Origin of the sequence: Microbulbifer elongatus (genome assembly GCF_021165935.1) — a bacterium.
Lineage (GTDB): Bacteria > Pseudomonadota > Gammaproteobacteria > Pseudomonadales > Cellvibrionaceae > Microbulbifer > Microbulbifer elongatus.
The window spans coordinates 688,469-746,139 of record NZ_CP088953.1; the positions used below are offsets into that span (position 1 = coordinate 688,469).

Sequence of the window (57,671 nt, forward strand, 5' to 3'; positions counted from 1 at the left end):
TCATCAACCTCCAGCAGGTAATTCGCACTTTTCGGCTGCTGATTCTGAATCTGGGATTGTGGCGTGGAGAGGTTAGAAAAGAAGGAGACATCGGAACCCAGGTAGTCGTATTTCCACTTCCACTGGTAGCCGGTGATCATGATGTCCAGATCGGCTTCCTTGGTGTCGTAGATATCGTAAAGGGTTTTGGTGGCGGGGATCGCCATGCCGATGAGAATCAGGGTGGGCACGATGGTCCAGGCCAGTTCCACACCGAGACTTTCGTGAAACTGCGCAGCCTTGTAGCCCTTGCTCTTGCGGTGACGCCACATGCTGTAGAACATCACCCCGAACACCACGACGCCGATCGCCACACAGATCCAGAAGATCAGCATGTGTAGATCGTAAGTGGTACGGGAAACCTCGGTTACCCCCTGGGTCATATTGACCCCCCAGCGTTGCACCTCTTCCGCGGCCTCTTGCGAAGCCTCCTGCGCGAACGCAGCGGGTACACATGCCGAGATGGTCAATAAGGCGAACAGCCGTTTGAAGCCCATCAACATCGCCTGCAGATCTCCATGTTTGTTATTCTCGCGAGCCCGCTTCCTGCGGTTTGATCGCTACGGCCTTGCGACACGGAAATATCACCGTGCACGGTCGCGGCATCGCAAACCACAAAATAGCAAAACCCGTAAACAGCGGCTGGCTGTTCCGAGGACTGGAGACTGCTCCGATCGCAAAATCGGTAACACGCCCACATGAGAATGTGGACAAGCTGTAGTAAACCAAGACTACATACACTGTTCGCACACCGGGCGAGGACCTCGACTGCGCGATACTGCTGTCAGTGCAACTTGTTATTTTTACTTCAGATGTCGTCGCCCGGAAGGTACAACCAACAACCTGTGTCTTTTTGTCGCATCTAGCACTTTCAAAAGAAACACATCACCAGAAGAAAGTCAATTAAACCGCCAACTTACATGAAAAATTCATCGGCGCTTTCCAGTGCCCTGTCGCGCCGTGCCACCGCCCCATACCGCAGGGTCTGGCATCTCGCCTGGCCCATGATTCTGAGCAACATTACTGTGCCGCTTCTCGGTGCGGTGGATACCGCCGTACTCGGCCACCTCTCCAGCCCGGAATATCTTTCCGGTGTTGCTATCGGCGCCAGTGTGATCTCCATGCTGTTGTGGGCTTTCGGTTTTCTGCGCATGGGGACCACCGGGCTGGTGGCCCGCGCCAGCGATAGTGGCGCGGCCTGGTTGCTGCGTGCGCTGACGCTGGCTTTCCTCCTGGGGGCCCTGTTACTTGTGCTGGCCTCGCCAATGCTGCCGGTGATTACCCAGTGGATGAATGCCAGTGCCGAGGCAAGTCCCCACGCGCGGGACTATCTGCAGATCCGCCTGTTGAGCGCGCCTGTTGCGCTGGCCAATTTTGCTCTGCTGGGATTCTTTATCGGGCGGCAGGACAGCCGGGCGCCACTGGCAATACTGGTTACCGCCAACCTGCTGAATATCACCCTGGACCTGGTGTTGATTCTGGGCCTCGGCATGGGTGCACGGGGCGCCGCCTGGGCCTCGGTGTGTGCGGATCTGTGCAGCGTTGCCCTGGGCTGGTGGCTGCTGACACTACGCCACCGGGACACGCGGGACGAGATGATCCGGGCTATCCGCGACCCGGACTTCTGGCCGTGGCGCAACATTGCCCCCTGGCTGGAACTCATGCGCATCAACGGCGATCTGTTTGTGCGCACCTGTCTGCTGCTGTTTACCCTCACTTTTTTCACCGCCCAGGGCGCAGCTCAGGGGGACACGGTGCTGGCGGCCAACGCCATTCTGCTACAGCTGCTGATGATGACATCCTACGCACTGGACGGCTTCGCTCACGCCACCGAGTCCCTGGTCGGGCGCGCTATACGGCGGAGATCTGCGGGGGAGTTTCAACGTATCAACCGCGCCGCCGGCGTCTGGGCAGTTGCCACCGCGATGGCGATCACCGCGCTGCTGGTGACTGGAAAGTCGTGGATACTGCCACTCTTTACCGACATCCCCGCAGTTCTCGCCGCATCAGCGCAGTACTATCCCTGGCTTTGTGCACTGCCGCTGGTGGCGGTGTGGAGTTATCAGCTGGATGGGGTATTCATCGGCGCCGGAAAAAGCCGACAGATGCGCAATACCATGTTTATCGCATCTGTGATGGTGTTCATACCAGCTTGGTGGACTACTCGACATATGGGCAACGCTGGCATCTGGTTCAGCCTTTTTTTGTGGTTTGGCGCACGATCTTTCGGATTGATGGTCTATTTTTACAACTACACTAAAAACAAAGTTTGGCTGTAACTGGAGCTACGGTACCGATTCCTCATCCATCGTTAAGCAGTCTTGTCCGCACACTTTTTTGAGCCCGACCGACGGGCACAAACCGGGGGATGGCGAACAAAGAAACGAGGACGCGGTTTCGCCGTTTTCGTTTTGACGTATGTCCGACCATTACCACCTGATTCAACAGTGCATTGAGCGCGCCGTGGCGGCAGAGCAGGCCCGCAGTCGCTTTCGTCGCTCACTGCACGACACCCTGCCGAACCTGCATCGCAGCATCCATCTGCCACAGCGGGATGCACCGCTGCACATTACCTGCTTTGTTATCCGCTATATCCAGGTGATTCCATCCTGGCTTGCGCGCCTCGAACACCTGTGTGATGCCGGGGGCCTGGACTTCCACCCGGTACGGGACCTGATCCTGCACAGTTTCAGTGAGATACCCGAGCGCCAGCCGCAAGAGCACGGGCTCGGCTCGATACTGGATGAGGCCTACCTGACCCATCGCATCATGGAGGAAATCAACGACACACTACAGCCGGTGTGTGGCACACCGCTGCTGCCGATGGATCCGATGGTGGCCAATCTGGTGGTACGGGAATTACTGGGGGAAACGCTGGCCTGCCAGCTGGACGATCTGGCGGAGGTGCTGCTGCAGCGCTTCGAGCCGGCGGAACTGGACCCCGCGCGGCTGGTTTCCATGATTCTGTACAAACAGCGTTTTGAAGATGTACCCGGGGAGTGGCCAGACTTTGCCCACCACATGCAGATCGAGTTGCGCACCCCTACCCTGAACCGGCAAATCGATCTCTCGCACTAACTCCGCTGGTTGCCGTAGCGGGCGGCAAAAGTAATCTATACGATTACTGCTCGACGATCTGGCGCCAGTTGGCAAAAAAGTCGGCCTCGCCATGCAGCAGTGACCGATTCAGCTCATCCGCCTTGCGATGCACCTTTTTATTGTAGAAAAACAGGCTGCCACCACGCAGGGTAAAGCCTTTGGGGTTGTCGGTAAGTAACTGGTAAAACGCTTCCTGCCGCTCGAGATACTGCAGAACGCGGCGCTTGCTGAAACGCCCCTTGCGATATTTCTGAAAAATAAATTCCTGCAACTGCTGGTCGGTCAGCGCGCGTGCTTCTGCAGATATCCGGCTGACGTCCAGCAGCCTTTTAATGTCTGCCTGCAGGTCATCGAGATAGCGGTCTGCCGCTTCTGCGGCCACTTTGGATCGGTAGATGGCTTTCTTACGCCGCTCCTGAAAGGGCTCGCTTTTTGCCGTCTCGAGCTCCCACAGCTCCTTTTTGGCCATTTCTGCCAGTGCGCGAAAAATTGTCTTGTGCTGGCGGTTACTGTTTACCGTCAAACGATCGCAGACTTCCAGAGCACCCTGCCAATCGGCGTAGGGCTTTCCCTCGTACACCGCAGCCGGTAACGCCGCTACCCGCTGCTGCAAACGTTCGGTTTCATGCGCCAGCATTTTCGGTTGTTTGCGCCAGTCATTGGCCTGCAGCGCGTAGAGAGAAAGCAGCCCCTGATTGACACAACGGGTGATGAGGTGGGCGGTTGTCGCCTGCTGCTGCTCGCGCACCTTGCGATAGTGATCCAGACCATAGAGGCCGGTGATGACGAGAACGATCACCAAGGCGATCAGTGGGTAAATTTTTTTCAAGAGCCTGGCTACTGAGAAATGTTGCGTGGATTACTTTTTATCGCTCGGCGGCAGCAAAATTTTTACGGCCGTCTCTTCCACTTCCCTGTCGGCAGTCTGATTCACACGGGTATCCAGTTCCCGCGGCGCAGCCTGCAAACGGATTTCATCTTTGAAACCGCAGGCCACACATTCACGATAATTCTTGTCACCCAGCCTGTAGTTGACGATTTTATCCATCTCACTACAGCGCGGGCACACAGCGCCGGCAATAAACCGGCGCTTTACGGGCTTGTCAAATTCGTCGCTCAAAAGTTACCTCTTTTTACCTCGTTCACTCGATTCCCGAGTGGCGTAACAGCGCATCGATAGTGGGCGCGCGCCCGCGAAATTCTGCGAACAGGTCCTGCGCATCCCGGCTGCCTCCCTGCTCCAGCACCGTGGTTAGAAACTTATTGCCGGTGGCCGGATCAAAAATCCCGGTTTCCTCAAACAGGGAAAACGCATCCGCGCTCAGCACTTCCGCCCATTTGTAGCTGTAATAGCCCGCCGCATAGCCACCAGCGAAAATATGGCTGAAACTGTTCTGGAAGCGGTTGTCCGGAGACACCGGTACCACCGACACTCTCGCCCGCACCTCATTGATCAGCCGTTGAATCTCATCGGCGTTGGCGCCTTCCGGGCGCGAGTGCAGCAGGAAGTCGAACAGGGCAAATTCCAGCTGACGCACCGTGAACATGGCGGACTGGAAGTTCTTCGCGGCGAGCATTTTATCCAATAATGCCTGCGGCAGGGGTTCCCCTGTCTCAAAATGCCCGGAAATCATCGCCAGCGCCGCCGGCTCCCAGCACCAGTTCTCCAGAAACTGGCTGGGCAGCTCCACCGCGTCCCAGGCCACCCCGTTGATCCCGGATACCGCCGCCACATCCACCTGGGTGAGCATATGGTGCAGGCCGTGGCCAAATTCGTGGAACAGGGTGGTGACCTCGTAGTGGGTCAGCAGCGCCGGCTTATCTTTGGATGGGCTAGAAAAATTGCACACCAGATAGGCCACCGGCAGCTGCAGGCCCGCCAATGTCTGGCGGCGCACCCGCGCGTCGTCCATCCACGCGCCGCCGCGCTTTTTCTCGCGGGCATAGGGGTCGAGATAGAAGCCGGCGATGGGCTCACCGCCGCGCTTCAGCCAGTAGAAATGCACATCTTCGTGGTAGCTGGGCACGCTGTCATCGCGCTCCGCCACCACCCCAAACAGCTTTTCCGCCACTGCAAACAGGCCGCACAGCACCTTCGGATAGGGGAAATACGGGCGCAGGTCTTCCTGGCTGACGGCATAGCAGGATTGCTTGAGCTTCTCTGCCGCCCAGGCCACGTCCCAGGGCTGCAGTTTGTCGAGGCCCAGTTCATCGGCCGCAAACGCCTGCAGCTCCGTGAACTCCTTCACCGCGGCGGGTTTGGCGCGCTTGGCCAGATCCCACAGGAAAGTCTCCACCTCTTCGGTAGAGCCCGCCATCTTGCTCGCCAGGGAGCGCTCCGCATAATTGGCCATACCCAGCAGGTGCGCCTGCTCGGCACGCAGGGACAGGATCTCCGCCATCACATTGGCGTTATCGAACTCACCCGCATTGGGGCCCACATCCGACGCGCGGGTGATAAATCCGCAGTGCATCTTGTGGCGCAGCTCGCGGTTCTCTGCGTGGGTCATCACTGCCAGAAAGCAGGGGCCATCCAGCGTCAGTCGCCAGCCCTGTTCGCCCTTTGATTCCGCCAGTGCCTTCGCCGAGGCCAGCGCGGATTCGGGGATACCCGCCAGCTCGGCCTCGTCGGCGACTGTCAGGCTCCAGGCGTTGGTGGCATCCAGCACGTTGTTGGCAAACTTGCTCTTGAGCTCCGCCAGCCGCTTGCTGATGGCAGCGTAGCGCTCGCGCTTTTCGCCCTCCAGCGCCACACCGCCGAGATGCATATCCCGCAGGCCGTGACGCACCGCCTGTTGGCGCGCCTGTGGCCAGTTGGCGAAATCCGGGGACTTAGCCAGGGCGCGGTATACCGCGTACAGCTCCGGGTTCTGCCCCAGCTCGGTCCAGTACTCGGTCACCTGCGCCAGGCACGCCTCGTAGGGCGCGCGCCAGTCGCCGCTCAGTACACTGTTGAGGTGCGACACCGGTGAGAATGCCTTGCTCAAGGCGTCCTGAGCCTCCTCCAGGGGCGCCATGGTTTGATCCCAGTTCGGCTCAGAACCGGCATTATGCAGGCAGGCTTGCAGCTGTTCGCGGCAGTTGGCGATCAGTTCCGCGATGGCAGGCTCGGCGTGCTCGGGTTTCACGGTATCGAACGGCGGCAGCACCGGATCGGTCAGCAGCGGGTTGGTGGAGGCAGAGTCAGACATCGGAATTCCTTGTCGCGGGGCAACCGGCAACGGGGCACAGATCGCGGGGACGGGTTAACATATGCCGAGTATTCTAGTGGATAGCAGGAACACCTTGCACCACAGCACCTTGCGTACTTACACCTTGCACGAATAGCCGGAGATCAGCCTTGTCCAACGTCGAGTCCACCGAACACACCCTGCGCGAACACCGCGGCCACCGCCCCAGGCTTGGCGAGCGGGTATTTATCGACCCCCAGTGCACGGTAATAGGCGACGTTGAGCTGGGCGACGACTGCTCCGTTTGGCCGATGACCGTGATCCGCGGCGACATGCACCGGGTGCGCATCGGTGCCCGCACCAGCGTGCAGGATGGTTCGGTACTGCATATCACCCACGCCAGCGACTTCAACCAGGGCGGCTGGCCACTCACCATCGGCGAGGACGTCACCATCGGCCACAAGGCCTGCCTGCACGGCTGCACCGTGGGCAATCGGGTGCTGATCGGGATTGGCGCCATCGTGCTGGACGGCGCGGTGATCGAAGACGAGGTGGTGCTGGCCGCCGGCGCCCTGGTGCCGCCGGGGAAGCGGCTGGAAAGCGGCTACCTCTATGTGGGTTCACCGGCGAAACAGGCGCGGCCGCTGACCGAGAAAGAAAAGTCTTTCTTTACCTATACCGCCGGTAACTACGTAAAACTCAAAGATGAGTACCTTTAATAGGATAACTCAGACTTTAAACTGTTATCCATTTCGACTTCATTCGAGAAAGAAATTCGCATACTTCCCCGGCTGGCCAGCTGTTCGGTTTCGGCATGGATGAACTGGTAAGGCTGACCGACACGGCGGCCAAGCGGGGGCCGACCTCGGCGCTACAGCGCCAGATCGAGCAGATCAGCCGGATGCCGAGGAACCGGCAGAAGATGATTGCGGAGGTGCTGGAGGCGCTGATCAAGCAGCAGTCGGCTTGATCAAACGACAAAGCCCCGCCGGGATCACCAGCGGGGCTTTGTGTGAGAGTCCAGAAACGGCCGCAAATCTAATGGGCGATTTCTTTTCCTTGATTTTTAATTTTAATGCTCGCGTAATGAGTCATTATTAGGTAAATAATTACCTGGATAACAATACTGACCACCAGCGCAAACACCAAACCAAAGACAGGGATCAATAAAATAAAAATTGGAATGTAAAGAGCCAGCGCAAACGATATTAACCATCTCCACAAACTAGACATTACTAGCCGACTTTTACAGGCCGAGCAAACCTTTACTGCCCCCCAGTTCAACGCTCTCTTATCCTTTAGGCTCAAAGTTTTCTCCGAGCAATTCGGGCACTCATACCGCATTATGGGCCTCCCGTTCCTGATACCGCTCCAGACAAAATTGAATGGGCATCTCTTACCCCACTGTCATAAACATTCAACGCTCGACCAAACGTCGCCACTCCAAACATCCCTGCACCAATTCCAATACCATACTTTCCAAGCCGTCGTGTTAAAAGGCCGGTAGCAAGGAGCTGGACACCCTGCCTACCAGCAAAGTAGGCCTTGTTATTGGAAATGGCTTGCGCAATTTCGCTATGTACTGCGCTTCTAAAAGAGCTCATCTGCCCATCAATTTCTAATTGCGGGTTACGGTAGTAGAGGTACGCCGCAGCAGTAATTGCAGCATCTGCTTGTGCTGCATATTGCTGCTCTTCAGGCCCGTATTTGCCGGAAAGGGCTTCGTAATGCCAAAGAACTCTGAATAAGTCTCCAAAGTAACCAGAGGCTCCTGCATATATGTTGCTGAGAACGCCTCCCTCTTTTGTGGCCGTAACTCCCACACACTCGTACTCAACCCCGCAATTTTTATCCGCCTGCCCCTTCGCCTTCTCCGTATGTTTTACTTTTTCCGAACTTCCAGTTCCTGAAATAGTCCCGGAGTAGTACCCATTGCTAACATTACCCGAGTAAACAATCGATATTAAGTACGCCATGTCCTCATCCGATATATTCGGATCACCACACTCTAGTTCCCACTGCGCCCACAAGACGCCAGCGCTTTCGGCGGTGGCATTTGCGCAGATCGTATTCCCCGTAGGGTCCGTATAACTCAACGGGCTATTCAATACATAACTGTAACGATTCCAGTTCTGGCTATACGTGGGCGCCTGTACAATCGGATCAGGGCTCAGAAAACGTCCCAATGTAGGATCAAAGACACGCCCATTCATATGGATTAGCCCGGTCCTATCCAGATGCTCATGGCCGGTGAAGCCTCGGCGGGTGCTTATGCCCTGCGCTTGGAACAATGCGTCAAGCTCTGCTTTGGTCAACTCCGCGCTCCATTCAATATTCCGGCGCGCTCCGAAGGGTTCGAATGCAGTATCGAGGATCAGATTGCCGCTTTCGTCAGTAACCTTTTCGATGGAGCCCAAGTGATCTCGATGTAAATACTCTGTAAACTCCTCTTCGCCTCCCGCGTGTCGATAGGCCGCAATGTGTAAGACATTGCTGTCCAACCGGGTCTTCTCGATACGCTCGTAGTCTGGGTCATTTGCAGGCAGTTGCTCTTCGAAATTACCAAGAATAAACGCGCGCTCTGTACGCATTAACTGCGCACCTTCATCCCACCAGCTGGTTTCACGGTAATACCGGCTGCCGTTTGGTCCATATTGGAACCTGTCGCGCGCTGTGGGCGTGCTGCTTGATTGACTATCTGCGAGCACTATCTCTGTGGGTAACTGCCGCGCATTCCAGGTGATCCATTTGTCGTCGCCAGATGCTGCGTCGTAACGGGTTATGGCTCCGTTCTTGTCGTAATGGAGCGTGTGAGCGACGCCATTGATGTCTACGTTACTGACCGCGTTAGTCCCTGCATTCTGAGTCTGGCCATATTGGTAGCCCGTGACTTGAGCGTCACCCTGATGGCTGCTGGTTTTGCTGAGAATATTGCCGAGGTTGTCATACGTAGCACCAAGGGCTCGTGTAACACCATCGGCGAGCAGAATATCGCTATCAGTTAGGCGGTTCAGGCTGTCGTAGGTAAAGGTTTCTGTTTGTTGCTGAGCGCCGCTCGCATTTTTGATGAATCGACTTTCCAAAGTGCCATTGGAACGCCATCCGTAATCATTATTCTGGATACTACCGCCACCAGTATTGATATTGGTTAAACGCCCGCTCTTTGAGTCATAGCTGCGGCTGGTGATCAACCCGTTGCCGTACACTTCCTCTTCCACCTGACCGCGAGCATTAATCTGGTTGAATGTTTTGATCGGGACTTCGTTGTGATCACGGAGTTCATGTAGGTAGCCTCGCTGGTCACTTCCATAATCGTAAGTGACTCCTGCGCCGTTAGGATAAGTGATACTTTTCAGGCGGCCGTCGCCTGTGCCGTAGTAGTCATAGTTATGCTGGTAGCTTCTGCTGAGACCAGCAGCCTGGAGTTCTGATGTAAGCCTCTGCAACTGAGATTTACCGTTGTAAGTGTAAGTTTCCTTAAATACCTCGGTGCCGCCGGTAATCACGTCATTCTGCCATAGACCACCCTCGACATAACGCCGGCCGCCAATTAGACCAATGCCATTGGTTGGGTCGTACGTCCATTCGGATACACCATCACCATCTACCTGAAAGCGTAGGCGACCCAGCTTATCGTAGTGATAATCAACAGCTTGACCTTTGTTGTCAGTCTGATTGATTAACTGCCCGAGGGCATTGTAAACACTTTTGACACTACCCAGATTGGGGTCGGTGAGTTGTGTACGGTAGCCAGCGTGGTCATAAGTAAAACTGGAGACGAAATTTTCTGTATCACCAATTACAGTTACCGTTCTCAATTGGCCGCTGCCATAGTATGTGTAGTTGGTGGACACCTCTTCCGTAGCACCTTTTGCATCAACCACCTCATCCAGGTCTCCAGTCACAAGATAAAAATGCTCCCTTACCTGGGTCTCTGCAAGAGCGCCATTTTCGTCCAGTACTCGCTCTTCGGTACGCACTTTAACGCGTCCGCTTTCTACCGAGTAGGCAGTAGTAACACTGGCACCTTGCGGTGTGGTGAGGGCTCTTACGCGATCTCGGTTATCAAACGTATCGATCTTGGTGAACGGTGGATTACTCGCCGTGCTCGGATAAGGTTCTGTTTGGTATTGTGGGTGTCCAGAAACAGTCAGTAAACGCCTTACGCTGTTGCCGTAGCATTTCGCAATCTGACGTGCACTTTATCAGTTTTGTTTATTTTGAAAACGTCCTTGAAAACAGTTTTACTGAATTCAAATGCCGAATCAACGTCCTTATCAAAGTCCGCGAATAAAAACGTTAGCTCACCTTCACCAGCAGAAAAATCTTCCCTAACGTTAAGATCAAAATTTTCACAGATATCTTTCACTCTAGAATAATAGTCCTTACTCCAATCTGCCTTAGGAAAAGCCAATTCAATTCCAAACTTTCCTTTACTTTTTGTGTATTTGCTAAATTGGATAAACCGGCCTGTTTTTGAGTGCTCTATTATTAAAAAACCCCCATCAAACTCTCTTGAAAGCAAATCAGAAATAGGTCTATGAAGTTGCTCTAAAGTTCTCTTAGGTCCCTTCAAAGCCTCCTTCAAAAACCAGATAACCGTTAGCGCAAACACCACAACGAGGACTGACACTATAGTAAACATCATTAAAACCATCCCCCAATTGTGCCGATTAAATTACCCAATGCGTAACCGACATCTCCCGCCCTTCCAACAGGGGTAGCCCCTGTTACTCCTGTTGCCGAACCTTCAGCAAATCCTTGAGAAAATCCATTTGTAAACCGCCCTATAGGCGACATGGCAGCACCTGGATTTGCTTCGGCTGACAAATACTGTCCTGTTTTTGGGTCATAAGGTTGCGGCTTTCCTCCCGCTCCCTTTTTGACAGGAAATTCCTTTCCAATCATTCTTTTCCAAAACTGCTTTGTGAAAAGCGCCCTGAGTGCAGTAGGGTTTAGAGGTGGACCAATACCCCACGCTACTTCATATTCTTGCCCATCAATTATTATCGTGTTGCCATTTTCTGACATTTCCCAATTTGAGGCCGTAACTCCCACACACTCGTACTCAACCCCGCAATTTCTATCCGCCTGTCCCTTTGCCTTCTCCGTATTCCGCTCCTTAGCTCCCGGAGTACCACCATCGGCATCTGTCTCACTGCCGCCCGCCCCTCCTGGATAGAAGCTAAATGCACTTAAATCTGGCACAACCGAGGGGTAATAATAACCAACACCAATATTGGAATTATTATTGACCCCAAGAACACTGACCTCTTCCATGAAACCAGTTGGATCAGAAACACTCACTGGGTTATTCCGCACATAGGAATAGCGGTTCCAGCTCTGGCTGTTTTGCGGAAACTGCACAATGGGATCAGGGCTCAGAAAACGTCCCAATGTAGGATCAAAGACACGCCCATTCATATGGATTAGCCCGGTCCTATCCAGATGCTCATGGCCGGTGAAGCCTCGGCGGGTGCTTATGCCCTGCGCTTGGAACAATGCGTCAAGCTCTGCTTTGGTCAACTCCGCGCTCCATTCAATATTCCGGCGCGCTCCGAAGGGTTCGAATGCAGTATCGAGGATCAGATTGCCGCTTTCGTCAGTAACCTTTTCGATGGAGCCCAAGTGATCTCGATGTAAATACTCTGTAAACTCCTCTTCGCCTCCCGCGTGTCGATAGGCCGCAATGTGTAAGACATTGCTGTCCAACCGGGTCTTCTCGATACGCTCGTAGTCTGGGTCATTTGCAGGCAGTTGCTCTTCGAAATTACCAAGAATAAACGCGCGCTCTGTACGCATTAACTGCGCACCTTCATCCCACCAGCTGGTTTCACGGTAATACCGGCTGCCGTTTGGTCCATATTGGAACCTGTCGCGCGCTGTGGGCGTGCTGCTTGATTGACTATCTGCGAGCACTATCTCTGTGGGTAACTGCCGCGCATTCCAGGTGATCCATTTGTCGTCGCCAGATGCTGCGTCGTAACGGGTTATGGCCCCGTTCTTGTCGTAATGGAGCGTGTGAGCGACGCCATTGATGTCTACGTTACTGACCGCGTTAGTCCCTGCATTCTGAGTCTGGCCATATTGGTAGCCCGTGACTTGAGCGTCACCCTGATGGCTGCTGGTTTTGCTGAGAATATTGCCGAGGTTGTCATACGTAGCACCAAGGGCTCGTGTAACACCATCGGCGAGCAGAATATCGCTATCAGTTAGGCGGTTCAGGCTGTCGTAGGTAAAGGTTTCTGTTTGTTGCTGAGCGCCGCTCGCATTTTTGATGAATCGACTTTCCAAAGTGCCATTGGAACGCCATCCGTAATCATTATTCTGGATACTACCGCCACCAGTATTGATATTGGTTAAACGCCCGCTCTTTGAGTCATAGCTGCGGCTGGTGATCAACCCGTTGCCGTACACTTCCTCTTCCACCTGACCGCGAGCATTAATCTGGTTGAATGTTTTGATCGGGACTTCGTTGTGATCACGGAGTTCATGTAGGTAGCCTCGCTGGTCACTTCCATAATCGTAAGTGACTCCTGCGCCGTTAGGATAAGTGATACTTTTCAGGCGGCCGTCGCCTGTGCCGTAGTAGTCATAGTTATGCTGGTAGCTTCTGCTGAGACCAGCAGCCTGGAGTTCTGATGTAAGCCTCTGCAACTGAGATTTACCGTTGTAAGTGTAAGTTTCCTTAAATACCTCGGTGCCGCCGGTAATCACGTCATTCTGCCATAGACCACCCTCGACATAACGCCGGCCGCCAATTAGACCAATGCCATTGGTTGGGTCGTACGTCCATTCGGATACACCATCACCATCTACCTGAAAGCGTAGGCGACCCAGCTTATCGTAGTGATAATCAACAGCTTGACCTTTGTTGTCAGTCTGATTGATTAACTGCCCGAGGGCATTGTAAACACTTTTGACACTACCCAGATTGGGGTCGGTGAGTTGTGTACGGTAGCCAGCGTGGTCATAAGTAAAACTGGAGACGAAATTTTCTGTATCACCAATTACAGTTACCGTTCTCAATTGGCCGCTGCCATAGTATGTGTAGTTGGTGGACACCTCTTCCGTAGCACCTTTTGCATCAACCACCTCATCCAGGTCTCCAGTCACAAGATAAAAATGCTCCCTTACCTGGGTCTCTGCAAGAGCGCCATTTTCGTCCAGTACTCGCTCTTCGGTACGCACTTTAACGCGTCCGCTTTCTACCGAGTAGGCAGTAGTAACACTGGCACCTTGCGGTGTGGTGAGGGCTCTTACGCGATCTCGGTTATCAAACGTATCGATCTTGGTGAACGGTGGATTACTCGCCGTGCTCGGATAAGGTTCTGTTTGGTATTCAAGCCGGCCTTGGTCGTCATAACCATAATCTCTCCGCACCAGACTGCCGTCGAATCCTTGCCACTCCTCGCGTAACAGCCTATCCCATTCGTCGTAGAAGCGGGTGACCTGTGGGGTTATATCGGAATTAGTAACGAGCTTATAGCGGGGACTAATGCCTTTTATCGAAGCGCAACCACTGCAAGCGAAATAATCACTTTTGAACAGCACCCCATCTACACTAGTACGCTCATCTTCGCGACCAAAAGCATCGTACGTTATTTCCATAACGCGCCCATTGGCATCAGTGACCGAGTCAGCCTTGCCAAATCGTTCGTCATAGCCAACATTTATTTCTTGCTTTAAGGGGTTTTCAATGCGAGTGGGGTAGCGGCCATCTAGAAACTCGATTACTTTCGTCGTTCGTGATTGGACTTCTATGCCGCTGACGGTTTCACTTTCCAGGTTACCAACGCTGTCGTAGCTATAATCAGTCTGCAGTTCGTAAAGATCGTCACCCGGGTAAAACACCACACTTCCAAGCTTATTCGTTCCAGGCCAGCGTGCGCTTAGTATGGTCTGCCGCCCGTCCGGCTGTATGACTGTATCGCCATCATAGTGAGCGACGTCTTGGTATTCAGAAAATCCAATTAGCCACGGGCTGATACTATTTGCAAACTTAGTTACCGCTCGCCGACTCCGCAATACATTTGCGCTACTAATGGTCGCCGTTGCTACATCGCCCCAGTAGGCCGGGCTGCTGTCGTCAATGCTGGCAGCATCCACAACTCTCTCGGTGACCGTGCGCTGCTGAACTACGTGTCCAATATCATCGTCGATGTTTTCAGTACCCAGAACTGTTCTCTTTTCACGGTAGCCAAGAAGCTTTCCGCTTTCTAGCTGCGCTTCTAATGATTGATCCAAGTAAGTGTGTACAACGCCCTTACCAAGATCAAGAAGTCCATAGCGATAACGATTTTCCGTAAGCACTTCACCGGAAACACAATCACCGTAGCACTGCAGTAAGCGTGCAGTGGTGCCTGCAAATGGGAAGTCCTGCCGGAACTGGCGGTAAGTCGAAACACCGCTCTTTTCATCGTATATTTTCTGCGCATGGAAACCGAGGAAACCCCAGTTTTTAGCGCTCATAAGGCCTGTACCCTGATAACGGTATTGTGTCTTGTGCCAATCCAGTGTTAAGCCAGTACTGCGCCGGATTTCGCTGACAACCAGTCGGTAGACAGCGCGATCCGGCTCTTGTGGATCCGGGTAACTCGGTGCGAGTTGATAAGCACCGGGGAGGCTCGCATCATCCTCTGTACCGAAAGGACCTTGTTGGATAAAACCACTACTATCATCTGGAGACAGAGTCCGATAAGAAATTTCCGTTTTTGCTTTCAGGCTACTGGTAATACGCTTGACACCAGTTTCAAAATCGATGCCGAATTCATAATCACCTATATCTCGCTCTTCCCAGTCGATCTTGATCGGCTCTAGACATTGCTGCGGATTTCCTTGCTTCGTATAGCCACAAACCTGCACTTCTTTAAGTCGGCGGTAGCCATCAACTTGGCCCTCGTCTTCTGAAATCAGTCGATACTCGCGTAAGTCCTTATCATTGAGGCGCACCAAAATACGGTACAGTAGCACCAGCTGTTTTTGGCCGATATCTTCTGACATCGGTTGTGGCGGTGCATCCGTACGCAAACTGTACTCAAACTGGATACTAGCATCGCCATCATTGCCGTAAATAATTTCTAGCGGATAATTAACACCTTCTGCCAAATCCAAATGGTATCGATACTCGATACTGTTGCTGAAGGCGTCTGTAACCTTATTAAGACTCCATCCATAATCCACGGAACGACCGACCCTCAGACGGCTTTCCGGCTCACGACCGTACTCATGTACTTTACCGTTTGGACCCTTCACCTCGAACCACCATCTGCCTTCCTGGCCTTCCTTTTGGGTGATCAAACGGGAAGAATCTCGCAGGGTTCGATACTGGGTTTCCTTCTGCCAATATTCACCGTTGACCGCCACCAGGGGCTCACCGTCCAGGCATAACCTATCACTATCGTCAAGGCTTACCTCTACCACTGAATGATCCAGCCCAGTGATACAACGGCGAATTTCTGAAAACCCGCCGAGTCTCCAACCGTAGCCCAAAATATCTTCTGGCAACTGATCCTTGGATCGATGGTGGTAGCGCAGCCCCGAGTAGCGTAAGGAGATTCCGGGTTCGAGACCGTTTACACCCGGGGCAGCTGCAATGGGTATGGAAATTGAAGCATCACCGGTATTGGTCACATCCACATCGAACGGAATAACGCCCGGTACAGTATTGGTATCCGTATCCAAAACTTCACCAATGCCCTCCAAGGCATGTACCTTGACCCACTCACTACTTAACCAAGTGGAGCACTGCCCTACACTATTGCATGCCTTTACTCGATACTTGTACTGATCGCCAAGTTGTACTTGGGCACTGTACTTTCCGTCTCTTGGATTCTCTTCATCAGGGATGAGATTATGCCAACCTTCTTTTCCACAACTATCGCTCCCTCCCATACATTGCTGCTGTAAAATATAGCTGGCGCCATTAGGGGAAGAAGTCGGCAGCTCCCAACCCATTGCTATCTGCCCGTAGCTGCGATCGTTTGGAGGCGTACTCCAAACAGGCTTGTGAGGTACAGGGATGGGAATATCAACATGCACTGTAGTCGCGGGGCTAGACCAGTTTCCGCAACCAGCCGGTACTAGCCCATTACAGGCCCTTACCTGGAACTTATATATGCCACTAGTACCTTGCGGTAAGCTAATTTGTTTTGACGTAGTTGTGCCGTTCAAGCTATCGTCGCCGCAAGTGTCAAATCCAAAATAGCTGTCATTGGGTTCCTTGCATTGCAGCTGATAACTTAGCTCCTCGTGTTGCGAGGCATTTGAGACCGCGTTCCACGTCATATAGAAAGTTGACGTTGGTTCAGGGACGCTAGAGCTAAGCCCTGTCACGGCTCTTGGTTTATTGCGCACCGTTACCATAGCTGAATTTTTCCAGTCACCACGACTGGTATAGCCATTCACCTCGTTATACGCGCGAACCTGATGCTGATAAATCCCATCAGGGAGTACGCTGGATGCGTGCAGGCTTTCAGCACGCACATTGAGCGCGGTAGTCCGGTATCCGTTGGATGGATACCAACTACCCCAGTTTCCAGACTCAGCACGGTACCGCTGGCGAACTTCATATCCATTAACACTCGGAGATTGGGCGACCTTAGCCCAATTAATGGAAAACTTTCCATCGGTATCTGTATTACTTCCAGAAACCTCTATTGTCTCAAGGTCAACGGTAACTTCGTTAACTGACCCAGGTACTGGTGGATATACTTCAACAGTTCTTTGAGTGTCTTGGGGTAAATCTGAGCATGAGTAGCCATATGAAGGATGACCACCACAACTCTCCAGCTTGTAGGTATACTTCCCTGCAACCTTTCCCGTAAAGTGAATAATATTTCGGCCATTGACGACCGACCCACCGGTAACCTTTTCCCAAGCAGTATTGTTGTACTTCTCGTAGAGAGTGAAACCAGAATTCGGGTTACTTGAGTGGTTCCATGAGACCTGATAATTCCCTCCATAGCTTGTTTCCGGGGCCTCTATCGGTTCGGCCTGTAATGAAAATGCCGCGAAAAAAAGCAAACATCCTAGATATAACGTCTTGAACATATCTCCCCCATCCATAGGCTTAATTAATTAGTTTTTATTTAGTTAGATCTCAGATAAATAGATAACTATTCTCTGGAGCAAGCATCGCTATCATTTAAGAAATTTTTATCAGTTTCACGGTATCTTGGCGTCCAATTTCGAGTTCTTGCATATACTTTTACGCGATAATGCTGCTGCTTTTCCTCCGGTGTTAATTTAAGCGCCATAGAGTTTACGAATGGTGTACTCCCTCGAAGCCTTCTTAATAGCTCACCACACATCATCAAAGCAAAATTGCTTATCGCTAAATGTGTTTTGAAGTACCACCAAATACCTTTCTTCTAACCCCAAACCTAAGTTTTCGCTTTAAGCCATTGAAAGTATCTATTTAGTTTTCGCCCATAATAAAATTGAACGCTGCAGTTACTGCTCTTCCCCCCATCGAATTCCGCAGAATCTCGCTGCCAGCTTGCGAACTTCAACAATCAAGCCTCTGCCCGCCGGGCAAAATATCGCTGTGTATTTGTACTAAAACTGGTGTATCCCTGCGGGGGCACTCAACAGCGGCATTTCACCTGGAAGACTCGATGAACGACTACCGTCAACTGCGTATCAACGGCCAGCGCCTGTGGGACTCCCTGATGGAAATGGCGCAGATCGGCGCCACACAGAAAGGCGGCTGCAACCGCCAGGCCCTTACCGACCTCGACAAGCAGGGCCGCGACCTCTTCGTGAAATGGTGCGAAGACGCCGGCTGTAACGTCACCGTCGACGAAATGGGCAATATCTTCGCCCAGCGCCCGGGCACCGGTTCTAAAGGCGGGCCCGACCTGCCCCCGGTACTCACCGGCTCCCACCTCGATACCCAGCCCACCGGCGGCAAGTTCGACGGTGTTTACGGCGTGCTCGCCGGCCTCGAAGTCATTCGCACGCTCAACGACGCTGGCGTGGAAACCGAAGCCCCGGTAGAAGTCGCCGTGTGGACCAACGAAGAAGGCGCCCGCTTCTCCCCCGCCATGATCGGCTCCGGCGTGTGGGCCGGCGAATTCGACCTCGACTACGCTTACGCCCGCCAGGACAAAGAGGGAAACACCTTCGGCGCAGAACTGGAACGTATCGGCTACAAGGGCCAGGCGCCCGCGAAACCGCGCCCCCTCGCCGCAGCGTTTGAAGTGCACATCGAACAGGGCCCCATTTTGGAGGCCGAAGAAAAAACCATCGGCGTATTGAGCGGCGTTCAGGGCATGAACTGGTACGACCTCACCCTGATCGGCCAACCCTGCCACGCCGGCCCCAGCCCCATGGAAGGCCGCCGCGACCCGTTTATGGGCCTGCACCGCATCCTCGACCAACTCTACAAACTCGCCGAAGAACACGCCCCCTGGGCCAGAGCCACCTTCGGTGACATCCGCGTCGAACCCGGCAGCCGCAACACCGTCCCGGAAAAACTCGTCCTCGCCGTCGACCTCCGCCACCCGGACCAGAAAACCCTCGACGCCATGGACCAGCGCTTCCGCGAAATCGCCGCCCGTATCGCCGAAGAAACCGGCCTCGAGCACGAAATCCGCGAAGAATGGCGCTCCCCCGCCGTCGCCTTCGATACGAAGTGCGTCGAAGCCGTACGCAGCGCCGTCGCCGATCTCGGCTACAGCAACAAGGAAATGGTCTCCGGCGCCGGCCACGACTCCGTTTACATCTCCCGCGTCGCCCCCACCAGCATGATTTTCGTGCCCTGTGAAAAAGGCCTGAGCCACAACGAAGCGGAAAATGCGGAGCCGAAGGATCTGGAAGCGGGGGCGAATGTTCTGCTGCACGCGATGCTGAAGATGGCGAACCCAGGCTAACCGGATTGGTGGATGCGCTGCGCTTATCCACCCTACGGAATTTCTTACAGCGTAAATAAATTCAACGCGAAGCTCCCGATGCCGGGGGCCATTCGCGAGACCTTCTAAAACAGGGATGTTTTAGAAGAGCCCCCAGGGATGGGTTGAGGGGGGACGCCTAGTCCGTGTCTCGCGAATGGCCCCCCGGTAGCAGGAGCGCCACGGAGCCGAGACAGAGCTCCTAAAAACCACTGAACTCGCCGAGAACCACAATGACCGAATTCACTTACAAACACCGCAACGACAACGGCAACACTGCGCCACTGCAAAACTGGGGTATCGACTCCGAATACGGCGTGCTCACCGACCTGCTCGTCGGCCCCATCGACAACTACACCTGGCAGATGGGCAACGCCGCCAGCCGCCGCTCCGTGCGCCTCGGCCGCCAGTTCGACGCCGCCGTCGCCAAACGCCAACACCAGGAAATGCTCGACGCCTACAAACAGGCCGGGGTAAACACCCACCTGCTGCCCGCCGACAGCAACCTCCCCTACCAGCTCTACGCCCGCGACAGCAGCGTCATGACCCCCTGGGGCCCCATCGTCACCCAGATGTACTCCCCCTGGCGCCGCGGCGAATGGGTCGACGTGGTTAAAACCTACCAGAAGCTGGATATTCCGATTTACGACATCATCACCGCCGGCAGCTTAGAGGGCGGCGACTTTATGGTGCTCGAACCCGGCGTCATCCTGTGCGGCTACAGCGGCGAACGCACCTCACCCCAAGGCTTCAACCAGATGAAAAGCTGGATCGAAAAAGAAGGCTGGGAAGTTAAAGGCTACGAATTCGATCCCTACTTCCTGCATATCGACGTGCTGGTAGCGGCGCTCGCGGAAAAACTCGTCGCCGTATGCGTGGATGCGGTGGAGCCCGAACTTGTGCAATGGTTCAAAGCACGCAACTTCGAGATTATCGACATCTCCTACCCGCAGGTGATGGAACTGGGTGTGAACGTGGTGGCGCTGGGCAACGACCGCGTCATGCTCCCCGCCGACAACACCGAACTGAAAGAAAAGTGCCGTGCCCACGGTCTGCAAGTGATCGACCCGGATATCTCCATGATCACCGCCGGCGGCGGCGGCGTGCACTGCATGTGCCAACCGCTGGCGCGGCACACAGCTGCAAAATAAGCCTCGTATACAAAAGTGGCGACCAGTGGTCGCCATTTTTGACTCTGTTTTATTTCCCCTGCGCCCGCAACCAGCCGGATCCAGCAATGCCCCCCGCCGCACAGGCCAGAACAATCACCAGTGGCGTCAGGGTACCCAGCGCCAGCGCACCGATACCCAGACCACGCATGGGCAGTAGCACCAGCAACAGAATTCCCGCGGGAATCAGCGAAAGCAGAAAGCCGCGGGTAATCCAGCTTTTGCGCCAGGGCAGCAGGAAAATCAGACCGCAGATTCCGCCCCACACAACCCGTTGGTAAATATAGGCGTTGGAAAGGTGCGGCGCGATATCGACCGACAGCGCGCGGGTAATACCATAGTGGCCCAGCGCCCACAGACCGAGCGCGTAACCCAGCCCGGCTATACCGCCAGCGGCAAAACAGATGGAAAGATTTTTTATAAATTCGCGCATAAACATCCCCCGATTTTCTTGCGCCCCGCCAGGAATTTATCCTGACGGGGTAACGGGGGAAGTATGCCAGAACTAGCGGAAAACACCGCTAACGGGTTTGGAAATCAGGCGGGACGTTTACTGGGGCCGTAGAGTTCTTCCAGCATGCTGTCGATACGTGCAGCCAGTGCGTCCTGGCTTTCGTCCAGCAGGATTACGTGGCCCATTTTGCGGCCCGGGCGCAATTCCTTGCCGTAGGACCAGACACCCTCATTCTCAAGTGCTGGCTTTTTATCCACACCCAGCATATTGATCATGACCGCCGGGCGCGCCGCGTCGGTAGCGCCCAGTTCCATGCCCAGAATCGCACGCACATGGTTGGCAAACTGGCTGGTTTTGGCCCCGGCCAAGGTCCAGTGGCCGCTGTTATGTACCCGCGGTGCCAACTCATTAATCAGCAGCCCGTCGTCGGTGACAAAGCACTCCATCGCCAGTACACCCACGTAATCCCAGGCGTTCATCAGGGTAGAGAGATATTCTTGCGCGGTGGTCTGCAGCTTTTCATCGACATGGGGCGCCGGCGCGGTGGAAACCAGCAGAGTGCCGTTGTAGTGATCGTTCTCCGCCAGCGGATAGGTGACCACCTTGCCATCGGCGGTGCGCGCACCGATCAAAGACACTTCGCGGGAGAAATTGATGCCCTTCTCTACTACGTATTCCTGCGCGGGCACTTGGTCGGCAATCGCGGCCAGATCGTCGTCGCTGTTCACCCGCCACTGGTTCTTGCCGTCGTAGCCGTTTTCACAACTCTTGATAAACGACGGGTAGCCCAGCTCTTTTACCGCCGCGCGGATATCGTCGTAATTGTTGGCGGGGCGGAAAGGCGCCACCGGCAGGCCGGCATCGGTGATCGCGGTTTTCTCGCGCACCCGATGCTGGGTTTTTTCAAAGGCATCCGGGCGCGGGTAGACCGGGCAGAACTTTTCCAGCGCACGCAGCAGGCCGGCATCGACACCTTCACGCTCGGCGGTGATGACTTCCGGGCTGCCCAGGGCGTTGTACAGCGCTTCGATCTTCGCGCCGTCACCCGCATCAACCGCACCTGGATTGACAATGGTGCCGAGCCCTTCCACACAGGTGGTATTTTCACCATTCTCGGCGAGAAAACTGAACTTAATACCCAGCGGGCGGGCCTCCTGGGCCATCATCTGCGCCAGCTGGCCACAACCGACAATAGCTACACGTCTGGCTGTCATTTCCGCTACACCTCGTAAACGTTCAGTGATTTCAATCTGGCTTATTCAACTTCGAAGGGCACACTGGCACTCTGCTTCTCGCGCCAGGCGATCAGGCGCTTCTGCAGCGCCGGATCGGTCAGCGACAGCATCTGCGCCGCCATCAGGCCCGCATTGAATGCGCCAGAGGCACCCACTGCCTGAGTGGCCACCGCCACACCCTTGGGCATCTGTACGATGGACAACAGACTGTCCATACCGGTCATGAACTTGCTCGCCACCGGCACGCCGATCACCGGCAGCGGCGTCATGGCGGCGATCATGCCCGGCAGATGCGCGGAACCACCGGCGCCGGCGATGATCACCTGGGTGCCGCGCTCGTGGGCGGTCGTGGCAAATTCTGTCATGCGCGCCGGTGTGCGGTGGGCGGACACAACCGCCGTGGCGAAGGGCACACCCAGCTCGGTGAGGGGCTTGGTCGCCATTTCCATGGTCGGCCAGTCGGACTGGGAGCCCATCACAATGGTGACTTTTTCGAAGGGCAGCTCTTTCACGTTCGCATAACTCCAGAATTTGGCGGGCACCGGCCCCAAAAATTAGGGGCGGAAGGATACCAAAGTTCAGCGAGAAAGCACGCAGTACGGGGCTCTCCGGCGGGTTCGGCAGCGCTTTTGGGGCGATTTTGCCGCTGCGGGCAGCCCGGACCGCAGTATCTGCTTAGCGGGGAACCTGCCCAGCCGGTACTTTCTACGGGCAATGCCGGGGAAAGCGGCAGAAAAATGATAGTGTGGCGGGATAGTCACAGCACCTGTCTGTGACCGGTCCATATTGGCGGGTTTGGTCGCGCCGGAGTCAGATCCGGCTCAGGGAGTGTCCGGCTGCTTGCGGCGCAAGTCGTCCCGCAGCATGGCCAGCACCGGTTCCACTGACGGACGCACGCCGCGCCACAGGACGAAGGCCTCTGCCGCCTGCCCCACCAGCATGCCCAACCCATCGGACACCTCGGCGCCCAGACCGGTAGCCCAGTGCATAAACGGCGTCGGCTGTGCGCCATACACCATATCGTAGGCCCGACAGCCATCGGCGAGGGCTCGCGGCGACAAGGGTGGCAATTCCCCGGAAAGGCTCGCGGCACTGGCATTGATGATCAGGTCGAAGCCTTCCGGCACTTCGCCGAGACCGCCGGCAGAAATGCTGCCATAGGCGACAAAGTCTTCAGCCAGGTGCTGCGCCTTGGACGCGGTGCGATTGGCAATATGCAATAGCGCCGGCTTCTCGTTCAGCAGCGGCAGCAGCGTACCGCGGGTAGCACCGCCGGCGCCCAGCACCAGCACCTTTTTACCGGCGATGGCCCAACCCAGGTGATCGCGAATATCCGAGACCAGTCCCGGCCCGTCGGTGTTGTCACCGAGGAAGGTCCCATCGGGTTGCCGCGCCAGGGTGTTCACCGCACCCGCGGTGCGCGCGCGCTCGGTCAGTTCATGGGCGTACTCGAACGCATCCAGTTTGAACGGCGCGGTGACGTTCAGGCCTTTCGCACCGCCGGCAAAAAATTCATCTACCACCGTCTTGAAACCGTCCACTTCCGCAAACAGTTTGCCGTACTCAAGGTCCTGGCTGGTCTCCCTGGCAAAGGCGCTGTGAATCACCGGCGACATTGACTGTTTAATGGGATTACCGATTACCGCGTACTTATCCATGTGGTTTTTCTCTCAACTTCCGCTTATTTTTCGCTACAGCCACCATTGAATATCACACCCACTCGCGATGGGGCAGGAAATCCGTATACAGCTTTTCTTCCGGGCTGCCCGCCTGCGGCTGCCAGTTGTAACGCCAGCGCACTTCCGATGGCAGAGACATCAGAATGGATTCGGTGCGGCCGCCGCTTTGCAGTCCGAATAAGGTGCCGCGGTCGAACACCAGGTTGAATTCCACATAGCGACCGCGGCGGTAGAGCTGAAAATCCCGCTCGCGCTCACCGTATTCGGTGTCCTTGCGTTTTTTCAGTATCGGCAGATAGGCATCCACGTAGGAGTCGCCCACGGCCTGCATGAAGGCGAACGCATTGTCGAACCCGCCCTCACTGAAATCGTCAAAGAAGAGACCACCGACACCCCGCGCTTCGTCGCGGTGTTTCAGGTAGAAGTATTCGTCGCACCACTTTTTGAAGCGCGGATAGATTTCTTCGCCAAAGGGTTCACAGGCGTTTTTTGCGGTCTGGTGCCAGTGCACCACATCCTCTTCAAAGCCGTAATAGGGGGTCAGGTCATAGCCGCCGCCGAACCACCACACCGGATCCGCGCCCTCTTTTTCGGCAACGAAAAACCGCACGTTGGCGTGGCTGGTGGGGGCGTAGGGGTTTTTTGGGTGAATCACCAGGCTGACGCCCATGGCCTGAAAGGAGCGGCCGGCCAGTTCCGGGCGTGCGGCGGTTGCCGAGGGGGGCAGCTTGTCACCGAATACGTGGGAAAAATTCACCCCGCCTTTTTCAATCACGTTGCCGTTTTCCAGTACCCGGGTGCGACCGCCGCCGCCAGCCTCACGCTGCCAGGTATCTTCATAAAACGCGCTACCGTCCACCGCTACCAGGTCAGCGCAGATGCGATCCTGCAGTTCCAGCAGATAGTGTTTCACGGCCTCGATGTCGATGGTGCTCATAGACTTCTCACAAAAAGGGAGCGGGGCCACTCGGGCCCCGGGATCAACCGGCGCGCAGAATGCGGCCGCTGGCGGCGTCGCGGATTTCACTCGGTGAAGCGCGCCCACCGGTGCTGCCACCGCCGATAAAATCGAGCTGGCTGCCGAAGTAGCGCAACACCTGGAATTTGTGCCGCGCTGGCTGGCAGCCACTGGGGTTGGCAGAGGTGGATACGATAGGACCACCGAACGCGCGGGACAGCGCGGCGGTGAACGGATGATCGGTGTGCCGCAGAGCGACACTGTGGTGGATGCCGGTGACCCAGGGCGGCACCTGATCAAAGTGCGGCACCAGCCAGGTCACCGGGCCCGGCCAGGTGGCGTCGATGCGCGCACGCTGATCGCCGGAAAGGTTGTGCAGAAGCCCGGAAAAGTGGGCCACATTGCCGGACACCAGAATCAACCCTTTCTCCAGCGGACGATTTTTCAGGCCCACCAGGCGCGCCACCGCTTCGGGGTTGTTCGGGTCGCAGGCAAGTCCCCACACGGATTCGGTAGGGTGTGCGATCACTCCACCGGCGGCGAGGATGCGCGCGGCGCTGGCCAGGCAGAAGCCGGCGTGGGGCCGCTTCGGATCGTATGGATTGTGGTCGCCGAGGGCGACGGGTTTGGCTTTTTCTGACAAGGCTGGGACTCTTTCGGGGCGAACTGCGGAATTGCGCCGCAATTTATCGAATAGTACCAGCCTAGACAAGGAAGCGGCTGGCGCGCGCCCGGGGCACTCGCCGCCGGACGCCTCAGACCAGGCACATCAACAAGAGGGACTCTGGTCAACCCTGATAGCTGACACGGTAGATGACTCCGGCTTTGTCGTCGGATACCAGCAGGGCACCGTCTGGCATTACCAGCACATCCACCGGGCGGCCCCAGGCTTCTTCGCCCTGCAGCCAGCCATCGATAAAGGGTTCGTAGGAGGTAGCGTTGCCCTCATCGTCCAGGGTCACCATGGTTACCCGGTAGCCAATTTTCTTGCTGCGGTTCCAGGAGCCGTGTTCGGCAATCAGCACCTGGTTTTTGTACTCCGCCGGAAACTGGTCACCGGTGTAGAACTTCACACCCAGCGGCGCCACGTGGGGGCCGAGCTCCTGTACCGGCGCGACATAGGCGCTGCACTGCTTGCCCTCGCCAAACTCTGGATCAACGATGTCGTTGCCGTGGCAGTAGGGATAACCAAAGTGTCTGCCGGCCACCGGTGCGGTATTCAGTTCGCAGGGGGGAATATCATCGCCCAGCATGTCGCGGCCGTTGTCGGTAAACCACAGGTGCTTGGTTTGCGGGTGCCAGGTAAACCCGACGGTATTGCGCACGCCCTCGGCCCAGGTTTCGGTTTTGGCTACCTTGTCACCCTCGATCTTGAGGCGCTGAATGTTCGCGTAGTCCTTTTCTTCGCAAATATTGCAGGGTGCGCCGATGGGCACGTACAGCCAGCCATCGGGGCCGAAGGCGATGTACTTCCAGCCGTGATGTTTGTCCGGGAACTGATCGGTGATGGTGACCGGTTTGGGTGGGTTGTCGAGATTGGACTCGATATCGTCCAGGCGCAGAATACTGGTGACCGCGCTCACGTAGAGATCACCATCTTTAAAGGCCACACCGGTGGGCATTTTCAGGCCCTCGGCGACGACTTTGACTTCGTCAGCCTTGTGATCGCCGTCGGTGTCCACCACCGCGTAAACCTTGCCGGTACGGCGGGAACCCACAAACAGGGTGCCCTTGTCACCACGGGCCATGTGGCGGGCGTTGGGAACGTCGTCGGCGTAGAGTTCAATTTTGAAGCCGTCGGGAAGATTGAGCTTTTCCAGCGGAACATCGGCCGCCTGCGCCTGGACGCTAATCGACGCGGCCAATGCGAGTGCGCCAGTCACTGGCGCGGCGCAAATGTTTAACAGGGAAGCAGGACAAAGTGATCTGAACAGGCCCATCGGTTGGTCACTCCATTGGATTATCCGTCGAATTCAGGGTGTGACCGTAGCGGCTTTTTGGTTATTCCACCAGTCCGGACAGGGTTTTGGCGCCGTTGCCGGTAAGCTGATATCCACCGGGTAGCTGCTCCACCAGACCCTCCAGCTCGAGGTGCAGGAGATTTGCCATCAGATCGCCTGTGTCCCCGCCGGTATCCTGCGCCAGCTGCTCGATGCTGCGCAGGTCGCCGCCGAGGGCGGCAATGAGACTGCGCTGATCCGGGGGCAGTGCCTGTGTGGGCGTCGCCGGGTCGTCAAACAGCGACGGCTGCTCTGCCATGCCCGACAACAATCCCCCCAACTGGGTAACGATATCCGCGCTGGTTTCCACCAGCTGTGCACCGTGCTTGATCATATGGTGACAGCCCCTGGCCATCGGGTTGTGGATGGAACCGGGAATGGCGAATACCTCGCGGTTCTGCTCCAGTGCCAGCCGTGCGGTAATCAGGGAGCCGGAGCGCACCGCTGCTTCCACCAGCAGAGTGCCGAGACTCAGCCCGGAAATGACGCGGTTGCGGCGGGGGAAATTACCCGCCTCCGGGGCCGTTCCCAGGGGCATTTCACTGACGATCGCGCCGCCCCCCGCAACAATCTGTTCCGCAAGCACCGCGTTGCGAACCGGGTAGATACGATCCACGCCGGTGCCCAGCACCGCGACGGTTTTGCCCTCGCTGCGCAGCGCACCCTTGTGGGCGGCGGCGTCCACACCCAGCGCCAGGCCGGAGGTGATGGCGAACCCGGCAGCGGCGAGATCCGCGGAAAAGGCCTCGGCGTTGTCGAGTCCCGCACGGCTGGCGCGGCGCGCGCCGATCACCGCTACCTGCGGTAGGGATAATGCTTCCGGGTCACCGGTGACATATAGCAGTGGCGGTGGGCGATCGATCTGTTTTAGCAGCGCGGGGTAGTTGTCGTCTTCACGGTGCAGCAGATAGATACACTCTTCCGCACAGCGCTGGCGCTCGGCGAGGGCCCATTGGCCCAGCTCGCTATCCAGGGAAAAACGCTGAAACTCAGCCAGCTGCGCGTTCGCGCGATCGGGCAGTTTGCGGGGAAGTTGCCGCGGGGACAGTTGGAGCACGGCTTCGGCGGAGCCGAATCGCTCCACCAGCTGCCAGTAGAGACCGGGGCCAATGCCCTCCAGTCTGAGAAGTGCAAGAGTAGACGTCAACGCATCCATGCGTATCCCTAACTTGAATTGTGTTCTGCTCAGTGATTCCTAGGGGTTACGTACCAGGTCCATGACTGCCAGCGGCTTGTCCGCTTCCAGTACCAGGCCCAGGCTCATCTTTTCGAAGCTGCGGAATACCATCAGCACGCCGGCGCGCTCGTCCGGCAGCTTGACGTTCTGACGGGCGATCTGGTCGCGCACGGTGGCGCCACGCTTGTAGATGGCCAGTACGTGACCGGGCTGCAAACCTTCCCGCAGGCCGCGGTTAATGGCAACCACGTCGTATTTGGCTACCTGGGTGACCCCTTCTTCCACGCCGAGAATGACACCATCCACGGGTACCGAGGGGGCGCCGGGCTGGAACAGGGCGGCGATCGCGCGCTCTTCAACCGGCAGCAGGCGGTCCTGCAGGCGGATGTCGCGGCTGGTACGGGTCACGTCCAGGGTAGCCACGGCAAATTCGCTGTTGGCATTGTCGGCATCCAGCTGGCGCAGGTCCACGGAGCCCACGTCCAGAGCCTGCTGGCCCAGCTCTTCACCGGTGAAGGGGTCGGCGTAAACCGGACCCGGGCGGTAGATGCCGTAGGAGGCCAGGGGCTCGCGGAAATCGCCACGGGCGTAGATCTTCTCGCCGGCACCCATAAGGATGCGCTGATCCTGACCGGAGATTACATAAGACACGCCCAGAAAGGCGCCCGGACCGACGATGCGGGTGCGGGACAGAAATGCGTTGATGGCGTCCAGCGGAATCGCCGGGATGGCGGAGCCGATGGGCTCGCGGCGCACGGCGGGGCCGAGGCGGTTGTTGCTGGCGGGGCTCAGCTTGTAGGCAGTGGGCGCGCGATCCAGCTGCAGGCGCGGCTGACCATCCACATACACCAGGTTAAGGCGGTCGCCGGGGTAAATCAGGTGGGGGTTCTCAACCTGGGGGTTCACCTGCCAGATTTCCGGCCAGTACCAGGGCTGGGAGAGAAAGGTGCCGGAGATGTCCCAGAGGGTGTCGCCCTTCTGGACGACATAGGTGTCCGGGTGGTCAGGCTTGAGGCGCGCCTCTTGCGCCTGCAGGCCAAAGGTCGCCAACAGAGTTGCGGCGGCGGCCAGGATTATTTTTTTCATGGAAGCATTCCTATGCTTTTTTTGTCGCGAGCGCTGGGGCCTTGTCGTGTGCTAAAGAATCTGCTGAGCTAAAGAATCTGCTGAATCTTTATACGGCTATCACTGCGGGTTTATATCGCTATAATCTCACAGCGCTGAACCGGTGGCGGCTGATGTCGCCGGGGTGGGAAACAGATGTGCACTCTCTGGCTTGTTGGCCAGTGTGCGGATACAGCCCCCCAATTCAGCAAATTTCAAGCGCGATCATTATGTTATCAGCGCAAGTTCCACTAAGACTAGAAGTTTGTCACAGGTGTTATGGCCAAACTGGAAATCCTAGAATTCCCCGATCCCCGTCTGCGCAAGGTGGCGGAGCCTGTCACTGAGGTGACGGATGCGCATCGTACGTTGATCGATGATATGTTCGAGACGATGTATGAGGCGCCAGGCGTGGGCCTGGCGGCGACGCAGGTCAATGTACACGAGCGCATTGTGGTGATTGATGTGTCGGAGGATCAGAGTGAGCCGCTGGTGCTGATCAATCCGGAGGTTGAGGTGCTGGATCCGGAGATTCACAGGTACGATGAGGGCTGCCTGTCTGTGCCGGGTTTCTACGAGACGGTGCAGCGCCCGCGCAAGATTCGCCTGAAGGCGCTGGATCGCAATGGCGAGACCTATGCGCTGGAGGCCGAGGGGCTGCTGGCGGTATGCATCCAGCACGAGATCGACCACCTCGATGGCAAGCTGTTTGTGGATTACATCTCGCCGCTCAAGCGCAACCGTATTCGTTCCAAGCTTGAGAAGGCGCATCGACAACGAGCCTGATCTTCGTGGTTCTTTTGCGGGTCCCGTGGCGGCTAAGCACTGGGCACCTGTTTTCAGAACCGCTGTGAATACATCCCTGTACGCTGCGTCGGCGACGTCCCTGTCGCCGACGCTTCTGAAAACAGGTGCCCAGCACTTAGCCTTCAATTCTGCCTGCAGGACTCCGTTGATAGTCCGCTTTCTCACAACCGAAGATTTTTCATGAGCCTGAACATCATCTTTGCCGGCACCCCCGATTTTGCCGCCGTACACCTGCAAACCCTGCTCGACAGTGAACACAATGTGATCGCCGTCTACAGCCAGCCCGACCGGCCTGCGGGGCGCGGCAAGAAGCTGCTGGCGAGCCCGGTGAAGCAGCTGGCTCTGGAACACGAGATTCCCGTGTACCAGCCGCTGTCGCTGCGGGATGAAGAGGCACAGAAGACGCTGGCGGCGCTGAATGCGGACCTGATGGTGGTGGTGGCCTACGGGTTGATTCTGCCGCAGGTGGTACTGGATACGCCGCGCCTGGGGTGTGTGAATGTTCACGCCTCTCTGCTGCCGCGCTGGCGCGGGGCGGCGCCGATTCAGCGTGCGGTGGAAGCCGGCGATACGGAGAGTGGTGTGGCGATTATGCAGATGGAGGCGGGGCTGGATACGGGGCCGGTGCTGGTGAAGGCGCGCACGCGCATTGCCGCCAATGAGACCGGTGGCAGCCTGCACGACAAGCTGGCCGCCCTCGGCGGGCCGGCGCTGCTGGAGGCGCTGACGCAACTCGAGAGTGGCACCGCGCAGCCGCAGGTGCAGGACGATGCGCTGGCCAATTACGCCGGCAAGATCTCCAAGGAGGAGGCGCGGCTGGACTGGTCGCGACCGGCGGCGGAGCTGGCGCGCCTGGTGCGCGCATTCAATCCCTTCCCGGTGTGCTGGACCGAGTACCTGGACGGCAAGGGCAAGCCGCAGCGGCTGCGGGTGTATGCCGCGAGACACGAGCAGGGTTGTCACACCGATGTGCCGGGGACGATTCTGAGTGCGGACGAGGAAGGGATTCTGGTGGCCTGCGGGCGCGAGGCGTTGCGCCTGACCCAGCTACAATTGCCGGGCAAGAAGGTGCTGCCGGTCGAGGAAATTCTGAAGGGCTACCGCGAGCTGTTCACCGCAGGCACCGTACTGGGTACCGGTAATGAATGATCCGAGAGCGCTGGCGGCGCGGGTTATCGCGCGGCTGTATCAGGACCGCGGCTCATTGCAGCGACTGCTGCCGTGGGCGGAAAAGCAGATCGATGACCCGGATGGGAGCGGCAAGAACCGCGCTCTACTGCGCGAGCTGTGTTACGGCACCGCGCGTTTTGCGCCGCGATTGGAGCTGATCCTCGGCAAACTGTCGAAAAAACCCATCAAAGATGAAGAACTGGCGGCACTGATGCTGGTGGGTCTGTACCAGCTGGAATACACCCGCATCCCCGATCACGCCGCCATCGGCGCGACCGTCGAGGCCGCCCGCGCCCTCAAGCTCGGCCATGCCACCGGCGTCGTCAATGGCGTTTTGCGCAATGCCCTGCGCAATCAGGAAGCGCTTACGCGCAAACTCTCCGGTAACCCCCAGTTCAGCTCCGCCCACCCCGAGTGGCTGCAGCAGGCCATCAAGGCCGCCTGGGGCACTGAGGCGCGCACCATCTTCACCGCCAACAATACAAACCCGCCCATGACCCTGCGGGTGAACCTGTCAAAAAACAGCCGCGACGAATATCTTGGCCAATTGGAAGCCGCGGGAATTCCCGCCCAGGCCTGTGAGTGGTCACAAGCCGGACTGGTACTGGAAAGCCCCGTCGCCGTCAGCCGCCTGCCGGGCTTTGAGGATGGCCTGGTCAGCGTCCAGGATCAGTCCGCACAACTGGCCGGACCCCTGCTCGACCCGCAACCGGGCGAGAAGATCCTCGACGCCTGCGCCGCCCCCGGCGGCAAAACCTGCCACCTGCTCGAGCTGCAGCCCGATCTCGACCTCAGCGCACTGGACATCGAAGAAGACCGCCTCGACCGCGTCATCGAAAACCTCGAGCGCCTCGGCGTGGGCGCCCAGATCATCTGCGCCGACGCCGCAGAACCCGAACACTGGTGGGACGGCGAACAGTTCGACCGCATCCTCCTCGACGCCCCCTGCTCTGCCACCGGCGTCATCCGCCGCAACCCGGACATCAAACTCCTGCGCCGCGCCGAAGGCATCCCCGAACTGGCCGCCCTACAGGGGAAAATCCTGCGTGCAATGTGGCGCCTGTTGAAACCCGGCGGCACCCTCCTCTACGCCACCTGTTCCATACTCCCCGAGGAAAATAGCGCGCAAGTGGCGCGCTTCGTTGCGGAGACACCGGATGCGAGGGACAATACGCCGCAATTGCTGAATGAACAGCCTTGGGGGTTGCCGCAGGATGCGGGTATGCAGTTGCTGCCGGGCATCCATGCGGGTGATGGGTTTTATTACGCGAAGCTCGAAAAAGCCAAAAACAATTAATACGGTTATTGAGACTTTTACGATTCGCTTACGAAGTACAAGAGTAAGAATCGAAGTCGGGGTGCCGGGTGAGCGTTTTCAGGAGCGTCGCAAACAGGATGTTTGCGCCGCAGCGCCCAGGGATGGGTTAACAGCGGTCCTGAAAACGCTCACCCGGTGCCTCGACGCCACCGCGCCAGCTAAAGAAGTACTCTTCGGGCTCAAGGCGCAAAGGCCAAAAAACCAACTATGAAAATCATCATTCTCGGCGCCGGTCAGGTCGGTGGATCGCTGGCAGAAAGCCTCGCCTCGGAACGCAACGATATTGTTCTGGTAGACAGCGACGAGAAAACCCTGCGCGAGCTGCGGGACAAGATCGATATTGGCGTCGTCCAGGGCCACGCCTCCCACCCGGATATCCTGCAGGAAGCCGGCATCGAAGACGCCGACATACTGGTAGCCGTCACCAACAACGACGAAACCAACATGGCCGCCTGCCAGATTGCCCACTCCCTGTTCCGGGTCACCACCAAAATCGCCCGCGTGCGCGCCTCAGCCTACCTGCAGTATCCCGAACTGTTCGCCACCGAATCCATTCCCATCGACGTATTGATCAGCCCCGAGCAGATTGTCTCTGAATACATCTCCCGACTGATCGAACACCCCGGCGCCCTGCAGGTGCTCGACTTCGCCGACGGCCGCGTCCAGCTCGTCGCCGTGCGCGCCGTACAGGGCGGCCCCCTGGTAGGCCACCAACTGCGTTACCTGCGCGAACACATGCCCAAAGTCGACACCCGTGTCGCCGCCATCTACCGACGCAACAGCCCCATCATCCCCCAGGGCTCCACGGTCATCGAAGCCGGCGACGAAGTGTTCTTTATCGCCGCCAAACAGGACATCCGCGCCGTGATGAGCGAACTGCGCCGCCTCGAACAGGGCTACAAGCGCATCACCATTGCCGGCGGCGGCAACATCGGCCTGCGCCTCGCCAGCAAACTGGAAAACCGCTACTCGGTGAAAGTAATCGAGCAGGATCATGACCGCTGTATCTTCCTGTCGGAAGAGCTCAGCAACAGCATCGTGCTGCACGGCAGCGCCTCCGATCAGGACCTGCTGCTGGAAGAGAACATCGAAGACACCGACGTATTCCTCGCACTCACCAACGACGATGAAGCCAACATCATGTCGTCACTGCTGGCCAAGCGACTCGGCACCCGCAAAGTCATGGCCCTGATCAACAACCGCGCCTATGTGGACCTGGTACAGGGCGGTGAAATTGATATCGCCATTTCCCCGCAGCAGAACACCATCGGCAGCCTGCTTACCCACGTGCGCCGTGGTGATATGGTCAATGTGCACCAGTTGCGGCGCGGCGCCGCGGAAGCGATCGAAGTCATCGCCCACGGCGACAACCGCACCTCGAAAGTCGTCGGTCGGAAAATTGAGGATATCGACCTGCCCGAAGGGGCCAGTATCGGCGCCATCGTGCGCGAGCGGGATGGCGAGAGCCAGGTTCTGATCGCCCACGACAACATTGTTGTAGAGTCCGACGACCACGTCATCGTGTTTCTCGTTGACCGCCGCCACACCCGCCACGTGGAGCAATTGTTCCAGGTCGGCTTCAGCTTTTTCTGACGGCGGGATTCCACTACATGCGATTAGCGGTCATAGCGCGGGTCTTCGGTATTCTGCTGACGGTATTCAGCCTCACACTGCTGCCGCCCATTGGCGTCTCCCTGTGGTACGAAGACGGCACCCACAACGCCTTCTCCATCGCTTTTGCCATTACCCTGCTCACCGGCCTGTTTATGTGGCTGCCGGTGCACGACCTCAAGCAGGACCTGCGCACCCGCGACGGCTTTGTGGTGACCTCCCTGTTCTGGCTGATTCTTGGCAGCTTCGGTGCTCTGCCGCTGATTATCAGCCCGGAGCCCAATCTGAATATCGTCGACTCCATTTTTGAATCCATTTCCGGCTTAACCACCACCGGCGCCACCACCATTGTCGGACTCGATACCCTGCCCCCGGCCATCCTCTATTACCGGCAGCAATTGCAGTGGTTTGGCGGTATCGGGGTAATCGTTATTGCCCTGGCGATTCTCCCCATGCTCGGGATTGGTGGTATGCAGCTATACAAGGCGGAAATGCCGGGGCCGGTAAAAGACACCAAACTCACACCACGTATCGCGGAAACCGCTCGCGCCCTGTTTGTGATTTATATTGCACTGACCGTGCTGTGCGGTATCGGATACTGGTGGGCCGGGATGACCGTGTTTGATGCCGTCGGCCATGCATTTTCCACCGTCGCCAACGGGGGCTTTTCTACCCACGATGCGAGCATGGGGTTCTATGCCCACAACAACGCCATCATGGCGATCGCCATTATTTTCATGCTGACCGCCGCGATTAACTTTGGCCTGCACTTTTACGCTCTCGGTAATCGCACGGTGAAGCACTACTGGAAAGATTCAGAGTTCCGCTTCTATATCATCGTAACCATTGCCGCCAGTGTGGTGATCATCGGGTATCTGTATACCTCGGGCACCTATGATATGCGCGGCAGCTTTCTGCACGGAGTATTCCAGGTGGTCTCTATCGGTACTACCGCAGGCTTCGGATCGGAAACCTTCGCGGTCTGGCCCGCGTTTCTGCCTTACGTACTACTGCTGCTGGGTATTATGGGTGCCTGCGCCGGTTCCACCTCCGGGGGCATTAAAGCGGTGCGGGTGATGCTGATCGTCAAATCCGGTATGCGGGAGCTCAATCGACTGGTGCATCCCAATGCGGTCGTACCGATCAAGGTCAACCGGAAAATCGTACCGCCTCGGGTCACCGATGCCGTGTGGGGGTTTTTTGCGATTTATATTCTGTCGTTTTTTATCCTGACCATCGTGGTAATGGCGACCGGTGAAAACTTTGTCACTTCATTTTCCACCGTTGCTTCCTGCCTCAGTAATATCGGACCGGCACTGGGGGACGCGGCCTCTCACTACGGAGAGGTCAACGGTGTCGCCAAGTGTTTTCTGATTCTCGCCATGCTGATGGGTCGCCTGGAAATTTTCACCTTACTGGTGTTATTGACCCCGGCATTCTGGAGACACTAGCGGTGATAGGGAACCGGCAGGCAGCTTTTCGCAGGGACGACTTGCCGCAGCCTTTTTCTGCGAACTGTTGGTGTACCTCACCGTTTACTCGAAGGTGTCCGCGCGGCCGCGAATGATATCCCAGTAACGCGGCACAAACTTGATCAGCACCCAGATCTCCAGAATACAGCCGATTACCGTCAGCGCTTCCATGGTGCTATCAAAAATATTTTCCGCCGCGGACGACTCATCAAACCGCTCTATCGCAATCTGATCAGCAAAGCCCATTCCCAGCACCAGAAATGCAATCAGCATGGCACTGCGCGACAACCAACCTGGTTTCGCATTGAAGCTTTTTTTCAGCCACCCCAGCAGTACAGGAAATGCGCTCAGTTGAATGGCAAAGCGCGCAATGACGAGCACGGTGTAAGTACTGCTGATCGCGCCGAAATGCCACAACAGCGGTATCAGGCAGAGAATATACAAACGGTCCACTACCGGGTCGAGATAAGCACCAAAGGGGGTCTGCCAATGAAATCGATTCGCCAGCCAGCCGTCGAGAAAATCGGTCAGTGCACCGGCGAGAAATACGACAAGCGCGGCGAAGTGTTGATCGGTCAGCGACAACCACACGATAACCGGAATACACGCCACACGCAGCAGTGACAACCCGTTCGGCAGATGACGCCAGAGGGATTGCGACGGCGCTTGTGAAGTGACTATCTGTTTGGTTTTTTTCATAGTGGCTCGCCAATGCGTCCAGGGCGGAGAAGCAGACGCACTTTAGAGCTTAATCGAAAATCCGCGGGTGTGCGGAGCGGTAGATCCGCCCGCCAGTGTGCATAGCGTGGCCGTCACTCACCCACCTCATTTTCCTGCCCTTGATGGATGGCCGCTATCTCATCGAATTTCTCTAACAGCAAGTCTCTGACGTCGGCGGACCAGTCGGTAATGGCCTTTTCGAAACCCACACGACTGTTGCGATACATGGAGCGCGCAGCCTCTTCAAAGCCCGGTGCATCAGCGAACAGATTCAACAGGTTATACAACTGATTCTGTTTCATGCTGATGCGCTCTTCCGCAGTGGCATTCTTCATCGCCGCATCCACAAGGCGGCGCAGTGTCACCGATGCCCCACCGCGCTGTGTCGCCAACCATTCCCAGTGGCGGGGCAGCAGGGTTACCTCTTTTGAGGTCACCCCGAGCTTGGGCCGACCACGCCTGGCCGGCGCCGGGCTGCCCAGTTGTTGCACCCGCGCCACTATCGTATCCGGATCACCGTGCCAATCGATCTCCAAGCGCTTGCAGGAGTCGATCTCCAGCACAATTGGGTCCACGCCATCCGCTCGCGCTTTGGCTTCACGCACCACCGATGCCAGTGAGCCCCGCGCAACCAATGACTGCGCCAGAATCGCCACGTACTCGTTTGTCATGATATTCACTTTACTATTACCCGGATAAAATATTATTACCGGGATTTAAAACAGAATCAATTTACCCGGGTAATAAAAGGCACTGCCTCCCACGCCACCGGAAACGATCAAACCGGCAGGAAATGGAAGGAGGGCTATGGATGGTGGGGGGACTGGGCCCGGCGTGGAAATAAGGGGCCGCTATTTGATTTACACCCGGGTTAAATTTCTGGCGGGAACCCTGGTCAAAAAGTGCGCACAGGCCGCGCTCACTTCTTCTTATACAATCCGGTTCGGCCCTCTGGCCCGCGCCGGAAGCGTTTGTACTCCCACTGATACTGCTCCGGCGCTTCCGCAATACATGCTTCCACGCCGCGGTTGAGCGCCGCGAGGGAGACTTTGGTCTCTTCGCTGTAGATTGCTTTTTCTACGGGTAAAAATACCAGCTCAAAACCGTGCTCCAGGCGCTTGGCAAAGCCAAACACCACCTTGCAGCCGGTACGCTGAATCAGGTTATACGCCAGGGTCATGGTCAAAGTGGGATGGCCGAAAAAGGGGGCGAATTCGCCGCCGGAGAGGTCCGGTTCCTGGTCGGGAAGAACCCCCACTATCCCCCCTGCTTTCAATGCCTTTAACAGGGCGCGCACACCACGCACATTGGTAGGCACCAGATTGGCACCGGTTTTTTCGCGGCCAGCGCGAATCAGCGGATCCAACGCCTCGATTTTCGGCGGTGCATAAAGGCTGGTGGTGGGCCCTACAGTGGCGAGGAACTGACCAAAAATTTCCCAGTTGCCAATATGCGGGGCCAGCACCAGCACGCCGCGGCCTTCATCCACCCCCTCAGTCAGCAACTGCTGGTTGCGCACCCGCTCGATATTGTCTTCGGCCTGGCTCCAGGGCTTGCGCCACAGGCTCGCAACCTCGAACCCGGTCTGTGCTGTGCCGATCACACTCTGGCGGGCGAGTTTGTCGCGGGTCGCGGCTGGCATCTCCGGGTAGCAGTGTTCGAGGTTGATACGGCTGATACGGAGACTGTCGCTACCGATGGTTGCGGCGCAATAACCCACCACGCTGCCGAGACGGCGCGACCAGCGCAGGGGTAGCAAACCGATCAACTTCAATGCGCCTGCGGCCAATTGCCCTTTGATATCCAACGATTACATCCTTCTCACTGCGGCGGCAGTCCGCCCTGCTTCATCTTTTTATAGGGTATAGCCCCATTGTGGCCATCAATTACCCTGTGCGCTGTTTAGTGCACCACCACCTGCCGCTATAATTGCGCCCCTTGTCTATTCCACCCAGCTGAAACCGGAGATTGTGGTGTCCGAGCAACAAACCAGCCGTTCTGCCCCGGCGCAGGACCTGAGCACCTTTCAGGGACTGATTTTTACCCTGCAGGAATACTGGGCGCGCCAAGGGTGCGTCATTCTACAGCCTCTGGATATGGAAGTGGGCGCTGGCACCTTCCACCCCGCCACCTTCCTCCGCGCCATCGGTCCGGAAACCTGGAATGCGGCCTATGTGCAGCCCTGCCGCCGCCCCACCGACGGTCGCTACGGGGAGAACCCCAACCGCCTGCAGCACTACTACCAGTATCAGGTGGTAATGAAGCCCTCCCCGGCGAATATCCAGGACCTGTATCTGGACAGCCTGCGCGCCCTGGGGATCGACCCGGCGGTGCACGATATCCGCTTTGTGGAAGACAACTGGGAATCCCCCACCCTGGGCGCCTGGGGACTCGGCTGGGAAGTGTGGCTGAACGGCATGGAAGTGACCCAGTTCACCTACTTCCAGCAGGTGGGCGGTCTGGAGTGCTACCCGGTAACCGGCGAGATCACCTACGGTATCGAACGTATCGCCATGTACCTGCAGGGCGTGGAGTCCATTTATGACCTGGTGTGGACCCGCAACGCCGACGGTACTCCGGTAACCTACGGCGATGTGTTCCACCAGAACGAAGTGGAAATGTCCCGCTATAACTTCGAGCACGCGGACGTGGAATTCCTGTTCAGTACCTTCGATCACTGCGAACGCGAAAGCCAGCGCCTGATCGAGCTGGGCCTGCCGCTGCCCGCTTACGAGCAGGTGATGAAAGCGTCCCACGCGTTCAACCTGCTGGATGCCCGCCACGCGATTTCCGTGACCGAGCGCCAGCGCTTTATTCTGCGTGTGCGCACCCTGGCGCGTGCGGTAGCCCAGGCCTATTTCGATGCCCGTCACGCCCTCGGTTTCCCACTGGCCACCGAGCAGGCCCGCAACGATGTACTGGCACAACTTGAAGCGCAGAAGGAGAAGAAGTAATGGCTCAGGATTTTCTGGTTGAGCTGGGCACCGAAGAGCTGCCCCCGAAAGCGCTGAACAAATTGATGCAGGCCTTTGCCGACGGCATTGAGCAGGGACTGAAAGACGCCGAGCTTGAACACGGCGCCATCAATGCTTACGCCAGCCCGCGTCGCCTCGCGGTTTCCGTGAGCGACCTCGCCGAGCGCCAGCAGGACAAACAGATTGAAAAGCACGGCCCCGCCGTTGCCGCCGCCTTCGATAAAGACGGCAATCCCACCAAAGCCGCGCAGGGTTTTGCCCGCGGTGCCGGTGTCAGCGTCGATGAACTGGCGCGGGTACAAACGGACAAAGGCGAGCGCCTGGCATTTATCAGCGAACAGAAAGGCGAAGCCACCAGTAAACTGCTGGGCGGCATCGTCAGTAAATCCCTGGCGCAACTGCCCATCCCCAAGCGTATGCGCTGGGGCGCGCGCAAAGAAGAGTTTGTGCGCCCGGTGCATTGGCTGGTCATGCTGTTCGGCAACGAAGTGGTCGATGCGGAAGTGCTCGGCCTGAAAGCCGGCAACAGCACCCGTGGTCACCGCTTCCACTGCAACCGCGAACTCACCGTGGCCTCCGCCAACGATTACGTACAACAGTTACGCGACCCGGGCTTTGTGGTCGTGGACTTCGCCGAGCGCCGTGAAATGATTCGCGAACAGGTGCAGGCAGAAGCCAACAATGTAAACGGTGAAGCGGTTATCGATGACGATCTGCTCAACGAAGTCACCGCACTGGTGGAATGGCCGGTGGCACTGACCGGACGCTTTGAGAAGCGCTTTCTCGATGTACCCGCGGAAGCCCTGATCTCTTCCATGAAAGAGCATCAGAAGTATTTCCACGTGATCGACGAAGATGGCAAGTTGATGCCCTTCTTCATCACCGTTTCCAATATCGAAAGCACCGATGCCAAGCAGGTGATCGAGGGTAACGAGCGGGTGATTCGCCCGCGCTTGTCCGATGCGGCGTTCTTTTTCGAAACTGACAAGAAAACCAGTCTCGAAGCGCGCCGGGAAAAACTCAAGTCCATCGTGTTCCAGCAGAAGCTGGGGACCGTGTACGACAAGACCGAACGCCTCGCCAAACTGGCCGCTGCCATTGCGGAAAAAATCGGGGGCGACTCGGCGCTGGCCCAGCGCGCTGCGCAGCTTTGTAAATCAGATCTGGTCACCGAAATGGTGTTCGAGTTTGCCGATATGCAGGGCATTGCCGGTTATTACTACGCAGAAAACGACGGTGAACCGCTGGATGTCGCCAAAGCCATGTACGAGCAGTACATGCCCAAGTTTGCCGGCGATGATCTGCCGCAAACCGAGACCGGCACCATCGTCGCCCTCGCTGATCGTATCGACACCCTCGTGGGCATATTCGGTATCGGCCAACCGCCCAGCGGTTCCCGCGACCCCTTCGCCCTGCGCCGCGCCAGCCTGGGCGTACTGCGCCTGCTGGTGGAAAAGAACATCGACCTGGACCTGCGCGACCTGCTCACCCTGGCCCGCGATGGCTACCCGCGCACCGCGCTGGCGGAGTACGACAACGTCGTCGAGCAGACCCTGGCGTATATGATCGAGCGCTTTCGCGCCCGTTATGAAGACGCCGGCATCAAGGCCGAAGTTTTCCTTGCGGTGTCTGCACGCAAGCTGTCCCGTCCGCTGGATATCGACAGTCGCGTCAAAGCGGTACACAACTTCAGTCAGCTGCCGGAGGCGCAGGCACTGGCCGCGGCCAACAAGCGGGTTTCCAATATTCTTGCGAAACTCGACGGCCCGGCACCCAGTGAGGTAGATCAGGCGATGTTGCAGGAAGATGCGGAAAAGGCGCTGTATCTGGCCGTTCGCGACGCCGAGGAAGCCGTGGCACCGCTGTATGCCGAAGCCCGTTTCGACGAAGGCCTTGCCGGCCTGGCCGGGCTGCGTGAAACCGTGGACAACTTCTTCGACGGCGTGATGGTCATGGCCGACGACGAACAGCTGCGCAGCAACCGCCTGGCACTGCTGGCGCAATTGCGCGCGCTATTCCTCGAGGTTGCGGATATTTCCCAGCTGGCGCCGGCCAAGTAACGCGCGCGCTTCCTGCATAAAAGCCCGTCGTAGGAGCCTGCTTGCAGGCTCCTACAGACCGATCACACGAGCACCGACGTATATACCCATGGCCATTATCGTTCTCGACCGCGACGGTGTGATCAACGAGCACCGTGACGATCACGTAAAGTCCGTCGATGACTGGGTAGCAATTCCCGGCAGTATCGACGCCATGGCGCGACTCAGTCAGGCCGGGCATCAGCTGGTGATTGCCACCAATCAGTGCGGCCTGGCGCTCGGCCACTTTGACCTGGACGATCTCGAAGCCATGCATGGGAAATTGCGTGCACTGGTGGAAGACGCCGGCGGTACCGTTTCCGGAATTTTCTATTGCCCGCACACAGTGGATGACCGCTGTCGCTGTCGTAAACCCGAAACCGGTTTACTTGACGTCATCGAAGCCGAGTTCGATACCAGTCTGCACGGGAGTTATTTTGTCGGGGATCGTATCAGCGATCTGCAATGCGCGGTGTCAAAGGGCTGTAAACCGGTACTGGTGAGAACTGGCTGTGGTGAGCAAACCCTGGCGCAGTTGATTGAGAACCCTGACGAGCGCCTGACCCATACGCGGGTTATGCGTGACCTCGCCGAATTTTCTGAATTTTTCTTACAGTAATTTTCCCGCGCAAGGCGGTCCTGCGTTCACACCGTTTTCCCCGCGTCCTCTCTCTTTTGTCTGCCCACCTTCTGACTGGCAGTTCTGTACCAATTCCACAGGGACTTTTCCAATGATTCCCATGACAGTTTTGTGAGTCGTCGCAAACTGTCTCTGCGTTAACAGGATTGTCACGCCACCCTATTGCCCCGGGGTTTGGCTTTCCGTAGAAACCGATGTAAGGGATCTGGTGCCGCAGCGTTCAAGGAATGAAGACCAGGCGCGACACGCTCCACTCTCGAACTTTTCCTCTTATCACACGGAAATGCTCTTACCTGCCCGCCAAAAGTGGGCAAGGTCGGGCTTTGTATTTTACGGGGCATAATTTATATGAATTTTTTCAGTAGAACCCGAAGCCGGGTTTCAATAATAAAAACATCCGGCCTGCTCGGGTTGCTGGCAGTCAGTCTGCTTGTTTCCCTGCAGGCGCAATCCAGTGACAGCACACAACAACCCTCCCGCCCGGAAGTTCAGAAGAAAACCTACATCGTACAGTTTACCGACAAGCCGTTAATTGCCTACGATGGAACCGTTCACGGCTTTGCGGCAACCAGGCCCCCTAGCAACCGAAAGATTGACTTGAACAGTAGCGCGGTAAAACAGTACGCGGCATTTTTGCGGCAACAAAAAAATGCCGCACTCACCGCTGTTGGCGGTGCCCAGACACTCCACAATTACGAGGTCGCCTTTAATGGTGTGGCCGCGAAAATGTCCGCGAAACAGGCGGAGCAGTTGCGCAATCGCAAAGACGTTCTCGGTGTCTGGGAAGATCAGCTGTTAAAGCCGCAAACGAATTCCACTTACCAGTATCTCGGTCTCGATAATTTTCCCGGCCCCTGGCTGTTGGGCGCGACCGGTGAGGATATCGTTATCGGCATCATTGATTCCGGCGTTTATCCGGAACATCCGAGCCTGGAAGATACACGCACCCCAAAGCGTGGCCATATCGGTCGCCCGATGCTCTATGACGCGGTTCCGGAATCTTTCGTGGGGGAAGGCTGCGAGTTCGGCAATACGGCGTTCAATCCCGACGACCAGCCTTTTGACTGCAACAATAAACTCGTCAAGGCACAGGCATTTTCCGAAGGTTTCCTCGCGGTAAACACACTGGCGGATTATGAGTTTCTTTCAGCGCGGGATGCGGACGGACATGGCACACACACTGCGACGACCGCTGCCGGTAATTACGGTGTCGAGGGCACAGCCAACGGTGATAGCACCGGAACCCTGAGTGGTGTTGCGCCCCGCGCGCGGGTTGCGGTCTACAAAGTCTGCTGGGATGCACCAGACCCGGATGACAGTGGCTGCTTTTCCTCAGATTCGATGGCCGCCATTGATCAGGCTGTGGCCGATGGCGTCGATGTGATCAATTATTCCGTGGGCGGTGCCAGCACCCAGTTTACCGGGCCGGACGATATCGCCTTCCTGTTCGCGGCAGATGCCGGGGTGTTTGTAGCGACCTCCGCGGGCAATGCCGGTCCGGGCAGTGAGACCATCGGCACTCCCTCGGGTGTGCCATGGATCACTTCCGTTGCAGCTTCGGAAGACAATCAGAGTTTCGGTACCGGCATCGCCATTGACGCCCCCACGGAGCTCGCTGGAATCTTTGAGGGGCTCGAAGGTTCGGGCCCGGTACAGTTGGCCGATAGTGGCGCCATCGCCTCGATCATCGTCAATGCAGAACCATTGGATGCCTGTACCCCGCTCACCAATACCGAGTCGATGGCGGGAAGTATTGCCCTGGTGGTGCGCGGCGGCTGCGCATTCAGCGATAAGTACAATCAGGCAGCCGCGGCCGGCGCAAGCGCCATTGTGGTGTACAACGATGGCACCGCACCCGACCGCATCGACCCCATCACCATGTCGGCTCCTGACACCACCATACCGGGGATTATGATCCGCTACCCGGACGGTGCAGCGCTCGCTGGCGCAGCAGCGCCGAGTGGCACGCTCAGCCCGGAGATCCAGGTACCGCGGAATAATCGCATCGCCGGTTTTTCTTCCCGCGGCGCCAATGCCGGCGCACCGGACATTATCAAACCGGATATCGCTGCGCCGGGGGTGGGTATCATTGCCGGTATATCTCCGGTCGGTTCCGGTGAAATCTATGGCGCGCTCAGTGGCACCTCTATGGCGAGTCCGCATATTGCCGGGGTCATGGCGCTGCTCAAGCAGGCACATCCGGACTGGACGCCGGCAATGGCCCGCTCCGCGATGATGACCAGTGCGCGACAGAACCTCAGAAAATCCTTTGGTGACGACCGTGCCGACCCCTTCGATTTTGGGGCCGGTATGGTGCAACCCGCCAATGCGTTCTTCCCCGGACTGGTGTACGACGCGGGATTCTATGACTACCTGGCATTTCTCTGCGGTGCGGAACTACAGACCTCGATTGTACCGGCGGAGGACTGCACCTACCTCGAAGCCAACGGCTTCTCTACGGACTCATCAGACCTGAACCTGCCGTCGATCGGTATCGCGGAACTGGTGGGTAGCCAGACCATTACTCGGCGGGTGACCAGCGTGGAGAAGGGGGTGCGCTGGTACTGGGCCGAAGTTGATGCGCCTGAGGGCGTTCAGGTACAGGTAACGCCCCGGATTCTGCGCCTGCGCGAAGGTGAAACGGCGACTTATCAGGTGACCTTTACCGCGACCGACGAGGCCGCGCTCGGCGAGTGGGCATTCGGTGCGCTCAGCTGGTCTCAGGGATTTCGCAAGGTCCGCAGTCCAATCGCCGTTCGCCCGGTACCCATTGCTACCGCAGCTTCCGTGACGGCGAGCGGTACCGATGGCAACTTGGCGATCCCCCTGACGTTCGGCTATGCGGGTGCCTATAGCGCTACCATGAATGGCATTGCCGAAGGCATTCCAAGCACAGGTGCGGTAGAAGATGGCCTCGATGACCTGATCTTCTTCGAGGTACCTGAGGGTACCCGCTTCTCCCGCTTTGCGCTTTTTGATGAAGACGTGGGCGCCGGCGACGGTTCTGACGATCTCGACCTTCAGGTACTCGGCCCCGCGGCCGCCGGGTGGCCACTGGTGGGATCCAGTGGGACCCCCAGCTCCGCAGAACAGGTGGATATGCAGAACCCCGAACCCGGTCTCTACGCCGTGTTTGTGGTGGACTATGCATCGGCGCCAGGCCCCACACCTTACACCCTGTTCAATTTCAATCTGCAGGGTGACAGTGGGAATACAGCATTGGATGGTCCGGCGACAGCCTCGGTCGGTGACGCCGGTACGCTGCACGTCGAGTGGATGGGACTCAGCGACGACAGCCGCGCCCTGGGTATCATCTCACATCACAATGACACCGGCGTCATCGGTACCACGGAGGTGTCGATCAGCACGCGCTGACACACGTACCCTGCACCACCTGATGCAATAACTTGCCCGGCGCCGCCATTCGCGGTCGCCGGGCTTTTTTTATCGGCGCTAGGGGTCCATGCGGAACGTTCGGTAACTATGGTTAGTTCATCGGGGGTGCGCATCAATAGTGCTTGAATTCTGTGCAGCACGAACCAACAATGGCGCCCCCTGCAGAACCGGAGCTTTCCCGTGCAACAACTCATTCTCAACCCCCGCGCCGAGCGCCGCCTCAAACTGGGCCACCTGTGGATTTACAGTAATGAAGTAGATACCAAGCGCAGCCCACTGAAAGGTATTGCCCCGGGTACACAGTGTGAAATTCTCGAGAGCAACGGAAAAAGCCTGGGGTTTGCCCTGGTCAACCCGAATCAGCTGATTTGTGCGCGTCTGGTTTCCCGCAAGGGGCCATTTACCGCAAAGCAGTTGAAGCGACGCCTGGAGAACGCCCTCGCCCTGCGCGAGCGGTATTTTTCCCATCCAAGTTATCGCATGGTGTACGGGGATTCCGACGGCCTGCCCGGGTTGGTGGTCGATCGATTCGGCGGTTACCTGGTGGTGCAGATCAGCAGCTGGGGTATGGAAAACCTTGTGCAGGATATCGTCGACGCCCTGACCGCTCTGGTGAAACCGGTGGGCATTCTGCTGCGCAATGATCACCAGGGGCGCAAGGTGGAAGAGCTGCCAGAGCACTGTGAGGTTGCACAGGGTGAGGTCCCGGAGATGGTGCCGTTCGAGGAGAACGGTGTGTCGCTTCTGGCGCCGGTGCACGCAGGCCAGAAAACCGGCTGGTTTTACGATCACCGCGAAAACCGCGCACGTCTGAATCAGTGGGTCAGAGGCCGGCGTGTCCTGGACCTGTTTTCTTACGCCGGCGGCTGGGGTGTGCAAGCACTCGCTCACGGTGCCAGCACGGTCACCTGTGTAGATGCCTCAGCGCAGGCGCTCGACTGGTGTGAGGAGAATGCGACGCTCAATCATCGGCAGAACGACCTGATTACCATTCAGGGAAAAGCGATCGACGCAATGAAAGAGCTTATCGCGACCGGCGAGCGCTATGATGCGATCGTGCTCGACCCGCCCGCCTTTATCAAGCGCCGCAAGGACCAGAAATCCGGTGAGGCGGCCTACCGTCATATCAACGAGCTGGCGCTGCGACTGCTGGAAAGGAACGGTGTGCTGGTCAGCGCTTCCTGCTCGATGCACCTGGCCTCGGATACGCTGCTGGAGATTCTCCGCGGCGCCGGTCGTCACCTCGACAAGAACATCAGTGTGATCGGCAGTGGTGGCCAGGGGGCAGACCACCCGGTGCACCCTGCGATTCCGGAAACCCGGTACCTGAAAGCACACTTTGTGCACCTGACCGGTACCACGCAATAAAAGCCCGACCGTCGCCCAGCGCTGTTGATTTAACGTCGCTGAGGGCGAAGGTGACGCTACCGGGTACGGGCTTGTGAGACCGCACCCGGTAGCGGCGCCGCCACAGAGTCACTTAAATGAACGGCATCGCGAGCTGAGGCGGGTGTTTACCGTTGCATGGCAATGTACAGCAATCAGAAGCGATAGCTGACACCCAGTGATGCGGTACGTGGACGATTGACCCGTGCACCGTCCGGTGCGCGGTTGACGATGGCCTGCTCGTCCAGCAGGTTGTCCACTTTCAGGTATCCGGCCAGGTCGGCGCTGAAATCGTAGTGGGCCGCGGCATCGACCACCCACAGGGATTCGGTAACGTCGAACTGGTCGGTGTCACCGCGATTGCAGTAGTTGTCGACACACATCTCATCCTGATAGGCCGCAGTCAGATTGACCCGCCAGGCGGCACCACTGTCGATACCGGTCGTTACCGCGAAAACATTCTCCGGCAGATACGCGAAGTTGTCCCCTTCAGCGAGGCCGTCTTCGCCATTCGAGGTCACATACGCAAGGCTGTCCTGACTGATTTCTGCGTCGGTTAAGGTGTAGCTGGCCTGCAGCGGAACCGACCAGCCATTGGCCAGCTGCCATTGCCCACCGATACTGGCTTCCAGACCGCGGATCTCGGATTCACCCAGCGCGTAGTTGCCGCTGTCCTGTCCGTTGGCGCAGGGCTGCGCCACCGAGCAGTTCTGTACCGTGCTTTCGTAATCACTGTAGAAGGCGATCATCTCCAGCTGCAGGTCGCCCCCGTGGAGGCGGAAACCACCCTCGTAGTTGGTGGACAGATCGCCCGCCTCACCTTCGGAAGATCCACTCCCGGGAGGTGCGAAACCGCGGTGTACACCGGCCAACAATGTCACACTGTCATTCACCGCGTAGGTGAACCCCAGTCCCGGGAGCCATTCGCTGACGGAGTTGGAGCGGCTACTGCCGGCTTCGGTGCGCTCGTTGTTCTCGTAGCGCTGCTGGCTGGTCTCCAGTTCTTCGTAACGCAGTGCCGCGGTCAACGCCAGTGCACTGGTCAGCTGAATCTGGTCGTATACGAACAGCGAAGTGGCGTCGGCTTTGCCGACGCGGTTGTTGCTGGCGCTCGGGTCACTGACCCCCTCGTACACCAGCTCACCGTCGATCTGGCTGTAGTTTTCCACCGGCTGGAAGCGATCCACGTCATCGTAGTGGTCGCGCACACCGAACTCCAGGTCGTGGGCAATACCCGCGGTTTGCAGTTGCCAGTTAGCGCTTACTTGCACGCCACGGGAGACATAGTTGCGGTTGTTGTGTTTGATACCGACATTTTCATAGTCCAGGGTGCCATCGAGCACCGCCTGCGCATCGGTGTCACCGGCATTGGCTGCGTCGATCAGGCTGCCCAGACTCACCTTGAACCAGTCGCGTTTGAATTTGTTGTAGTAAGCCTGGGTGTTGAGGCTGAAGGTGTCGCTCAGCGCAATGCTGTGATTCAGCTGGACCGTGCTGTGGCGGTTCTGCATTTCGTCCAGCGCGCTGATGCCGTAGCGACGGTTGGGGTCTTGCGCGAGATCGGCGTCGGTCAGCCCCAGGTAGCTCATGCCGGACTCTTCTTCGGAATACTGCAGCTTGATCTCCAGCTGTTGCGCGTAGCTGGCGCCTTCCGCCGAGCTCAGACGACCTTTCAGCAGGTAATCTTCCTTTGCGATATCTGCGCTGCCGGCGCGGTCGATATCACGAAAGCCGTCGGCCTGTTGCTGGTGGGTTTCGATCAGCCAACCGGTGGTTTCGGTGCTCGCCCCGTAGTAGGTGTGCAGACGGTTTTCTCCGAACTGGCCCGCTTCCAGCTGCACTTTGCCGGCGCTGCCTTCCGGAATCTCGGTACTCAGCATGTTCACGGCGCCGCCCACGGTGAAAGGACCGTACTTGAGAGTGCCGGGGCCCTTCAGCACCTCAATGGCCTGCAGACGACCAGCAGTAGGAAAATAGTAGGCTTCCGGCGCGGAGTAAGGCGCTGGTGCAACCAGCACGCCGTCTTCCAACAGGGAGATCTTACCGGAGCGCTCACCAAAGGCGCCGCGAATACCAATGTTCGGGCGCAGACCGTAACCGTCTTCCTCGCGCAGATATACACCCGGAACATTGCGCATCATGCGGTTGATGTCGACAAACTCGAACTGTTCCAGGTCCTCTGCACTCACCAGGTGCGCAGATCCCGGCAGGGAATGCAGCGTTTCACGATCGCCGAGGACAGAAACAGTCTCCAGGGCCTGGGGGCTGTCGGCAGCAATTCCCTGGCTGCTGAGGGCGGCACAGAGTGCGAGGGATAGAGGGGTGAGGGTAAAACGGGCCATTGGCTCTCCTTGGTCCAGGTTTCTCATCATTCATCAATATTATTAATGAGAACGATTATATTTTTTTAAATCAACTTTGTCATGAAAGACATGGACTTTTGGTTGTACATGTGTTCGAGAATGTGCCGGCCACGTTTTGGGGCATGTGGTGACCAGACTACTATGGGCTGTTACACCCTGGCTGGTTGTAGGAGCATGTATGCTGAGACCGATACAGGAATCGGATATTGAACGCCTGCTGCAGCTATGGCTTTACCTGGCCTGTAGCAGCCACCCAAGCCTGCCGGTGAGCTATTGGACCGACGCCGGCCGCGCCATGCGACGTCGGTTGCAGGCGCAGTGTCGGTTTGGCGCCCCGGGGGATTTGGCCAGCAGTAGTCACTGGGTATATACACGCCCGGGGAGTCAGATACCGGAGGGACTGGTCACCATCGCCGAGAACCGGCAAGTGGAAACGATCTTCGTTTCCCCCGGAGAACAGGGCCATGGTGTCGGCAGTGAGCTGATGGCCCAGGCAAAGTTTGGGCGCATTCAACTGGAGACTCAGGTACTGGAAGAGAATCTGCGCGGCCGCTACTTTCTACAGCAGCACGGATTCAATGAGGCTGAACGGGTATTCAACAGCGCCGCCAATCAGGATCAGATCTTTATGCATTGCCGGGTTGCGTAAGCCGACTGCCCGCGGGCACCCCACGGGTAGAGCTGCCTGACACGCATAAAAAAGCCCGCACGGTGCTGACCGAGCGGGCTTTTTTATTCGTGCGGTAAAGCGCGGTTAGACGTCGAGGTTTTCCACGGCGAGCGCGTTACTCTCGATAAACTCCCGGCGGGGCTCGACCTGATCACCCATGAGGGTGGTAAAGATCTGATCTGCGGCGATCGCGTCCTCCACGGTGACCTGCAGCATGCGGCGGGTTTCCGGGTTCATAGTAGTGTCCCACAACTGCTCCGGGTTCATCTCACCCAGCCCCTTATAGCGCTGGATACTGTAGCCGCGGCGACTTTCGTTCATCAGCCAGTTCAGTGCTTCCGGGAAGCTGTATACCGGCTGTTGTTTTTCACCACGCTGGATATAGGCGCCCTCTTCCAGCAGATCCTGCATCTTCTCACCCAACTGACAGATGGCGCGGTATTCTGCGGACTCGAAAAACTCGTGATTTACCGTGAAGCGACTGCTGACCCCATGGGCGACAATATCAATGGTGGGCAGGAACAGGTTGCGCTCACTGTCTTCCGTCACAGACACACGGTGGCGACGGCCACCACCCTCACCTTCCTGCTCCAGGCGCACCTGCAGCCTTTCACTCCACGCTTCCATGGCCTCGCGCGATGGTAAATCTTCCGGCCGCACGCTGGGCAGATACACCATGCTCTGGAGTACCTCTTGGGGATACAGGCGGGACAGGCGATCAATGGTGGCCATCACCGCCCGGTATTCTTTCACCAGGGACTCCAGGGCGGTTCCCGACAGGCCGGGGGCCTCCGGGTTCACATAAAGGGTCGCGCTTTCCAGGGCCGCATTGGTGAGGAACTGGGTCAGTGCAGCTTCGTCTTTCAGGTACTGCTCCTGTTTACCCTTGCCGATCTTATACAGAGGTGGCTGGGCGATAAACACATGACCGCGCTCGATCAGCTCCGGCATCTGACGGAAGAAGAAGGTCAGCAGCAGGGTACGGATGTGGGCACCGTCGACGTCGGCGTCCGTCATGATAATGATGGAGTGGTAACGCAACTTGTCCGGATTGAATTCGCTTTTCCCGATACCGCAGCCGAGCGCGGTAATCAGGGTACCCACTTCCGCACTGGACAACATCTTGTCGAAGCGCGCCTTCTCCACATTGAGGATCTTGCCCTTGAGCGGCAGGATGGCCTGGGTGCGGCGATCGCGACCCTGTTTGGCAGAACCACCTGCTGAGTCACCCTCCACCAGGTAGAGTTCGGACAGGGCCGGATCTTTCTGCTGGCAATCCGCCAGCTTTCCGGGCAGCCCGGCAATATCCAGGGCGCCCTTGCGACGGGTCATTTCACGGGCCTTGCGCGCGGCTTCACGGGCGCGGGCGGCATCGATCATCTTGCCGACCACAGCCTTGGCTTCCTGAGGGTTTTCCAGCAGGTAGTCGTTGAAGGACTGCCCCATTTCCTGTTCAACCGCGGGTTTTACTTCCGATGAAACCAGCTTGTCTTTGGTCTGGGAGGAGAATTTGGGGTCCGGTACCTTCACCGAAATGATCGCGGTAAGACCTTCACGCGCATCATCGCCGGTGGTGCTGACCTTGTCTTTCTTACCTACACCCTCTTTCTCGATATAGTTGTTGAGCCCCCGGGTCAGGGCCGCCCGGAAGCCCGCCAGGTGGGTACCGCCGTCCCTTTGGGGAATATTATTGGTGTAGCAGTAGATATTCTCCTGGAAGGAGTCATTCCACTGCAGCGCCACCTCCACAGCGATCCCATCTTCACGCTGATTCTGGAAGTGGAGGACCTTGTTGATCGGGGTTTTGTTCTGGTTCAGGAACTCCACAAAGGCACGCAGACCGCCTTCGTATTCATAGACCTCCTCCTTGCCGGTCCGCTCATCTCCCAGAACGATACGTACGCCAGAATTCAGGAAGGACAGTTCCCGCAGACGCTTGGCCAGCTGCTCGAAATGGAATTCGATATTGGAAAAGGTCTCCGCGGAAGGTTTGAAATGTACCGAGGTACCGGTAGTTTCACTGTCTCCCACCACCGTCAGCGGGGCATCGGGCACACCGTGGCGATAGACCTGCTCGTGGATCTTGCCCCCGCGACGAATGGTCAGTTTGAGCTCTTCGGACAAGGCATTCACCACAGAGACGCCCACGCCGTGCAGACCACCGGACACCTTGTAAGTATTGTCATCAAACTTACCACCGGCGTGGAGGACGGTCATGATCACTTCGGCTGCGGAAACCCCCTCTTCCGGGTGCATTTCTGTGGGAATACCCCGGCCATTGTCGGACACGCTGACAGACTCGTCCGGGTGAATGGTCACCCGAATCTCATCGCAATGCCCCGCCAGCGCTTCGTCGATGGAGTTGTCCACCACCTCAAATACCATGTGGTGGAGGCCTGTGCCGTCGTCGGTATCGCCAATATACATTCCCGGGCGCTTGCGCACCGCATCCAGGCCCTTGAGTACCTTGATGCTACTGGAATCGTAATTATTCTCTTGCGACATTCTGTTGCTCCATTCGCACCGGCATGATTACCGGGCCTGCTTTAGTTCAGTATTCAGTCGTTCGTTACCAGCCAGCCGTTTCCGGCATGTGTTGAGGCTGGTTCGCCACCCGGCCCACCAATCCGTTGGCGCCGGGAGCTAATAGTACGTGGGGCAGCCGGCTATCGGTCCGCCGCATACCCCACGTTGGTGATCTCCCCATGTTCCACGTGGAACATCTGTGGAGCCCCCCATGGCCCATCAAGGGCTAACCAGGGGGCTGCCGTCGTATTCGCTTCAATACCGGTCACCAGCACCTGGCTGGCGCACGCCCGCAACCAGCGGGCAAACAGTGCCTGATTCGTCTGATCCAGCTCCGACGGCAGATCGTCTACCAGAAAAACCGGTTTTTCACCGGAATCCATCACGGAAGCCATGGCCGTGCGCAAGGCACAAACCGCCATCTTCTGCTGACCGCGGGACAGTACCGCGTGGGCAGGCTGGCCGTGGATAGAAAATCGTAGATCCGCACGGTGTGGGCCGACACGGGTAAACCCCTGCTCCAGATCGCCTTCGCGGGCCCCTTCCAGCGCATCGGCCAGAGACAGCTCACGCTTCCAGCCACTGCGATAGCTCACCTTTAGATCCGCGAAAACCTCCGAGGGTAGATCCTGCAGACGCCGCGCGAACTCGCTCTGAAGCAGCTCAAACACCCTACGACGCAGCGCGTCCACTACTTCGCCACTCTGCAACAGTTGATGTTCCCAAGGGGCGAGAAAATTGGAGTCAATTTTACCACGACGCAGCACTGCATTGCGTTGCTTTAACGCGCTTTGATACACCTTCCAGTGCATCGAGAAGGAATGTTCCACGTGGAACACAGACCAGTCCAGAAGTTGTCTGCGAACGCTGGGTCCGCCGTCCAGCGCGGAAAAGCTTTCACTGTTGATCACCTGCAAAGGCAGACAGGCTGCAAGCTGCGAACTCGACTCCGCCGCAGACTGGTTAATACGAATCCTCCCCTGCCCATCCCGGCGCTTCTCCACCCCGAGGGTGATACCGCTATCCAGGCGGCCAAACACTGCTAGCGAGGGCTGCTCGTAGCGAATCACCGACTGGCTCTGCCGAGACCGGAAGGAGCGCCCGCTGGCGAGCATGTGCACCGCCTCCAGTAGGGATGTCTTACCGCTACCGTTGGCACCGCAAAACAGGCTCACACGCCCGGCGAGGTCCAGCTCTCCGTGCCCGATATTCCGGAAGTTATTCAACACCAGTCGATTCAGCGCCAAGGGATACTCCTCGTGCCCACCGGGGGCGGCGCCGACCGACCTACTGCCGGCGTACCGACATCAATTATCCAACCACCAATACGAAAAGACCGCCATCCAGAACAGATGGCGGTCTCTAATTGCGATCTATCAAGCAGAATCAATCTGTGCACTCGCAGCCTGGCACCGTTACTCAAACCATTAAAGGCGCATCGGCATAATGACGTAAACGGCATCGCCCTGCTCGGGCTGCTGCAACAGCGCACTGCTGTTCGCATCGCCGAGGCCAATACGAATCTGATCGCTATGAATGGCACCGGTGACATCCAGCAGGTAGCCCACGTTAAAGCCAATCTCCAGTGGGTCACCGTGATAATCCACCATCAACTGCTCTTCCGCCTCTTCCTGCTCCGGGTTATTCGCCACTATCTGCAGCAGGCCCTCCGAAAGCTGCAGGCGGACCCCGCGATATTTTTCATTGGAGAGAATGGCCGCACGCTGGAAAGCCTGACGCAACGCGAGGCGATCCGCGAACACCTCATTGCCGGTACCGCGGGGCAATACGCGCTCGTAGTCCGGGAACTTGCCGTCCACCAGTTTGGAAGTGAAGGTAAACTGGCCGCAAACCACACGAATATGGTTGTTCCCCAATACCACATCCGCGCTGGTGTCGGTGTCCTCAAGCAGGCGTGCAAGCTCTAGAACACCCTTACGGGGCACGATCGCCTGGACCGGCGTCTCCACATTCAAGCCGGGGGCATCGCGGTCACACAACGCCAGGCGGTGACCGTCGGTAGCCACTGCGCGCAATTGCTGCGGGCGACACTCGAGCAGCAGACCATTCAGATAGTAACGGACATCCTGTTGCGCCATGGCAAAACCGGTGGCGTCGATCAGGCGGCGAATCTCCCGCTGGGAAATAGAGAAGCGGCTCTGCGCGGTGGTTTCTTCCTGATTGGGGAAGTCGCTGGCGGGCAAAGTGGACAGCTGGTAACGGCTGCGACCACTGCGCAGTACAAGGCGCTCTCCGTCGCGCTCGAATTTCAGTTCGGAACCGTCCGGCAGCGAACGACAGATATCCAGCAGTTTACGCGCCGGCACGGTTACTTCCCCTTCCAGTTCCGCGGGCTGCTCCAGCTGCAGGCGCCCGACGATCTCTACCTCGAGGTCCGTGCCCGTTAGCGACAACTCCTGCCCCTGCAATTGCATCAGCACATTTGCCAGCACCGGCAGGGTCTGGCGCTTCTCGACTACGCCGGCAACCAGCTGCAAGGGTTTTACCAGGGCATCACGGCTTACGCTGAATTTCATAAATATCGCCTTGATCTACGTTAGGTCATTCTTGTTGTGACGCGGATGCGAAATCGGGCAGCCGCGAAAATAATTTAAATATCAGTAGGTTACCGCAATCAGGTGGTCAGAGAGCGGGTCAGCAGGCGCACGTCTTCACGAATATCGCCATCGGACTCCTGCAGCTCCTTGATCTTGCGGCACGCGTGCAGCACCGTCGTGTGGTCACGCCCCCCGAATGCATCACCAATTTCCGGCAAGCTGTGATTGGTGAGCTCCTTGGCCAGAGACATCGCCACCTGCCGCGGACGCGCGACGGATCGGCTGCGGCGCTTCGACAGCAGATCCGCCACCTTGATCTTGTAGTACTCCGCTACCACGCGCTGAATATTATCGATACTTACCAATCGATCTTGCAGTGCCAGCAGGTCTTTCAGCGCCTCGCGCACCAGAATATCGTCAATTGCCCTACCGGTGAACTGGGCGTTCGCAATTACCCGGCGCAGAGCACCTTCCAGTTCGCGCACATTCGATCGAATGCGTTGCGCGATGAAAAACGCGGAGTCGTGCGGGAGGTCTACACCCACCTGCTCCGCCTTCTTCATCAGAATGGCCACCCGGGTTTCCAGCTCTGGCGGTTCCACCGCCACCGTCAGCCCCCAGCCGAACCGCGACTTGAGCCGCTCTTCCAGACCATCAATTTCTTTGGGGTAGCGATCACAGGTCAGAATAATCTGCTGACCACCTTCGAGCAGCGCATTGAAGGTGTGGAAAAACTCTTCCTGAGAGCGCTCTTTACCGGCAAAAAACTGAATATCATCGATCAGCAGCGCGTCCACCGAACGGTAGTAGCGCTTGAAATCGCTGATCGCGTTAAGCTGCAGCGCCTTCACCATGTCGGCAACAAAGCGCTCGGAGTGCAGATACACCACCTTCGCATTGGGGTTCCGCTCCACCAGCGCATTCCCCACCGCGTGCATCAAGTGGGTCTTGCCCAGACCTACCCCGCCATAAATAAACAGTGGGTTGTAGGCGCCACCGGGGTTATCCGCGATCTGTTGCGCCGCCGCGAGGCCAAGCTGGTTGGACTTACCTTCCACAAATGAAGCGAAGGTAAACCCGCGATTGAGCGCACTGCCGTGTTTGATCGCCCCCTCCACCTCGACCTTGCGCTGGCCCGCACCCGCCGCCGGTAGCGAAGGTGCCGCTACCGCATCGCTGGAGTGCAAATCCGCAGGCAGCTTTTCCGCTGGGGTGAGGGCCTCCGCACTGGCCTCTTCCGCCGCCAGATGGTTGTGCGCTTCCATCCCGGGCAGACTGCGATTGACGGGCACTGCCTGTGCCGCCGGCTGAGACGCGGGCGCCCGCTCACTCACCGGCGCTGCATGGCGCACCGCGCCTGCGGAAGCAACGGGTGCTGCGGCGTAACCGGGCACAGCACCATTTTCAACAGGAGCGCTTGCCGGCCTTTGCGTGCTCCCACCGCTGTTGCGTGCGTAGCCACCAAAACCGGTGGCCTGACTGTGACTTGTGTGGGACTGCCCACCAAAGCCGCTATCGCCGTTCAGGCTGCGACGGAAGCGCGAAGTACGCCGATCGAGCGATACCACCTCGACCGGCAGAGAGCGACCAGCAAATTGCTGAACCAGCTCGCGAATACGATCGAGAAACTTGTCGCTTACCCAGTTGAGGATAAAGCGATTGGGTGCAACCAGACGCAGCTCTCCTTCGGAGCTGTCATCACTGACGCGAAGCGGCCGAATCCAGGTGCTGAATTGCTGCGGTGGCAGCTCATCCTGCAAACAGGCAGCACACTGCTTCCAGACGGAATCAGACAAGGAACCCCCTAAGAATGACGGAACGAGGTGAACTGCGCCCGGCTAATACCGGCCCCATGATTTACAGTGGAGCGCCCCCAAAAACGCCGGGCATCACCTCAAAAGAAGGGCGACAGTATATCGGTTAGACTCCGGGTTATCCACAATTCCGCGGGATTTGGGGACAAGTTTTCCGTGGGAAAGCCTTGAAATATCAATCACTTGACCACTAAGTAATCGCCCACTGACAGAAGATAAAAGAAAGTTATCCACATGAGACTGTGAGTATCTTGGGACAAACCGGTGCACTCCCGCAAATAATCCCACTAATACAATCACTTACGAAAATGACAGCAAATTCCACCCGCAGCGGACGCAGTGCGGCACCCGACTGAGATACGCGACCACCGCCACAGACAGGGCACCACACCGGCTAAACCCGCTATTAAGGATGAGAAGCCCGGGTGGCCCCGGCACTGCGGCGCCGCCCGTCGATAATCACGGGAATAAACCGCCGTTAGCGTTGCGTTGGTTGGCTTCTTTCTATACAATCCGCCGCCTTCGCAGCGCATAGCCTGCTCCGAAGTATGTCTTCTCCCAGTGGGGACGGACACACCGCAAACAGGCTAATGCCAAACGCGGTAAAGAGTTACCCAAACTTCCCGGACACGACTCCAGGACAACAATCCAGGTAGTAATACGATGAAACGTACATTTCAGCCCAGCAACTTGAAGCGCGCTCGCACCCACGGCTTCCGTGCCCGTATGGCCACCAAGAACGGCCGTAAGATTCTGGCCCGTCGTCGCGCCAAGGGCCGCAAGGTTCTGTGCGCCTAAGATTGCCGCCTAGCGAGCAACCTTATACTTGCCACTGAATCACTATGCAGTGCTCACGCAGCGACTTCGCATTCGCCAAGCCGCTGCGGCTGCTCAATGCGGCGCAGTATCGCGCCGTTTTTGATTCGGCGCCGGTTCGCGCCGCGCAACCCCAGTTTCTGATCCTCGCCCGCCCCAACGAGCTGGACCATCCCAGGCTCGGCCTCGTAATCGCCAAAAAACACGTTCGCAACGCAACCGACCGCAATCGGATAAAACGCATTGCGCGGGAAACCTTTCGCCTGCGCCAGCACGAACTGTTTCCGCTGGATGCGGTGGTGCTCGCCCGAGGCGGTGCCGGTGAACTCGATAACGCCGCGCTGGGCAAGATCTTCAACAAACTGTGGCGCAAG

43 protein-coding genes (2 of these 43 running past the window's edge) are annotated in these 57,671 nt (G+C 57.5%); 19 read left to right on the top strand and 24 right to left on the bottom strand.

What is annotated here, in order from left to right; all coding sequences use genetic code 11:
* Window positions 1–542: the 5' portion of a cytochrome c oxidase subunit II gene (gene coxB / locus LRR79_RS02825; RefSeq protein WP_231758904.1), read on the bottom strand. The gene continues 619 nt to the left of window position 1, outside the view; 542 of the gene's 1,161 nt are visible here — the first part of the coding sequence; the start codon lies at window positions 540–542; its stop codon lies off the left edge, out of view.
* 417 nt (window positions 543–959) lie between these two features.
* Between coxB and LRR79_RS02830 the strand changes: the two genes are divergently transcribed.
* Window positions 960–2,318, top strand: a complete 1,359-nt coding sequence (locus tag LRR79_RS02830) for an MATE family efflux transporter (RefSeq protein WP_231758905.1) — start codon at window positions 960–962, stop codon at window positions 2,316–2,318.
* Between the two features lie 139 nt (window positions 2,319–2,457).
* The gene (locus LRR79_RS02835; RefSeq protein ID WP_231758906.1) at window positions 2,458–3,117 is read left to right on the top strand and encodes a hypothetical protein; all 660 of its coding nucleotides are present in this window, start codon (window positions 2,458–2,460) and stop codon (window positions 3,115–3,117) included.
* A gap of 43 nt (window positions 3,118–3,160) precedes the next feature.
* Here LRR79_RS02835 and LRR79_RS02840 read toward each other — a convergent pair whose 3' ends face one another.
* The 3 genes from LRR79_RS02840 to LRR79_RS02850 are packed head-to-tail and all read right to left on the bottom strand — an operon-like array spanning window position 3,161 to window position 6,329.
* Window positions 3,161–3,967, bottom strand: coding sequence for a hypothetical protein (locus LRR79_RS02840; RefSeq protein ID WP_231758907.1), 807 nt, complete (start codon window positions 3,965–3,967; stop codon window positions 3,161–3,163).
* 30 nt (window positions 3,968–3,997) lie between these two features.
* Window positions 3,998–4,258, bottom strand: coding sequence for a YheV family putative zinc ribbon protein (locus LRR79_RS02845; RefSeq protein ID WP_255874938.1), 261 nt, complete (start codon window positions 4,256–4,258; stop codon window positions 3,998–4,000).
* 22 nt (window positions 4,259–4,280) lie between these two features.
* Entirely contained in the window at window positions 4,281–6,329 is a 2,049-nt protein-coding gene (locus LRR79_RS02850; protein ID WP_231758908.1) for a M3 family metallopeptidase, read from the bottom strand.
* A gap of 149 nt (window positions 6,330–6,478) precedes the next feature.
* Between LRR79_RS02850 and LRR79_RS02855 the strand changes: the two genes are divergently transcribed.
* Window positions 6,479–7,027 carry a gamma carbonic anhydrase family protein gene (locus tag LRR79_RS02855; RefSeq protein ID WP_231758909.1) on the top strand — a complete coding sequence of 183 codons (549 nt, stop codon included), beginning with the start codon at window positions 6,479–6,481 and terminating at the stop codon, window positions 7,025–7,027.
* A gap of 95 nt (window positions 7,028–7,122) precedes the next feature.
* Window positions 7,123–7,278, top strand: coding sequence for a hypothetical protein (locus tag LRR79_RS02860; RefSeq protein WP_231758910.1), 156 nt, complete (start codon window positions 7,123–7,125; stop codon window positions 7,276–7,278).
* 373 nt (window positions 7,279–7,651) lie between these two features.
* Here the strand turns inward: LRR79_RS02860 and LRR79_RS02865 are convergent, their stop codons facing one another.
* From LRR79_RS02865 to LRR79_RS02875, 3 genes are all read right to left on the bottom strand, one after another.
* Window positions 7,652–10,288, bottom strand: a complete 2,637-nt coding sequence (locus LRR79_RS02865; RefSeq protein WP_231758911.1) for an RHS repeat domain-containing protein — start codon at window positions 10,286–10,288, stop codon at window positions 7,652–7,654.
* Window positions 10,289–10,470: 182 nt separating this feature from the next.
* Entirely contained in the window at window positions 10,471–10,956 is a 486-nt protein-coding gene (locus LRR79_RS02870) for a hypothetical protein (RefSeq protein ID WP_231758912.1), read from the bottom strand.
* A complete protein-coding gene (locus LRR79_RS02875) occupies window positions 10,956–17,360 on the bottom strand; it encodes an RHS repeat-associated core domain-containing protein (protein ID WP_231758913.1) in 6,405 nt (2,134 codons plus the stop codon). The genes LRR79_RS02870 and LRR79_RS02875 overlap by 1 nt, the downstream gene beginning before the upstream one ends.
* A gap of 566 nt (window positions 17,361–17,926) precedes the next feature.
* Here LRR79_RS02875 and LRR79_RS02880 point away from each other — a divergent pair.
* Window positions 17,927–19,183 (top strand): Zn-dependent hydrolase, encoded by a 1,257-nt coding sequence (locus LRR79_RS02880; protein ID WP_231758914.1) that lies wholly within the window; start codon window positions 17,927–17,929, stop codon window positions 19,181–19,183.
* Window positions 19,184–19,434: 251 nt separating this feature from the next.
* Window positions 19,435–20,352: a dimethylarginine dimethylaminohydrolase family protein gene (locus tag LRR79_RS02885; protein WP_231758915.1), complete on the top strand. Its 918-nt coding sequence runs from the start codon at window positions 19,435–19,437 to the stop codon at window positions 20,350–20,352.
* Between the two features lie 49 nt (window positions 20,353–20,401).
* On the opposite strand, the gene LRR79_RS02890 is transcribed toward LRR79_RS02885, so the two are convergent.
* The 9 genes from LRR79_RS02890 to LRR79_RS02930 all read right to left on the bottom strand — a co-directional run bounded on the left by LRR79_RS02890 (window position 20,402) and on the right by LRR79_RS02930 (window position 28,959).
* Window positions 20,402–20,803 (bottom strand): hypothetical protein, encoded by a 402-nt coding sequence (locus LRR79_RS02890; RefSeq protein ID WP_231758916.1) that lies wholly within the window; start codon window positions 20,801–20,803, stop codon window positions 20,402–20,404.
* Between the two features lie 104 nt (window positions 20,804–20,907).
* Window positions 20,908–22,038 carry a 5-(carboxyamino)imidazole ribonucleotide synthase gene (locus LRR79_RS02895; RefSeq protein ID WP_231758917.1) on the bottom strand — a complete coding sequence of 377 codons (1,131 nt, stop codon included), beginning with the start codon at window positions 22,036–22,038 and terminating at the stop codon, window positions 20,908–20,910.
* Window positions 22,039–22,079: 41 nt separating this feature from the next.
* Complete coding sequence (purE, locus tag LRR79_RS02900) at window positions 22,080–22,571, bottom strand: 5-(carboxyamino)imidazole ribonucleotide mutase (RefSeq protein ID WP_231758918.1); 492 nt, start codon at window positions 22,569–22,571, stop codon at window positions 22,080–22,082.
* A 309-nt stretch (window positions 22,572–22,880) separates the two neighbouring features.
* The gene (aroE, locus tag LRR79_RS02905; RefSeq protein ID WP_231758919.1) at window positions 22,881–23,717 is read right to left on the bottom strand and encodes a shikimate dehydrogenase; all 837 of its coding nucleotides are present in this window, start codon (window positions 23,715–23,717) and stop codon (window positions 22,881–22,883) included.
* A gap of 52 nt (window positions 23,718–23,769) precedes the next feature.
* Window positions 23,770–24,675, bottom strand: coding sequence for an oxygen-dependent coproporphyrinogen oxidase (gene hemF / locus LRR79_RS02910; RefSeq protein ID WP_231758920.1), 906 nt, complete (start codon window positions 24,673–24,675; stop codon window positions 23,770–23,772).
* A gap of 43 nt (window positions 24,676–24,718) precedes the next feature.
* Window positions 24,719–25,339 carry an L-threonylcarbamoyladenylate synthase gene (locus LRR79_RS02915; protein ID WP_322790437.1) on the bottom strand — a complete coding sequence of 207 codons (621 nt, stop codon included), beginning with the start codon at window positions 25,337–25,339 and terminating at the stop codon, window positions 24,719–24,721.
* 145 nt (window positions 25,340–25,484) lie between these two features.
* Window positions 25,485–26,561 (bottom strand): PQQ-dependent sugar dehydrogenase, encoded by a 1,077-nt coding sequence (locus LRR79_RS02920; protein ID WP_231758921.1) that lies wholly within the window; start codon window positions 26,559–26,561, stop codon window positions 25,485–25,487.
* A 136-nt stretch (window positions 26,562–26,697) separates the two neighbouring features.
* The gene (gene dprA / locus LRR79_RS02925) at window positions 26,698–27,852 is read right to left on the bottom strand and encodes a DNA-processing protein DprA (RefSeq protein ID WP_231758922.1); all 1,155 of its coding nucleotides are present in this window, start codon (window positions 27,850–27,852) and stop codon (window positions 26,698–26,700) included.
* Between the two features lie 39 nt (window positions 27,853–27,891).
* Window positions 27,892–28,959 (bottom strand): LysM peptidoglycan-binding domain-containing protein, encoded by a 1,068-nt coding sequence (locus tag LRR79_RS02930; RefSeq protein WP_231758923.1) that lies wholly within the window; start codon window positions 28,957–28,959, stop codon window positions 27,892–27,894.
* A 297-nt stretch (window positions 28,960–29,256) separates the two neighbouring features.
* Here LRR79_RS02930 and def point away from each other — a divergent pair, with 297 nt between their 5' ends.
* The 5 genes from def (at window position 29,257) to LRR79_RS02955 (ending at window position 35,334) form a co-directional block, all read left to right on the top strand.
* Window positions 29,257–29,763 (top strand): peptide deformylase, encoded by a 507-nt coding sequence (gene def / locus LRR79_RS02935; RefSeq protein WP_231758924.1) that lies wholly within the window; start codon window positions 29,257–29,259, stop codon window positions 29,761–29,763.
* A gap of 201 nt (window positions 29,764–29,964) precedes the next feature.
* The gene (gene fmt / locus LRR79_RS02940) at window positions 29,965–30,933 is read left to right on the top strand and encodes a methionyl-tRNA formyltransferase (protein ID WP_231758925.1); all 969 of its coding nucleotides are present in this window, start codon (window positions 29,965–29,967) and stop codon (window positions 30,931–30,933) included.
* Window positions 30,926–32,251, top strand: coding sequence for a 16S rRNA (cytosine(967)-C(5))-methyltransferase RsmB (rsmB, locus tag LRR79_RS02945; RefSeq protein WP_231758926.1), 1,326 nt, complete (start codon window positions 30,926–30,928; stop codon window positions 32,249–32,251). The genes fmt and rsmB overlap by 8 nt, the downstream gene beginning before the upstream one ends.
* A gap of 228 nt (window positions 32,252–32,479) precedes the next feature.
* Window positions 32,480–33,865, top strand: coding sequence for a Trk system potassium transporter TrkA (gene trkA, locus LRR79_RS02950; RefSeq protein WP_231758927.1), 1,386 nt, complete (start codon window positions 32,480–32,482; stop codon window positions 33,863–33,865).
* Window positions 33,866–33,882: 17 nt separating this feature from the next.
* Window positions 33,883–35,334, top strand: a complete 1,452-nt coding sequence (locus LRR79_RS02955; RefSeq protein WP_231758928.1) for a TrkH family potassium uptake protein — start codon at window positions 33,883–33,885, stop codon at window positions 35,332–35,334.
* Window positions 35,335–35,418: 84 nt separating this feature from the next.
* Here the strand turns inward: LRR79_RS02955 and LRR79_RS02960 are convergent, their stop codons facing one another.
* The 3 genes from LRR79_RS02960 to LRR79_RS02970 all read right to left on the bottom strand — a co-directional run bounded on the left by LRR79_RS02960 (window position 35,419) and on the right by LRR79_RS02970 (window position 37,882).
* Window positions 35,419–36,054 carry a CDP-alcohol phosphatidyltransferase family protein gene (locus LRR79_RS02960; protein WP_231758929.1) on the bottom strand — a complete coding sequence of 212 codons (636 nt, stop codon included), beginning with the start codon at window positions 36,052–36,054 and terminating at the stop codon, window positions 35,419–35,421.
* Between the two features lie 113 nt (window positions 36,055–36,167).
* Window positions 36,168–36,746: a DUF2239 family protein gene (locus LRR79_RS02965; protein WP_231758930.1), complete on the bottom strand. Its 579-nt coding sequence runs from the start codon at window positions 36,744–36,746 to the stop codon at window positions 36,168–36,170.
* Between the two features lie 248 nt (window positions 36,747–36,994).
* Complete coding sequence (locus LRR79_RS02970; RefSeq protein WP_231758931.1) at window positions 36,995–37,882, bottom strand: lysophospholipid acyltransferase family protein; 888 nt, start codon at window positions 37,880–37,882, stop codon at window positions 36,995–36,997.
* Between the two features lie 166 nt (window positions 37,883–38,048).
* Between LRR79_RS02970 and glyQ the strand changes: the two genes are divergently transcribed.
* The 5 genes from glyQ to LRR79_RS02995 all read left to right on the top strand — a co-directional run bounded on the left by glyQ (window position 38,049) and on the right by LRR79_RS02995 (window position 46,532).
* Window positions 38,049–39,029, top strand: coding sequence for a glycine--tRNA ligase subunit alpha (gene glyQ / locus LRR79_RS02975; RefSeq protein WP_231758932.1), 981 nt, complete (start codon window positions 38,049–38,051; stop codon window positions 39,027–39,029).
* Window positions 39,029–41,110, top strand: coding sequence for a glycine--tRNA ligase subunit beta (gene glyS, locus LRR79_RS02980; RefSeq protein WP_231758933.1), 2,082 nt, complete (start codon window positions 39,029–39,031; stop codon window positions 41,108–41,110). Before glyQ ends, glyS begins: the two co-directional genes overlap by 1 nt.
* 88 nt (window positions 41,111–41,198) lie before the next feature.
* Window positions 41,199–41,747, top strand: a complete 549-nt coding sequence (gene gmhB, locus LRR79_RS02985) for a D-glycero-beta-D-manno-heptose 1,7-bisphosphate 7-phosphatase (RefSeq protein WP_231758934.1) — start codon at window positions 41,199–41,201, stop codon at window positions 41,745–41,747.
* Between the two features lie 432 nt (window positions 41,748–42,179).
* Window positions 42,180–45,143 carry a S8 family serine peptidase gene (locus tag LRR79_RS02990; protein ID WP_231758935.1) on the top strand — a complete coding sequence of 988 codons (2,964 nt, stop codon included), beginning with the start codon at window positions 42,180–42,182 and terminating at the stop codon, window positions 45,141–45,143.
* Window positions 45,144–45,344: 201 nt separating this feature from the next.
* On the top strand, window positions 45,345–46,532 hold the full coding sequence (locus tag LRR79_RS02995) for a class I SAM-dependent rRNA methyltransferase (protein WP_231758936.1): 1,188 nt from the start codon (window positions 45,345–45,347) through the stop codon (window positions 46,530–46,532).
* Window positions 46,533–46,705: 173 nt separating this feature from the next.
* Here LRR79_RS02995 and LRR79_RS03000 read toward each other — a convergent pair whose 3' ends face one another.
* The gene (locus tag LRR79_RS03000; RefSeq protein ID WP_231758937.1) at window positions 46,706–48,892 is read right to left on the bottom strand and encodes a TonB-dependent receptor family protein; all 2,187 of its coding nucleotides are present in this window, start codon (window positions 48,890–48,892) and stop codon (window positions 46,706–46,708) included.
* 199 nt (window positions 48,893–49,091) lie between these two features.
* On the opposite strand from LRR79_RS03000, the gene LRR79_RS03005 reads away from it, so the two are divergent.
* Window positions 49,092–49,562 (top strand): GNAT family N-acetyltransferase, encoded by a 471-nt coding sequence (locus LRR79_RS03005; protein WP_231758938.1) that lies wholly within the window; start codon window positions 49,092–49,094, stop codon window positions 49,560–49,562.
* A 105-nt stretch (window positions 49,563–49,667) separates the two neighbouring features.
* On the opposite strand, the gene gyrB is transcribed toward LRR79_RS03005, so the two are convergent.
* From gyrB to dnaA, 4 genes are all read right to left on the bottom strand, one after another.
* A complete protein-coding gene (gene gyrB, locus LRR79_RS03010; protein ID WP_231758939.1) occupies window positions 49,668–52,088 on the bottom strand; it encodes a DNA topoisomerase (ATP-hydrolyzing) subunit B in 2,421 nt (806 codons plus the stop codon).
* A gap of 161 nt (window positions 52,089–52,249) precedes the next feature.
* Window positions 52,250–53,356: a DNA replication/repair protein RecF gene (gene recF, locus LRR79_RS03015; RefSeq protein WP_231758940.1), complete on the bottom strand. Its 1,107-nt coding sequence runs from the start codon at window positions 53,354–53,356 to the stop codon at window positions 52,250–52,252.
* Window positions 53,357–53,536: 180 nt separating this feature from the next.
* Window positions 53,537–54,646 (bottom strand): DNA polymerase III subunit beta, encoded by a 1,110-nt coding sequence (gene dnaN, locus LRR79_RS03020; RefSeq protein WP_231758941.1) that lies wholly within the window; start codon window positions 54,644–54,646, stop codon window positions 53,537–53,539.
* 98 nt (window positions 54,647–54,744) lie between these two features.
* Window positions 54,745–56,463 (bottom strand): chromosomal replication initiator protein DnaA, encoded by a 1,719-nt coding sequence (gene dnaA, locus LRR79_RS03025; protein WP_231758942.1) that lies wholly within the window; start codon window positions 56,461–56,463, stop codon window positions 54,745–54,747.
* Window positions 56,464–57,144: 681 nt separating this feature from the next.
* On the opposite strand from dnaA, the gene rpmH reads away from it, so the two are divergent.
* Window positions 57,145–57,279, top strand: a complete 135-nt coding sequence (gene rpmH, locus LRR79_RS03030; RefSeq protein ID WP_043319858.1) for a 50S ribosomal protein L34 — start codon at window positions 57,145–57,147, stop codon at window positions 57,277–57,279.
* Window positions 57,280–57,323: 44 nt separating this feature from the next.
* Window positions 57,324–57,671, top strand: the 5' portion of a protein-coding gene (rnpA, locus tag LRR79_RS03035; RefSeq protein ID WP_322790438.1) for a ribonuclease P protein component. Its footprint extends 153 nt past the window's final position; the window shows 348 of its 501 coding nt (coding positions 1–348); its start codon is at window positions 57,324–57,326; the stop codon falls past the right edge of the window.

Bases quoted from the DNA above. Each gene is read 5' to 3' on its own strand.
- LRR79_RS02830 (WP_231758905.1), top strand. From the start codon at position 960: ATGAAAAATTCATCGGCGCTTTCCAGTGCCCTGTCGCGCCGTGCCACC.
- LRR79_RS02835 (WP_231758906.1), top strand. From the start codon at position 2,458: ATGTCCGACCATTACCACCTGATTCAACAGTGCATTGAGCGCGCCGTG.
- LRR79_RS02850 (WP_231758908.1), bottom strand. From the start codon at position 6,329: ATGTCTGACTCTGCCTCCACCAACCCGCTGCTGACCGATCCGGTGCTG.
- LRR79_RS02860 (WP_231758910.1), top strand. From the start codon at position 7,123: ATGGATGAACTGGTAAGGCTGACCGACACGGCGGCCAAGCGGGGGCCG.
- LRR79_RS02870 (WP_231758912.1), bottom strand. From the start codon at position 10,956: ATGATGTTTACTATAGTGTCAGTCCTCGTTGTGGTGTTTGCGCTAACG.
- LRR79_RS02875 (WP_231758913.1), bottom strand. From the start codon at position 17,360: ATGTTCAAGACGTTATATCTAGGATGTTTGCTTTTTTTCGCGGCATTT.
- LRR79_RS02880 (WP_231758914.1), top strand. From the start codon at position 17,927: ATGAACGACTACCGTCAACTGCGTATCAACGGCCAGCGCCTGTGGGAC.
- LRR79_RS02885 (WP_231758915.1), top strand. From the start codon at position 19,435: ATGACCGAATTCACTTACAAACACCGCAACGACAACGGCAACACTGCG.
- LRR79_RS02890 (WP_231758916.1), bottom strand. From the start codon at position 20,803: ATGCGCGAATTTATAAAAAATCTTTCCATCTGTTTTGCCGCTGGCGGT.
- LRR79_RS02895 (WP_231758917.1), bottom strand. From the start codon at position 22,038: ATGACAGCCAGACGTGTAGCTATTGTCGGTTGTGGCCAGCTGGCGCAG.
- aroE (WP_231758919.1), bottom strand. From the start codon at position 23,717: ATGGATAAGTACGCGGTAATCGGTAATCCCATTAAACAGTCAATGTCG.
- hemF (WP_231758920.1), bottom strand. From the start codon at position 24,675: ATGAGCACCATCGACATCGAGGCCGTGAAACACTATCTGCTGGAACTG.
- dprA (WP_231758922.1), bottom strand. From the start codon at position 27,852: ATGGATGCGTTGACGTCTACTCTTGCACTTCTCAGACTGGAGGGCATT.
- LRR79_RS02930 (WP_231758923.1), bottom strand. From the start codon at position 28,959: ATGAAAAAAATAATCCTGGCCGCCGCCGCAACTCTGTTGGCGACCTTT.
- def (WP_231758924.1), top strand. From the start codon at position 29,257: ATGGCCAAACTGGAAATCCTAGAATTCCCCGATCCCCGTCTGCGCAAG.
- fmt (WP_231758925.1), top strand. From the start codon at position 29,965: ATGAGCCTGAACATCATCTTTGCCGGCACCCCCGATTTTGCCGCCGTA.
- rsmB (WP_231758926.1), top strand. From the start codon at position 30,926: ATGAATGATCCGAGAGCGCTGGCGGCGCGGGTTATCGCGCGGCTGTAT.
- trkA (WP_231758927.1), top strand. From the start codon at position 32,480: ATGAAAATCATCATTCTCGGCGCCGGTCAGGTCGGTGGATCGCTGGCA.
- LRR79_RS02955 (WP_231758928.1), top strand. From the start codon at position 33,883: ATGCGATTAGCGGTCATAGCGCGGGTCTTCGGTATTCTGCTGACGGTA.
- LRR79_RS02960 (WP_231758929.1), bottom strand. From the start codon at position 36,054: ATGAAAAAAACCAAACAGATAGTCACTTCACAAGCGCCGTCGCAATCC.
- LRR79_RS02965 (WP_231758930.1), bottom strand. From the start codon at position 36,746: ATGACAAACGAGTACGTGGCGATTCTGGCGCAGTCATTGGTTGCGCGG.
- glyS (WP_231758933.1), top strand. From the start codon at position 39,029: ATGGCTCAGGATTTTCTGGTTGAGCTGGGCACCGAAGAGCTGCCCCCG.
- gmhB (WP_231758934.1), top strand. From the start codon at position 41,199: ATGGCCATTATCGTTCTCGACCGCGACGGTGTGATCAACGAGCACCGT.
- LRR79_RS03000 (WP_231758937.1), bottom strand. From the start codon at position 48,892: ATGGCCCGTTTTACCCTCACCCCTCTATCCCTCGCACTCTGTGCCGCC.
- LRR79_RS03005 (WP_231758938.1), top strand. From the start codon at position 49,092: ATGCTGAGACCGATACAGGAATCGGATATTGAACGCCTGCTGCAGCTA.
- gyrB (WP_231758939.1), bottom strand. From the start codon at position 52,088: ATGTCGCAAGAGAATAATTACGATTCCAGTAGCATCAAGGTACTCAAG.
- dnaN (WP_231758941.1), bottom strand. From the start codon at position 54,646: ATGAAATTCAGCGTAAGCCGTGATGCCCTGGTAAAACCCTTGCAGCTG.
- rpmH (WP_043319858.1), top strand. From the start codon at position 57,145: ATGAAACGTACATTTCAGCCCAGCAACTTGAAGCGCGCTCGCACCCAC.